This window comes from Inquilinus sp. YAF38 (genome assembly GCF_052113205.1).
Classification (GTDB): Bacteria; Pseudomonadota; Alphaproteobacteria; order DSM-16000; family Inquilinaceae; genus Inquilinus.
In genome coordinates, this window is sequence record NZ_JBFRCU010000004.1 from 113,524 (window position 1) to 154,669 (window position 41,146).

Consider the following 41,146-nt stretch of genomic DNA (forward strand, 5'->3'; position numbering starts at 1 on the left):
TTCCGGCCGCGGCGGTCAGCCGGGGCTGATCACCAGGCCACGATGAGAGTGGCGAACAGGACGCCGGCGACGATCGCGACGATCCAGGCCGGTGCCCGGGGATTGGTCGCTGCCCAGTAGCGCCAGCCATCCAGCAGCCGGTCGAATGGGCGCGGCGCAGGCTGCGTCGGAGGGCCTGCCGGTCGGGTCTCCGCGCGTGTTTCCTCCGCAGGGCCAGCTTGCTCGGATGAAGCCGGAGGCGCGCCATCCCGCAGCAAAGCCGCGGCAAGCTCCTCCGGATCCACGGTGACGACCTGGACCAGCTCGCCGCTGCCGGGCCGGCCAGGCAGGCGGATCATTGTCGCGATCCGGCGATAGGCCGGGGGCGAGGAATCGTCGATCGACTCCTCGTCCGTCTCCACCGTGTAGGTTCCGGGCGGCTGCGGCCCGTCAATGCCGCTCAGGGTGAACGGCCGGGCGAAGGTCACGGCGTTGCTGCTGGTCCGCATGGTCATTCGCGGCTCCTTGATCCTCAGCCCCGGCCTGCGGCTAGGCGAAAGCCCGGGCTGCGGCGTAAATGACGATCAGCAGCATGAGGCCGATCGGAATCACGATGGGTGGAACCAACCAAGCCTTCATTGCTGTGCCGTCGCCAAGAGGGTCGGCCCCTCTGCCGCGGTCTTCTCAGCCTCGATTTTGGGCTTCCAGCGCGACGCCCGGCGATGCGCCTGCGCGACCTGGGTGGCGGTCAGATGCGCGGCGGTACGCTTGTAGCCCGATCGGGCGTCCTGGCCACGGGCACCGGGCTGCCCCTCCGCCGCCAGGAGAAACCAGGCGCACGCCTTGACCGCGTCCTTGGACGCGCCCGGGCCTTCGACATAGATTTCGGCCAGCCGGCTCTGCGCCCGCGGCAGGCCCTGATTCGCCGCGCGCAACAGCCACCGGATGGCGTCGATCCGCCTGTTCTCGACGGTATAGCCGGGCTCACCATCCCGATTGCCATAGACGATGCCGAGATTGAACTGGGCCACGGCATCGCCGAGCTCGGCGTCCCGCTGCAGCCGCCTGATGCTGTCGATCTTCAATGGTGATCTCCTTGTGCCGGCATTCCGGCGACCGGAACGCCGGAAGGGCCGAGCGGAACGACGACCGTTATCCCGGTCGCGCCAAATACCGGACGCGATTCCTTGCATTATGAGCCTTGATATGGTGTCGGCCGATCACTATTACGACCTAAAACGTCGCAACTCAGCCGGCAGATATATTTATAGTCTCATTTCAATCTCTATGTGATTGAAATATATTGCCGATTCAGAAATGATATCGAAGCTTGATTTTTTACGAAATCATGGGCGTATTTTCTATGGATCTCGACGGATTTGGTTCATAATTACTCTAGAAATTCCGGATATAAAGCTTCGGCTTCGAGCCATCGGGCGCGACATAGATCCGGATTCTATCATCTGAATTGAAATTCGGCCGCCCGCGGATATCGCGGGCGACCGGGTCAACGCTTGCGAACGAGGAATTCATGGCCAAGGGACAGAAGCGCAGCAGTCGGGAAGTCCGCAAGCCCAAGCAGGCGGCGAAGCCGGTGGTCCACGGCGCGGCCGTGAGCCTGCTGAGCCGGGTGGCGGCCCCGGGTGCCGGCACCGGCACCGGCAAGAAGAAGAGTTGAGCCCAGGCGCATCGACCGTCCTGTTCCGGACCGCCTTCCCGTCGCCGCGGCGGCAACAGGCAGGCGGTTTTCCGATGGAGGCGCTGCCATGACCCAGCCGATCCGTGTGGCCTTCATCGGCAATTCGCTCCCGCGCCGATGCGGCATCGCGACCTTCACGACCGATCTGCAGCAGGCGGTCGCGGCGTCGGACGCGGTGGCCGACACCTGCATCGCGGCGATGACCGACCCCGGCCGCGCCTATGACTACCCGGCTGCCGTCCGCATCGAGATTGCCGACGACCGGATCGACGACTACGTCCGGGCGGCCGAAATCCTCAATGCCGGCCAGTTCGACATCGTCTCGCTGCAGCATGAGTTCGGCATCTTCGGCGGCGAGGCCGGCGGCCATGTCATGGCGCTGCTGTCGCGCCTGACCATGCCGGTCGTCACCACGCTCCATACCGTCCTGGCCGAGCCGACGGCGGCGCAGCGCGACGTGCTGGGCCGGATCATCGGCGCGTCGGCGCGGGTCGTCGTCATGGCCAGCAAGGGCCGCGACCTGCTGCGCACGGTCTATGGTGTGCCGGCGGACAAGATCGACGTCATCCTGCACGGCATTCCCGACGCCGCCTTCACCGAGCCCACCGCGGCCAAGGCCAGGCTGGGCTTCGCCGGACGGCCGGTGATCCTGACCTTCGGCCTCCTGTCCCCCAACAAGGGCATCGAGGTCGTGATCGATGCCATGCCGGACATCCTGCGGAGCCGGCCCGACACGATGTATGTCGTGCTCGGCGCGACGCACCCCAACCTGGTCCGCGACCAGGGCGAGGCCTACCGCGAAAGCCTGGCGGCCCGGGCGCGGGATCGCGGGGTCGAAGAGCATGTCGTGCTGCTCGACCAGTTCGTCGACCTGGCCACGCTGCTTGAGTTCATCTCGATGTGCGACGTTTATGTCACGCCCTATCTCGACGAGGCGCAGATGACGTCGGGGACCCTGGCCTACAGCTTCGGCCTCGGCAAGGCGGTGGTCTCGACGCCCTATTGGCACGCCAAGGAGTTGCTGGCCGACGGGCGCGGCATCCTGGTTCCATTCGGCGACGCCTCGGCCACCGGGGCCGCGGTCGCGGGGCTGTTGACCGACGATATCCGGCGCGAGGCGATGCGCCGGCGCGCCTATGCCAGCAGCCGGTCGATGACCTGGGCGCGCACGGCGGAGCAATACCGGGACGTCTTCGAGCGTGCGCGGCGCGGACATCGGTTCCGGGTGGTCGAGCGGCGCGACCCGCGCATGCCGATGAATCCCGGCTTCGCGCCGCCGTCGACGCAGCTCGGCCATTTCCTGTCGATGTGCGACGACACCGGGCTGTTCCAGCATGCGGTGCATTCGGTGCCCGACCGGTCCCATGGCTACTGCGTCGACGACAATGCCCGCGCGCTGCTGGTGGCCTGTGCCCTCAACCATGCCCCCGAGGCGCGTCTGCCGGAGATCCTGACCGCCCGGCTGGCGGCCTTCGTCCAGCATGCCTGGAATCCCGGCACGCGGCGGTTCCGCAACTTCATGGGCTTCGACCGGCGCTGGCTCGAGGAGAGCGGTTCGGAGGACAGCCACGGCCGGACGCTCTGGGCCCTGGGCGAATGCGCCCGCAGCGACGCCAGCGCGTCGCGGCGGCGCTGGGCCGCCGCGCTGTTCGCCGAAGCGCTGCCGGCGGCCGAGACCTTCGGCTCGCCCCGCGCCTGGGCCTTCACCCTGCTCGGGCTCGACGCCTACTGCGCCGTGACCGCCGAGGATACCCTCGCCGAACGCATCCGGCATGGCCTGGCCGCAAGGCTGATGGCGATCCTCGCTGCCGTCGAGACCCAGGGCTGGACTTGGTTCGAGGACGGCTTGGCCTACGACAATGCCAGGCTGCCGCAGGCCCTGATCGTCACCGGAATGGCGGTCCGGTCGGCGGAGTTCGTCGATGCCGGCCTGCGGACCCTGCACTGGCTGATGGCGCTGCAGACGACGCCGGCGGGCATGTTCCGGCCGGTCGGGTCGAGCAGCTTCGGCGACAAGCGGATGGCGCCGCAGCCCTTCGATCAGCAGCCTCTCGAGGTCACGGCGACGGTCTCGGCCTGCCTGGCGGCGTGGCGCGTGGAGGGTGACCCGGAATGGCGGGCCGACGCGGTGCACGCCTTCGCTTGGTTCTTCGGCGACAACGACCTGTCGCTGCCCCTGGTCGACCCGGAGACCGGCGGCTGTCGCGACGGCCTGCATCCCGACCGGGTGAACGAGAACCAGGGCGGTGAATCGGTCGTCTCCTATCTGCTCAGCCAGTTGGAGATGCGCCAGATCGCGCATGTCGTGGACGGCCGGGCGAAATTCGTGCCGCGCCTGGCCGAGACGTGAGTGCGTGACCTTCCCTGATCAGCCCGAGGACACCTTGTCGCAAATCACCTTCCTGAACCGGCAGGCTTTGTATCTGCGCCCGGATCCCGCTCGCGTGGTCGTGCGCCCGTTCAAGCCGGCTACCGAGCCGCGGGACCTCAATCCCAAAGATAAGTCCCGCGCCAACCACATCGTCGACCGGGTGCTGGCGCTCGATCCCGAGGCGGCCGCCGGCCAGCTGGCCGAAGTGCTCGCGAACTTCGAAGGCCGCCACCGCCGCCTGCTGCAGAGGTTCGAGGCCCGGGCGGACGACATGGAGGATGCCTTTTCGATCCATGTCCTGTTCACCGAGACGCAGCGCAGGCTGGTCGGTGCTTACTTCCTGCTCGAATATGCCTTCGAGGCGGCGGCGCTGTTCAATCCCAGCATCGTGCCTCATCCCGACCAATCCGGTGCGCCGGAAGGCGGACGCCGGTTCATCCTCAGCCTCCGCGCCGTCGGTGAGGGGCATATCTCGTCGCTGACATTCCGATCGGGCTCGATCACGGCCGACGGCAGGCTGACCATCGACCCGTCGGCCCGGCTCGCCTCCGTTCCCGGAGTGGAGCGGCGGACCCCCGGTCCGTATGGCGACGAGGTCGAGCTGGTCTTCTTGCCGGACGAGGACATTAGCGAGCGGGTGATCTTTCCGGTCACGGACTCCCAGGCCCGCGGTATCGAGGATGCCCGTTTCGTTGAATTCGACGAGGGCGGCCGGACGATCTTCCGCGCCACCTACACCGCCTATAGCGGCCTGGGGATCCGGTCCGAGATGATCGAGACCTCCGACTTCGTCTCGTTCCGGATGTTCCCGCTGCGCGGGGATGCCTCCGGCAACAAGGGCATGGCCCTGTTTCCCCGCCGGCTCGGCGGCCGCTACGCCATGATCGGCCGGCAGGACAACGAGAATCTCTATCTGATCTATTCGGACGACATGCATGTCTGGAACGGTGGCCAGTTGATCCTGAGGCCCCGGTTCCCGTGGGAGTTCGTGCAGATTGGCAATTGCGGATCGCCGATCGAGCTCGACGAAGGCTGGCTGCTGCTGACCCATGGCGTGGGCCCGGTCCGGCGATATTCGATCGGGGCGGTCCTCCTCGACAAGGACGACCCTTCCAGGGTCCTCGCCCGGTCGAGCGAGCCGCTGGTCCGGCCCGAGCCGTCGGAACGCGAAGGCTACGTCCCCAACGTCGTCTACACCTGCGGCGCGATGCGGCACGGCGGCCAGATCATCCTGCCCTATGCGGTGTCCGACACCTTCTCCACCCTCGCGACGATCGAGATCGCAGCGCTGCTGCGAGCGATGGAGGGCTGACCGCCGCTCCAGCCGCCACCGGCCCCGCAGGACAGACATGGAGGCGCATGACGCAGATGGAGATCAGGCCGACGATATCGGTGTGGGACGAGGACCGGTGGCTCCGCATCGACACCGGCACCAAGCTGCTCGACCTGCTGCGGGTCCTGGCCGGCGAGCTGCCTGAGCCCGGCTTCGTCATGCCGCATGATGGGGCCGGACTCGACCCGTCGACGATCGCGCATCGCCGGTTTCAGGAGCTGGTTCGGCTGGTCGAGCGGGAGGGCGAGGCCGGAACGGAGCAACTCAGCCGGGCCGCGGCGACCTCCGCCGGGGATCTGATCAGCGCCTACCGTCGGGTGTTCATCGGCATCCTGCCCTGACGCCACCCCGGTACCCCTGGGGCGGGACGGAGATTGCGCTCAGCCCAGAAGTCGTTCCTCCGCGCCAGCTTCAGGCGGCGGTGAACCAAGTGGATGCAGGAAATACTCGTTGGTGCCCATGGTCATCAAAAGCGTGTGAGCATCCTGGACGTGGCGGCCCGCGACACGGCGTTCGAAGGGGCCGGGCTCAGCCTCGGATCGGCTGACAAGCTCGGCGGCTGGGGCGTCTGCGTCGGGGTGACGATAGATCTCGATGGTCGCGGCGCAGGGCGACAGGACCGTTGCCTGCACGAGAAGGTCCAAGCCGTCCTCCTTTACCCGGAAGTTCATGGCGTGCCGCGGCAGCCGCGGATCGTGATCGAGCGCCGAGAGGATCTGCCTGACCGCCACCGGGGCGATGGCGTCGATCCATCGGATGTCGCGATTCCGCAGGGTAAAGTCACGCGTCAGCCGCTCGCTCAGCGGCCCGACGATGCCGCGCCCGAAGACGACCAGGTCGAAATCGGCGGCATCGAACTGTCGGGCGGCTCCGTCAGGATCGGCCGACCCCTGGACTGGGATGCCAAGCGCGAGAAGCGGCGCCACCACACTCTGGTTGACCGCCGGCGATCGACCGAGAACCAGGACGCGCTGCGAGGGCCGGGGGGAAAGGTAGATCATCTCATCCGTCCTTTCGTGAAGCCGGAATCCAGGATGGCCGAACCGATGCCCACGGGAGTCTGCATCCCGAACGAATTCTTTCGAGAATCATGGATCTGTCAGTTGGATCATCACACTTGCGCAATTCAAAAAAATAAAACGGCCTCAGAGCACAAGACTGGAACAGGGTGTTGTTTTGCTCTGTTATCCATCCGCCATGAAACATTCCCCGATGTCCAAAAACAGCCTGCTCGGTGATCGAGAAAGGTTCGAATGCGCCGCCCATATGACTCGGACGATGCTCGACCAGGTCCTCGCCGAGAGAATGTCGCCAGTGGAGCTGGCGACGTGGCTGCGGCAGCTGATGATGCATTCGGAGGACCCGATGTCCGACAACGAGAAGAGCGCAATCGCCTGCACGCTGGCCGTCGCTCTGCTCGGCGATGCCGGCCCCGAATTCAACCCGTCCCGATTGATGGATCTGGTGGACGCCTCGGACCAGGCGATCGCAATTGGACGTCTGGTCTGAGGGCTGCGCGGCGGGGCGTTCCCGTGTGGTGTCGCAGATGGATTCGGGCCCGGGCCAATCGGGACCGTATTGTTCCAACCGGAATCCGAAGCTCCGCCGCAGCTTCCTCGTAGGAGGCACCCCAGACCGCCACCATGTCGAGGATCTCTCGATGGTCCTTCGAGAGATCCTGCCAGCGGGCCGCAACCTCCGTCACTTCGACCGTCTGCATTTGCGTTGCCGGCGTGCTGGCATCCCAGTCGTCGATCGGTATCGTCTTGGCCCGGTTGTGCTTGTTGTCTATGAAATGTGAGAGGTGGAGCCGGCGCATCATCACGACGAGCCAAGCCATCATATTGGTGCCCGGCTGCCAGAGGTGGAGCTTGCGGACCGCGCGGAACAGCGTGTCCTGAACGAGATCGTCTGCATCGGCGGGGTTCCGCGTCAGGAAGATCGCGAGCCGGCGAAGGTCCCGGATGCAGGGGACCACGGTCGCGAGAAATTGTCGCTCTGTCGCGGCAGTGATGGTCGGCATTGAGAAGCATCCTTCAGTCGTGGCCGCCACCAGGATGATCGGCACGTCGGTGCCGAGGCTCATGGCTTGACTCTTAGATCCTGCCCATGCCGCCCAAGCCACCAACAAGCCAAAGCACCACGAGAACGAGAACAATCAACCCGAAGACGCCGCCGAGCCCCGCCCCGCCGTAGCGGCCGTGAGCGTAGTAGCCGCCGCCACCGAACAGCAGAATCAGCAGGATGACGATCAGAATCGTGCCCATAGTCATTACCTCTTTAGACGACGTTCGACGTGCGGGAGACGGGGCGCCGCTACATCCTCAGCGCATTCCTGATCGCATCCTTGACGCGTCCGACAGCGTTCTGGATCTTGCCTTCGGCCTTGTCCGCCCTGCCGCGGGCCTCCAACTCGGCGTCGCCCGTCGCCTCGCCAATGGTTTCCTTGATCGAGCCCTTGATCTCCTTCGCCGAGCCAGCGATCCGATCCTTGTCCATGACAGCGTTCTCCAAGCGGGGCCGTAGCCACCCGTCGCAAGGCTTCGAAATTTCATGCCTCCGACATTTCCGAGCGTAACGGGACGGCGGCGGCGGTGGCAGGCTCGGAATGTACTCACGCCGCGCCGCCTCCATCGGCCAGGCGCGTCAACAGTCGCAGTTGCTCTTGCTGAGCGCGCAGCAATTCCTCGAGATGCTGCGAGCGGATCCGATCCAGCTTCTCGTGAAGCTCCATGATTTCGACCTCGGCCTTCAGGTTGATCTCATAATCGAGACTTGCGGCGACGCGGTCTCGCGCCGCCTGGCGGTTCTGCGACATCATGATGATCGGCGCCTGCAGCGCGGCCAGCATCGAGAGCAGGAGGTTTAGGAAGATATAGGGGTAGGGATCGAACGCCTCGACAAACCCAGCCAGAATCGCGCTGTTGAACAGAGCCCAGGCGGCCAGCGTTGTGAGAAACAGCGTGATGAACACCCATGAGCCGCCGAAGGTCGCAACGCGATCAGCGAGCCGGTCGCCGAAAGTGCGCTTCTCCTCAAAGGCGTGATTGACGTTTCGGCTGACCTGGGTGCGCTGGGCGACACCGGCGATCACCCGGCACTCCCGCTCCGAGAGTTTATCGAAACCGGTGGCGAGCAGCTGTTCGGCCAGCTGGCGTACCTGCGGGCTCATGCCACCCACCTGAGCGAGTGGCCCGTCCGACGAAGGGGATGGTTTCATGCGCTTGCCGGGGTTCGACGCTGCACCCGAATTGGCCGGATGACCTGTGCCCCGCCGGCACTGGAATGGCCCGGCGGCAGGATTCAGGTGGGGACGACACAAGTCGACTTGCAAGCAATTGCGAGCGACTGAGTATTTTCCGAAGGTCCGCGGGCTGTTCGTCGTCGCCCTGCGAATGCAACAGCCCTGCCGATTTGTCGCCGCGCGATCGAGGCTGGAAATCCAGATCAGGCGAGCGGTTCGTCGGCGCCGGTCCAGGCAGCGGCCAGCGCCAGCCGGGCCAGCGCCGGAAGGGACTTCGACCCGGTCTTCTTCATGATCGCGGCGCGGTGGTTCTCGACCGTGCGCTGGCTGATGCCGAGATCCGCGGCGATGTTCTTGCTGGGCTGGCCGGCGAGGACCAGCTCCATGATCTGGCGCTGGCGCGCGCTCAGCCCCGCGACATGGGTGGCCGCCGTCTCCCGCCAGGCGGTCACCTTGTTCGCATCGCGCGATTGCTCGAGCGCACGCTCGACGCCGGCGAGCAGCTCGACGCGGCCAACCGGCTTCTCGATGAAGTCCGACGCACCGGCCTTCATGGCCTGGACCGCCATCGGCACGTCGCTGTTGCCGGTGATCATGATGGCCGGCAGCCGATGGCCGGCATCCTTCAGCCACTGCAGCAGTTCGAGCCCGTTCATTCCGGGCAGATAGGCATCGACCAGGAGGCAGGCTGCACGGCCCGGGTGATAGGCCTCGAGGAAGGCCTCGCAAGACGCGTAGTCCTCGACGATCCAGCCGTTCTCCTCGAGCACGCCGCGAACCCCGTCCCGCACATGGCTGTCGTCATCGACGATGAAGATGACCGGTTCGCCCGGGTCGCCGGTCCCTTCGGCAGGGCTTTCGGCGTGCGGATGCGCCGAGGACGGCGCCGTCGCCAGCAGGCGCTGGATCGCTTGCGCCAACTCCTTCAGCTTCACCGGCTTGTTGAGCTGCACGCAGTCCTGGCGGGCGATGTCGCGCAAGGTGCTGGTCGAGATGTCACCGGTCAGGATGATGACCGGGACCTGGCGGCGAAGCCTGTCCCGCAGCTTCGCGGTGACCTGGAGCCCATCCATGCCGCCCGGCAGGTTGTAGTCCGCGAGGATGAGGTCGGGTCGGATCATCCCCCGCGCCACCAGCTCCAGGGCCGCGGCGCCGTCTGGTGCCGCCGTGGCGCGGTGCCCCTCGTCCTTCAGGAGTAGCTCGAGGAGCTCACGCACCTCGGAATCGTCCTCGACCACCAGGATCGCGCCGGTTCGGTGGACGCTTTCCGCGATCCGGTCATCGCTGCCGTGCCGCTGCGGCTCGCGCGACGGTTCCGTCTCGCTTTGCGGCAGCATGATTTCGACGGCGAAGACCGACCCCTTGCCCAGCTGGGAGCGAACGCGCACCCGATGACCCAGCAGGTCCCCCAGGCGCTGCACGATGGAAAGTCCGAGGCCGAGGCCACGGCTTCGTTCGCGCGCGGCATTGTCGAGCTGATGGTACTCCTCGAAGATCGCCTGCAGTTCACCGGCCGGAATCCCGACCCCGGTGTCCCAGATCTCGATGCTCAGCATCCCTTCGCGCCGACGGCAGCCGAGCAGCACCTTGCCCTGCTTGGTGTATTTCAGCGCATTCGACAGCAGGTTGCGGATCATCTGCTCCAGCAGACGTGGATCGCTGTGGATCGAAAGGCCGCACGGGACCACGCGCAAGGCGAGCCTCTGGGCCTGCGCGTGATAGGTGAACTCGTCCCTCAGCCGTTCCAGCAGATCGTTGACCGGAAATTGGACCTTCTCCGCGCGGACGGTTCCGGCCTCGATCTGGTTGATGTCGAGCAGCGCGTTCAGCATGCCGGTCATGGCACCCAGCGTCTCGTCGAGCCGAGCGACCAGCTTCCGCCCCCTCTCCCCCTCGACGCTCTTTGCCAGCAGCCCCTGCAGCAGGGCCAGCGTCTGCAACGGCTGGCGGAGGTCGTGGCTGGCGGCGGCGAGAAAGCGCGACTTCGCCGCGGTTGCCAGCTCCGCCTGCCGTCTGGCCGCTTCCAGCGCGTCCGCCGTGTGGCGGCGCTCGGTGATGTCGGCGAAGGTGATGACGACGCCCTCGACCCCGTTGTCCTGGGTGCGATAGGGCAGGATGCGCCGGACATACCAGGCGCCGCTCTGCGCTTCGATCTCCCGTTCGATCGGCGCGAGGGTCTGCAGCACCGCCCTGGCATCGGTCAGAAGGGCGCCATCGGCCGCCAGCGAGTGGAGGTCCGCGAGCGGTCGGCCGACATCGCCGGGGATGACGTTGAACAGCGATCTGGTGGCGGGCGTGAAGAAGCGGATGTTGAGGCTGGTGTCGAGGAAGAGCGTCGCGACATCGGTGCTGTACAGCACGTTCTGCAGGTCGTTGGAGGTCGTGCGCTGCCGTTCCAGCGTTTCCTGAAGCTGGCTGTTCAGGGCGGTCAGCTCCTCGTTCAGCGACTGCAGCTCCTCCTTCGAGGTGATCAGCTCCTCGTTCGTCGACTGGTATTCCTCGTTGACGGACAGGGCTTCTTCGTTGATCGCCTTCTGCTCCTCGGTCGAGATCTCGAGGTTGCGGATGGCGCCCTGCAGCTCCGCCCTCGTGGCCTCAAGCTCCTGCTCGAGCTCGGCGAACCGCGGACCGCGTCCTGGGGAGGTCGGGCGACCTGCTCCGCGCTCCGGCTCCGGCTCGTCGATGAAGCAGATCAGCAGCAGTTCCTCGCCCTCGCTCTGGACCGGCTGCACGGCGATGCTGAACGCAGCCGGATGGCCATTGTGATCGGCCCGGCCGCCGCCGACGACAATGCGCGCATTCTCGTGACCGGCCCGTTGGATCGCCGCGCGGAGCTTGGTGCGCATGCCTTCCCGCGCCATCGCCAGCAGGTCGTGCGTCGGGTGGCCCGGCGCCACGCGCAGATAGCGGTCCGTCGGCCCCAGGGAATACAGGCATTCATGCTTGCGGTTGATCAGGACCGCCGCCGGCGCATACGCCTCCATCACCAGCCGCCGGCACAACTCGGCCAGAACGGCTTGGCGTGAGGGCGTCGGGCCTTGTCCCGGGCGTGCCGGGACCCGGACGCTGTCACCGGCACCCGCCGACAATCCGAGATCGCCCGGCCGGCTGCGGCCGATGTGGCGATACAGCCGCTCCGGCTTGGAGATCACGTCGAAGCGGCCGTCGGGGTTCCCGATCGTCTCCGAACTGCCGAGCAGCAGGATGCCGTCCTCGCGCAGCGCGAAATGAAACAGCGAGACCACCTTCTCCTGGGCCTCGGGGCGCAGATAGATCAGCAGGTTCCGGCAGGACACCAGGTCGATGCGCGAGAAGGGCGGGTCGGCCAGCACGTCCTGGACTGTGAAGACCACTGCCGCGCGCAGCTCCGGCGACACCCGGTAACCGTGATCCTCTTTCGAGAAGAAGCGGGCGAGACGGGCCGGCGACACCTCCGACCCGATCGTCTCCGGGTACAACCCCTCGCGAGCCCTGGCGATGGCATCCGGATCGACATCGGAGGCGAAGACCTGCAGTTTGAGGCCGGGCCTCGTCGCCGTGATCTCTTCGCGGAACAGCATGGCGAGGGAATAGGTCTCCTCGCCGGTGCTGCACCCGGCGATCCAGATGCGCAGCGGGTGGTCGGGTGAGTGTTTGCGGACCAGGTCGGGAACGATCTCCTTCGCGAGACGATCGAACACCTTCGGGTCCCGGAAGAAGCTGGTGACGTTGATCAGCAGGTCCCTGGCCAGGAGGTCGAGCTCGCGGGGATCGCTTTGCAGGATCTCGAGATACCGGCCCATGTCGGCGGTCCCGATCGACGCCATCGCCATGCGCCGCTCGATCCGGCGCTGCAGCGTCCCCGGCTTGTACAGCGTGAAATCATGGGCGGTCCTGGACCGCAGAAGATCGATGATCAGGGGCAGCCGGATCTGCGCAGCATCCTGCGGTGCCGACCCGTCCGGCCCGGGAATGCCCTTCATCCTTCGGTCATGTTTCGCGAGCGCATCGGGAATCCTGGCCAAGGGAAGCACAAGATCGACCGCCCCGGTCGCGATCGCGCTCCGTGGCATGCCGTCATAGCCGGCCTCGTCGGGGTCCTGCGCGATGACGAGCCCGGACATCTCCTTCACCGACTTCAGCCCGAGGCTGCCGTCGGCCCCGGTTCCTGAAAGGATCACGCAGACCGCCCGCGAACCGTAGGCTTGCGCCATCGAGTGCAGCAGAAAGTCGAACGGCAATCGCGCGCCGTGACGCGCCTGGGGTTGCGAGAGGTGCAGGGCGCCGTTGCCCACCGACAGGTAGGTCCCGGGTGGGATGACATAGAGGTGCTCGCGCTCGATCGGCATCCCGTCCACGGCCTGCCGCACGGTCATCGCCGTGTGGCCGGCCAGCAGCACCACCATCATGCTTTCATGGGTCGGATCGAGATGCTGGACCAGGATGAAGGCCATGCCGGTCTTGGCGGGCAGGCCGTCCACCAGCTTCCTGCAGGCCTCAAGGCCACCCGCCGAGGCGCCGATTCCGACGACCGGAAAATCCCCGGATGGCGTTGGCGAGGCGCGCCGGGCCGATCGCGGCCGGGCCGCTCCGGCCCGCTGCGGACGGCTTCCCGGCATGGTGCATGGGCCTCACGGGATTGCCTCCCATTGGGAGGACCATCCCGATGCTATCACAGCCGCATTGTGGCGGCGACCTGCGGGTAGGAGTGGCGGCCCATACGTCAAGGGCGCGGCAACGGAAGTGGGTCTGCGTAGTTTCCGAGCCTGCCCTCGGTGATCTGGCGCCGGCTATGGTTGGAAATCTGGGCGAACCGAGAGAGTGCCGGAGGCGATGTGAACCAAATGGCAGCGCTCCGCGTCCTGCTCGTGGAAGACGAACCCGTCATCGCCATGCTGCTGGCCGAAGTGCTCGGCGGAATGGGCTATGAGGTCTGCGCGATCGAGGCCACGGAGGCGGATGCGGTGGCGGCCGCCATGCGGTGCAGGCCGGACCTGATGATCGTCGATGCACGACTGGGCGCCGGCAGCGGTGTCGCGGCCGTCGAGACAATCCTCCGGGCCGGGCCTGTTCCGCACGTGTTCGTCAGCGGCGATGCGTCAAGTGTTCAGGCGCTCAAGCCGGATGCGGTGGTGATGCAGAAGCCTTTTCGTGAGGCTGACCTGGCCCGCGCCATTCAACGCGCGCTCGATGCCGCACCTGTCCCTTGAGGGGCCAGCCGCGCGAAATTCGTGCCGCGCCTCGCCTAGATCACAGTGAGGCACAGATGAAGTGGACGTGTCTGGCTTTTATTGGAATTCTCGCTCTGATTCCAGTTGTTGTGTATTCTCAGTCTTATGAGACGACCGAGTATGTCGGCCAAATCACGGAAGACGCGGGAGGACAATCTGTAACGTTGGCGATAAGAGAGCAGCGCGACGAGGATGACTCTGTCAATTTCCGTTGCATGGCTCCTGATTTGTCGATGATCGTATTCTTCAAATTCGGTCGCGCTGACAGCAGTCGTGGCACTATATCGGCGCCGATTGGATATCTTACAATCAATCAAATCCGCGAAGGCGTCGCTCTTACAGCCGAAGATGGCTCCAGTGCCACTATCCTATCGCCCAGGCATTCCAAGAAACTGTTCGAGTCCGCGAAGATCGGCAGACCTTTCAAGTTGGAGCGGCATGATGGGGCGGCGCAGGAATACCGGCTCGGCGCATTCTCCAGTGCCTTCCGCGAGCTCGAAGCCCAGTGCGGAGGTCTTGCGAACTGACTCGTCGGCATATCCTCAGCAACCAGCCTTCCGATGTGCGGCGTGGAACCCGTTGCAGGGTCTTGGTCGCCGAGGGCCGGGATCCCCGCATAGATCCGTGCAATGAGCACATCGGCGGATTTTCAGTTCCGCTGAGACACCGTATGTCTTCCCGCGGTGCGGACAGCGGTGATCATCTCACACGATCATCCGCTTCCGCTCCGCGGTGAGCTCAGTACGCCTGCGCCGGCACAACAACCGTGCGTTGCGGCGCCGTGACGTAGGTCGTCGTTCCGGGCTGGGTGGTGATCACAGTGGGCGGTGCCATTACCGCGACAGGTGTTGGCGTCGGTCGCGCGTTGTTGACGGTGCATCCGGCAACGACAAGCAGTGCTGGTGCGATCAACGCGATAATCTTCATGGTGCCGCGCATTGGGGCATCTCCGTGTAGCTACGGGGTGACATCACTCCGTGGCCCATGGCAAATAGGGAAATATAAATTCTTGTTCCCAAGAAAATTTTGGCCAGATACTTCGACCGGTTGTTTCTGGATTTTGTACGCAATTCGCGATGTCAGCTGCCGCGTCGGCGGGATGATCTCGGCGCCGGTGTTTCAGTTGCCAGCGGATCTTGGAACGGCGGAGCGCGCATTCGAACGCCGCGTCCGCAGTTCGCGAAACGATATCAGCCGTCCCTGCCTTTCGTCCCAAAGGGCAAGCGTCGCGCATCGAAAGCTCTGAACGAACGTCAGTCGCCCGACGCCCGCCAGTTCGGGGTGATCATCCAGGACCTGGCGCAAACGATAGAACGGGATCCGGCTGCACAGATGATGCACATGATGCACGCCGATGTTCCCCGTGAACCAGGCGAGGGCACGGGGCAGCTCATAGTGCGAACTTCCATGAAGGGCGGCTTCATGGAAGTTCCAGTCTTCTTCATGCGCCCATCGCGTGTCCTCGAACTGATGCTGCACGTAGAAGAACCACACCGCGATCGAGGCGGCGATCAGCACCACCGGGCCTTGCACCAGGAGGAATGGCCCGACCCCGACCAGGCACACCATCAACAGGACGACGGCCGCGATGGACGCGTTCGTTCCCATGGTGCTGGCCCAGGGCTGTCCGCCGGCCCGAAAGAGACCAAAGGGAAGGCGGTGGTGCAGCAGGAACAGGTATGCCGGACTGATGCCGAACATCACGATCGGATGGCGATAGACGATGTAGGCAAGGCGGCCGGCAGCGCCGAGCGCGAGGTATTCACTCACCGTCTTCGTGTCGATATCGCCGACGCCACGATGGTCGAGGTTGCCGACCGCCGCGTGATGCGTCGCATGGTTGCGGCGCCAGACGCCATAGGGCGTCAACGTGAAGACGCCGATGACCCGGCCCACCCAATCATTGGTGACGCGTCGACGGAAGAAGGCGCCATGCCCGCAGTCGTGCTGAATCATGAAAAGGCGCATCAGGAAGGCCGCGGTCGGCACCGCGAGCAGCAATGACAGCCAATAACCGATGCCGAGCGCGGCCCACATGAGGGCCCAAAGCACCGCGAACGGCACCGCCGTGATCACCAGTTCAAATGCGCCGCGCGCGGCTTTCGTTTCACGGTATCGGCTCAGCGCCTGGAGGCCGGCCTTGGCGTTCCCGACAGGGAAGGTCATGTCTTTTGTCATCCGTCATCGACGCTCGCTGAGAGCTTCACCGTCGCGCGATCGAGCAGGCCATCCGCGCGCGCCTGGCCGTTCGATCTTGCAACCCTACTCATCGCGGGGTGAATGAGGGCAGACTCGGAAATCACTCAGGACTCGACCCGTCGACGATCGCGCATCGCCGATTCAGGAGCTGGTGCGGCTGGTCGAGCGGGAGCGTGAATCCGGAGCGGAGCAACTCAGCCGGGCCGCGGCGACCTCCGCCGGAGATCTGATCGACGCCTACCCGCCGGGTGTTCATCGGCATCCTGCCCTGACGCCGCTGCGATGCCGTCGCCCGTGACCGGCGCTGCTGCCGGTCACGGGCTGGCGGATCAGTAGCCCATGCCGCCGGCATCCGGCGCCGCCGGGCCGCCCGTATCCGGCACCGCGGCCACCATCGCTTCGGTGGTGATCAGCAGGCCGGCGATCGAGGCGGCGTTCTGCAGCGCCACCCGCACCACCTTGGCCGGGTCGAGGATGCCCGCCTTGATCATGGCGGTGTACTCGCCCTTCTGGGCGTCATAGCCCCAATTGTGGTCCTTGCTGTCGAGCAGCTTGCCGACCACTACCGACCCGTCGCTGCCGGAGTTCTCGACGATCTGCCGCACCGGCGCCTGGAGGGCGCGGCGGACGATGTCGATGCCGACCTTCTGGTCGGTGTTCTCGGGCTTCAGCTTGTCGATGACGCGGCTGGCATAGAGCAGGGTGACGCCGCCGCCGGCGACGATGCCCTCCGCGACCGCGGCGCGGGTGGCGTGCATCGCGTCGTCGACGCGATCCTTGCGCTCCTTGACCTCGATCTCGCTGGCGCCGCCGACGCGGATGATGGCGACACCGCCGGCCAGCTTGGCCAGGCGCTCCTGCAGCTTCTCGCGGTCGTAGTCCGAGGTGGTCTCCTCGATCTGCGCCCGGATCTGGTTGGTGCGGCCCTCGATGTCCTTCTTGGCGCCGGCACCGTCGACGACCGTCGTCTCCTCCTTCGAGATGACGACCTTCTTGGCCCGGCCGAGCATGTCGAGGGTGACGTTCTCGAGCTTGATGCCGAGATCCTCGGAGATGACCTGGCCGCCGGTCAGGATGGCCAGGTCCTCGAGCATCGCCTTGCGCCGGTCGCCGAAGCCCGGGGCCTTGACCGCCGCGACCTTCAGCCCGCCGCGCAGCTTGTTGACCACCAGGGTGGCCAGCGCCTCACCGTCGACATCCTCGGCGACGATCAGCAGCGGCTGGCCGGCCTGGACCACGGCCTCGAGCAGCGGCAGGAAGGACTGCAGGTTCGGCAGCTTCTTCTCGTGCAGCAGGATGTAGGGGTTCTCCAGCTCCGCGATCATCTTCTCGGCATTGGTGACGAAATAGGGTGAGATGTAGCCGCGGTCGAACTGCATGCCCTCGACGATGTCGAGCTCGGTCTCGAAGCTCTTGGCCTCCTCGACCGTGATCACGCCCTCATTGCCGACCTTCTTCATCGCCTTGGCGATCATGGTGCCGATCTCGCGCTCGCCATTGGCCGAGATGGTGCCGACCTGGGCGATCTCGTCGTTGGTCGAGATTTTTTGGGCCCGTTTGCCGATCTCCTCGACCACGGCGGCGACCGCCAGGTCGATGCCGCGCTTGACGTCCATCGGGTTCAGCCCGGCGCCGATCGCCTTGGCGCCCTCCCTGACGATGGCGTGGGCCAGGACGATGGCGGTGGTGGTGCCGTCGCCGGCCAGGTCGGCGGTCTTGGTCGCGACCTCGCGCACCATCTGGGCGCCCATGTTCTCGAACTTGTCGGACAGCTCGATCTCCTTGGCCACCGTCACCCCGTCCTTGGTGATGCGCGGCGAGCCCCAGGATTTGTCGAGCACGACGTTGCGCCCCTTGGGGCCGAGCGTGACCTTGACGGCGCGGGCGAGGATGTCGATGCCGCGCAGCATGCGGTCGCGGGCATCGCTGCTGAATTTGACGTCTTTGGCTGGCATGGTGCTGGTCCTTGAAAGGGGAGGGGGATGCGGGAGGCGGGCTGGATCAGGCGACGACGCCGATCACGTCGCTCTCCTTCATCACGAGGTAGTCCACTCCCTCGAGCCGGATCTCGGAGCCGGACCATTTGCCGAACAGGATGCGGTCGCCAACGCTGACATCGAGTGTCTGGATCACGCCCTGCGCGTCCCGCGCGCCCAGGCCGACGGCCACCACCTCGCCCTGCTGCGGCTTCTCCTGGGCGGTGTCGGGGATGATGATCCCGCCCGCGGTCTTGGCTTCGGCATCGATGCGGCGGACCACGACCCGGTCGTGCAGCGGGCGGAATTTCATCGGCTGAGTCCTTCGGAAAACCAATTTTTGGAGATAGGCTTGATTCACTATCTCCCTCACAAATGCGCATCGCTGTCCCAACATACAAGGTGAATTCCTTGCTGATCTGAAATAAAGGTCGGCACTGTCTTCTGCGATGAGTGATTCAGATCTTGCCATGATTTTCAACGATTATTGGGTGGAGCGCCCGATTTGGCGGGCTTGTTCCTGGGTTCCGGTGTACTCTGTCGAAAATTCCCGCAGCCGGCGCTCCCACGGGAGGCCAGAAATGTCGTGATGAAGGATTTTAAATTCCCGGTTGGCACCACCGTGCAGGTCTCGCGCAAATCGCTGTCGGGACATGCCGCGGTCGGCGCGTTCAAGGTTCTGGCCCGCTACCCCAGCGAATCTTCCGGCCCGATGTACCGGGTGCGTAGCGTGCTTGGCAGCGAGGAGCGGATGGTGCCGGAGCACGAGCTGTCGAGCTCGGCGCACATGGCCGAGGCGGATGCCGTCTGGAAGTCGCCCAAATCCGGCCGCCGCTGACCGGCGGTCATGGCCGGCCCGGCGTGGCGAATGATATACGACTTGGCTGGGTGCGGGGCTTCTTCTGACTCCGCACCCGGCCGCGCGCGCCTCAGCTGGCGAGCTGCGTGGCGCAGGCCTTGGCGACCTGGGCATCGGCAACCGTCCCTCCGGGCATCGTCGCCCAGCCGGCTTTGACCACCAGGTCGCCACGGCCGTAGGTCGATGCCGCCTTGATCTCCGCCAGCCGTTGCGTCAGCTGCGGGTCGCGCTTCGACTGGTCGACGCAGATCAGCGAAAGCACGGCCACCACGTCGGTTTTGGACCGATCCTGAGCCATGCGCTGGGCCGATGAACCGGTCACCCAGCCACCCCAGCTGAACCCGATGACACCAAGCGCAACGGCGCCGCACACGGCGCCATACAGCGCCGGTTTAAGCCATTCAGGGGTTTTCATGGATTGTGCTTTCATTCGGAGAGAGGCAAATCTCTCTCGTCCGCTAGACTATCACGTCCGAGATCCTGGTCGGGATTTATTTTGTTTGTTTCGGCCGGGCTCCAAATTTTGATATCTACTCCATTTGATCTTCTGGCAGCTTTGTCAGACGGCCAGCAGCATTAATTCTTGTCGTTGATAAAAAGGGGGGAATCCCGATATTCCGGCACTGTCGGCGTATTTTGATCTTGATTTTTGGTGTGCGGATATCACGTGATGCGTCGTAAGAGGTGCGATTTGGACATGCCCGATACCGACGTCTTTCGCCTGCGAAAGTCGAATTTGAACACGTTTCTGTTCGCCGATGTCGGGGCGGAATCCAACGGCATGCCGTTGAGCGTGGTCTCGATGCTTGGCCGCCTGGGCGGCGATCCCTGGGCGACGGCGAACCGGCTGGCCGGGCAGCCGCGCGACGCTGCTGTCCTCGAGCTGGCGGAGATCATCACCGGGACGGCGCGCGCAGAACGGTCGAACGACGAGATCATGGCGATCGCGACGCGTCTGGCCTCGCTGCTGCCGGGCACGGGGTCGACCTCATCCCGCGCTGCCCGGGCCGCTTCGCCCGGAACGCCATCGTCCGCCCCGGGCCGGTGGAGCGGGGGCGCCCTGGCCATGGTGCTGCTCGTCCTGGCTACCGCCGTCCTGCTTCTGCGGATGGCCGGCTTCCTGTGACGCCGGGCTGCCGCGGGCGCGTTTACAAAAAATAATAATTGGACGGATGATCCTCCGCCGGCCCGCTGCGAGAATGCCGCCATGGTGGGATCCAGGAAACCCGTATCCTTCGCCGTGGCGGCGCGGCCGGAACGACAGCCGCATGTGCTGCTTGTCGAGGATGATCTCGAGATCTCCCGCATGCTGCAGGGCGTGCTGTCCGAAGCCGGCTTCGCCGTCTTTGCCGCCACCGGCGCGGCCGCGATGGATTCGGTGCTGGGCCTGGCGCAGATCGACCTCGTCGTGCTCGACCTCATGCTGCCGGGGGAGGACGGGCTCAGCATCTGCCGCCGGCTTCGGGCCGCGTCGGCGATCCCGATCATCATGGTGACGGCCCGCGGCGACGCGGTCGATCGCATCATCGGGCTGGAGATCGGGGCCGACGACTACCTGCCCAAGCCGTTCGATTCCCGTGAGCTGGTGGCGCGCATCCGGGCGCTGCTGCGGCGCGCCCAGGGCGGCAACGGCGGCGGCCGGATGCACCCGCTGCGCTTCGCCGGCTGGCGGATCGACCCGGCGTCGCGGCAGCTGCACGATCCCGACGGGGTCCAGGTCGCCATGACAAGCGTCGAGTTCGACCTGTTGGCGGCGCTGTGCCGGCATTCCGGCCAGACGCTGTCGCGCGACCAGTTGATCGAGCTGACCCACAGCGGCCTGGCCAGCCCGGTCCAGCGCAGCATCGATGTGCATGTCAGCCGGATCCGGCAGAAGATCGAGCCCGACCCCGACAGCCCGCGCTACATCAAGACCGTGCGCCTCGGCGGCTACATGTTCGCCGAGCGGGTCGAGCAGGCCTGATGCGGTTCCTCCTTCGCCTGGCCCCGCGCAGCGTCGTCAGCCAGATCACCGGGATCGTCGCCGTCTCCGTGCTGCTCGGCATCGGGCTGACCAGCGCCATCCTGTTCCTGTTCTTCCGCGAGCCCGACGCGCGGGACGGGGATTCGCTCTCGGCGACGGGGATCGGCAAGGTCATCCAGATCGCCCAGACCGCCGAGACCCCGGAGGAGCTCGACAAGATCCTCGACATCGCGCAGCGGGCCGGCTTCAGTGCCATCCGGGTGCCGCTGGCGGAGTTCACGGCCCGGCCCGCGGATGCGCCGATGCCGATCGCGGCCGGCGTGATCGCGTTTCAGTTGAGGACCCTCTGGGGCATCGAGACGCGCAGCGCCGACTTCCACCCAGGCGCCGGCGATGGCCTGATCGTGCCGGTCGACGACCGGTCGGCCCTGCTGTTCGCGGCCCCCAGCCTGTCCACCCTGTGGCGGTTCATCCTCAGGCCCACCGTCCTGATCATCATCACGATGCTGGTGTTCGTCGTGTTCCTGTCGGCCTATGCGGTGCGCTCGATCATCGCCCCGCTGTCGGCGCTGGGACGCGCGACCGAATCCTTCGGCCATTCGCCCGACGACGACCGCCTGATCGATCGCAGGGGCCCACGCGAGATCGGTCAGATGGCCGATGCCCTGAACGACATGCGCACCCGCATCCGGGCCCTGATCGACGACCGCACCCGCATGCTCGCCGCGATCAGCCACGACCTGCGGACACCGCTGACCCGCCTGCGGCTGCGGGCCGAACGGATCGATGACCCGGAGCTGCGGGACGGCATCCTGTACGAGGTGGTCCGGATCAGCAGCATGCTCGACGAGACGCTGGAATATCTGCGGCCCGGCACCCGCGAGGAACGGATGGCTCCGGTCGACCTGCCGAGCCTGCTGCAGACGATCTGCACCGAATTCGGCGATGTCGGGCACGGCGTCACCTATGCCGGGCCGCCACGCCTGGCCTGGGTCTGCCGGGCCAACGCGCTGACCCGCGCGGTCAGCAACGTGGTCGACAATGGCGTGCAGCACGGTTCGGCGGTGCAGGTCGGCCTGCGGATCGGCAAGGGCGGCATGGCGGAGATCGTGGTGGCGGATGACGGCCCGGGCATCCCTGCGCCGCTGCGCGAGAAGGTCTTCGATCCGTTCTTCAAGGGCGACCACAGCCGGCCCGCGGCGACGGGCAGGGGCTTCGGGCTGGGCCTGTCGATCGCGCGCGACGTCGTCCGCGGCCATGGCGGCCGCATCGAACTGCTCGACCGCCTGCCACACGGCCTGGTCGTCAAAATGTCGCTGCCCCGAAATCCAGCCGATCTGCGGCCGGAGCCTCCAGCAACATCTCTTAACATAACTTAAAACCTGTCCACCCGACCGGCTTTTATTCTCCTGGCTCAATCGAGTCACAGGATGAATCGCATGCCAGCGTCGTTATCGACTGCCGTTTCTTCGTTGCAGCGGAATATCAGCCGAATCAGGACTTGCGCGCCTCTGGTCGCGGCGGGTGCATGTCTGGTCCTCCCGGCGGCCAGCATGCGCGCCGAGGCCCAGGACGCGATCATCGTGCCGCAGGTCGCCCCCGCTCCGGAGGATGCGGGTCCCCGCGGCGACTGGACCTTCGTGCTCGGCGCCGGCGCCCAGGTGGGGCCGAGCTACGAAGGGTCGGACAAGTTCTCGGTCGCGCCGGGTCCGTTCGTCTCGATCAACTGGCGCGACCGGGTCTTCCTCGACATGCAGCGCGGGATCGGCGTCAACGTCGTGCGCACCGACGCGCTGCGGCTGGGCGTGTCGGTCGGCCTGGCGCCGGGCCGGGACGAGGATGACGAGGACCATCTGAAGGGGCTGGGCGACATCGACACGGCCGCGCGCGGCCATGTGTTCGGATCCTACTCCTTCGGCATGTGGCAGATCGGCCTCGACGTGGCCAAGGATTTCGGCGGCAGCGAAGGCCTGCAGGTCCGGCCCGACATATCGGTGAAAGTGCCGCTGTCCGAGAGCTGGACCCTGTCGTCCGGCATCTCCGCCACCTGGGCCGACGACGACTATATGCAAAGCTTCTTCGGTGTCTCGCCGTCGCAGTCGCGGAACTCGGGGTTGGATCGATTCGACGCCGGGGCCGGGTTCAAGAGCGTCGATTTCAGCGTCGGGCTGCGCTGGACGTTCTCCGAGAGCTGGTTCGCCATGGCCAATGTCGGCGTCGGCGTCCTGCTCGGCGACGCGGCGGACAGCCCGATCACCGAGAGCCAGGTGCAGCCCTCGGTCGGGCTGGCGGTCGGCTACCGGTTCTGAGGCCGGATCGTGCTCGCACTCGGCCTCATCGAAGCGTTGAGGGACCAGATCATGACCTTCGCCCTGCTCTGGCTCGGCGGCATCCTGCTCTGCGCCGCGCCCTATCTCTGGGCCCTGTGCCGCGCCGCCCGGGATTCGGCGCGGCCGCAGCTGCCGTGGCGGTCCAAATAAGAGAGGCGGCGGGTTCCCCCGCCGCCTCAGTCATTCACGGGATGAACTGGCGGTCAGAGCACGAAATCGCTCACCGCCAGAATGCCGTTCAGCCCCTTCAGCACGATGTGGAAATCCGACGCGCCGTCGCCATTGATGTCGCCGGCAACGGTGATCACGCCCGAGCTGGTGTTGAGGGCACGCAACTCGCCGGCATGATTCGAGAAGCCCGCCGAGCCGATATAGGTGAAGGCCTGGTTGCCTGCCACGCTGGTGTTGGCGTCGATCGCGGAAAGATCGATGCGGTCACCCTGGCCATGACTGAAGTCGATGACCACGTCGGCATTGGCGCCGACGGTGCTGTCGCCGACCGCGGAGAAGACGAAGCGGTCGGCCCCGGCGCCGCCCGACAGCGAATCCCGTCCCGCGCCGCCGTTGATCGTGTCGTTGCCCTCGTAGCCGTTGAGGACATTGTTGGCGACATTGCCCGTCAGCGTGTCGCCGCCCTTGCCGGCATTGACGGCCTCGATGCCGATCAGGATGTCGCCCTGCGCCTCGCCGCCACTGCCGATGCCGGTCGCGAGATTGACCGTGATCGCGTCGGTGCTGCCGTAGTAGCTGACGGTATCGGCGCCGGCGCCGCCATCGAGAGTGTCGGCCCCCGCGCCGCCGCGCAGGAAGTCCGCGCCGCCGCGGCCGTAGAGGGTGTCGGCGCCGTCGCCGCCATCGAGATTGTCGTGCCCGGCCACGCCGATCTGCGGCGAGGTCGGCGGCGGCGGGGTCACCGAGACGTTCAGCTCATAGGTGGCGCCGGCGGGGACGGTCTGTTCGACATCCCCGGTGTCGTTGTTGTATTGCCCGACCACGATGTAATAGTCGCCGGTCTCGGCAACCTTGAAGCTGAACAGCGAATCCGTCCGGCGGGCGGAGCCGGGGTCGTTGCCGCCGTCGTCGTTGAAGGCGACCACGGTGCCGTCGGCCCGCTGCAGCCAGATGGCGCTGTCGCTCAGCCCGTCCGAGGTGTGGTCGATGTCGGCGGTGATGACCGTCCCCGCATTCACCGTCAGCTTGTAGTAGGCGCCATGGCCGTTGCCGGTGGCGTTGACCGTCGAATGCGCCAGGGTGGTGGCGTTGCCGATATCGGCGTCGGCGGCCAGCGTGAAGTTGTTGGTCAGGCCGACGGCGGTGGCGACCGAGTTGTTGGTCGCGCTCGGTGCCAGCGTGGCGTAGCCGTTGCCCATGCCGACGCCGGTGACCGGGAAGGGAGCGAAATCGCCGTCGAGCGTGTCGTTTCCGGCGCCTCCCTTCAGCACGTCGTCGCCGCCCTGTCCGACCAGTTTGTTGGCGAGGGCGTCGCCGGTCAGCTGGTCTTTGTGGGCGGAGCCTGCCAGGCCCTCGATCGAGATGTAGGTCTCCGGATGCGAGCCCGGCACCAGGAGCGAGATGTTCACTCCCGTGGCACTGCCGTAATAGGCCGCCATGTCCAGGCCGGCGCCGCCGTTCAGCGTGTCCAGCCCGCCGCCGCCGGCGAGGACGTCGTCGCCCGCGGCGCCCGACAGCACGTTGACGCCCGCATTGCCGATCAGCGTATCGCCGAACTTCGAGCCGATCACGTTCTCGATGTTGGTCAGCTTGTCGAACTGGTGCGTCGTCGTGGTGTCGCCTTCGCCGTCGCCGCCAAAGGCGGTGCCGGTCGCGAGGTTGACGGTCACGCCCTCGGTCGCGGGCGTCCGCGCCGGGCCGAACATCGGCTGGCGCTCGTCCAGCGTGTAGTCGGCCGTGTCGATGCCGGCGCCGCCGTCCAGGAAATCGGCCCCGGCGCCGCCGATGAGGAGGTCGTTGCCGGCGTCGCCGTTCAGCACGTCGCCGTCGCGGGCGCCCTCGAGCTTGTCGTCGCCGTTGCCGCCGCTGAGGACGTCACCGCCGCCGAGGCCGAGGAAGTAGTTGTTCGAGTCATTGCCGACGAAGCGGTCGATGCGGTCGTCCGACCCGATCAGGTTCTCGACGCTGAAGAAGGTGTCGCCGGATGCCGTGCCGCCGGCGGCGACGTTGGTCACCAGGTTGACCAGCAGCTGGAACGGGCTCTCCAGGCTGAAATCGACCGTGTCGTTGCCGGCGCCGCCGATGAAGACGTCGACGCCCGCCATGCCGCGCATGATGTCGTCACCGGCGCCGCCGTCGAGCACGTCGTTGCCCTTGCCGGCATTGATCGTGTCGTTGCCGTCTTCGCCATACAGCCGGTCGTCGCCGTCCTTGCTGTCGGGGCCGGTGATGATCGGCAAGGTGTTGTTGCGGTCGCGGCTGTCATTGGTGTCGGCGCCGCCGACGATGATGTCGTCGCCGGAGCCGCCATGGATCTCGTCGGCGCCGTTGCCGCCGTCGATCCGGTCGTCGCCGCCGCCACCCAGCAGCACATTGTCGCCGTCATTGCCGATGATGATGTCGAGGAAGGCGCTGCCGACGCCCTTCTCGATGTAGTACTCGGTCGCGTCGGCATTGTGGCCGTCGAAGATGGCGACGTTGTTGGTGTGGCCGTTGACGCTGGAGAAGCGGCCCTCGCGCAGGTCCAGGATGGTGCTGCTGGTCGAGCCGGAGAAATCGACCGTGTCATGGCCGCCGGTGTCGTGGATCACGAAGCCGATGTCATGGGTCGACCCGTCCGCCGTCAGCGTGTAGCCCAGCCGCGTGCTGCCGAAGCCGTAGACGTCGTCGCCGGTGTTGAGCTGGATGTCCTGATAGCTGCGGACGCCGCCCGTCACCGTCGAGAAATAGTGCCGGATGACGGCCTCGATATCGGCGATGCCCGGCGTGGTGTTTGTCCAGGCCGTGCTGCCGCCGATGTCGATGTTGTCGAAATACGACATCACCGAATACTGCTGGTTGTCATAGACCCATTTGGCATCGTTGTAATAGGTGATCTGCGGGCCGCCGGGGCCGCCGTAATTGTAGAAGCCGGGATGGTTCAGGCCCCATTCATGGCCGAACTCATGGATGAAGGTGTTGAAGATATAGCCGCCCGGAGAGGTCGCATCCGGCTCGGTGTCGTGGAAGCGCTGCCCGACGCTGACATAGCGGCCGGCGGAATAGGCGCTGCCGTCGTCCTGCTCGCCGACCTCCGGGCTGACCACTTCGAGATAGTCGGTGGCCGCGTTGAAGGGGTGATCGGTGACGATCTGGAACTGCAGCGGCGTCACCGACGACCACATCTGCAGCGCCCCGGTGGCCGCCTCCAGATAGGCCGGATGGTCGCTCAACTCGGACAGGTTGACCACGATCGGCGATTGCGCCATCGCCGGCGTCAGCGGGCGGTTCAGCGCGCCGAGGTAATTGAGAAACGTCTCGTAATTGGTGTCTTTGTTATATGGGTTGTCCGGGGTCTGGTCGATGTTCTGCCAGTTCTGCAGATCCTCCGGGCTGATCGTCAGCGAGCCGGCGCTCGCCTGTGCTGTCGGGGTGGAATGTTCCTGTTTGTAGCCCATCTGGCATAGGACGCACATGTGTTTCCCCTTTGATGTCGGCCCTGGCATGGGTCCGTGTCGGGTCGGCGCATTCGGCGGCGAATAGATTCCGGTTCACGGAGGCCGTGACAGCTTCGGCCGTGGTGTCAGCGTTTGGGATTTGTCTTGTCAGCTGTCGGCGCCGGACTCCGTCCGTCGCCCGCACTCAGCGCGTCCGCGCCGCGCCCTGGGCATCATGGTGCTGACATCGTCCCGGACGCGGCGTCTGCGCCGGCAGGGGCGATGCTTGGCCCGTCGGGATCGATGTGGGCGCCAAGGAACGACGCCGCGCCAGCCCCGACGTGAATCCGATGCTCATGGTTGTCGATGTCCCCCTGTTTTATGGTTCGCAGTCTGTCGACATGCCGGGCTGGGAAACGCCACGCGTCACCCGTCCAGCCGCTGCGGCCATTTCTTGACGGACGCCGATTGACAATGGCGCCACATCATGGCTCTTCCGCCTCGCAAACGAGAGGCGGAGCGCGATTCAACATCTCGACTGTCTGCGCACCTCTGGCCGTCATCCTTCGGCAATGTAGCGGCCGCCGCAATCAAAAAATCTCTCGCATTTGGTTACTTCGAAGGGATTCGTTGGTGTGCATACACCTGCTCTCGCGGGCCGAAGACAGATATTTCCAGAAAGCCTATCCTCTTATGCAATAGATTATCCAAAATTATCGGCAAAACCGTTCAATCCACTGTGCGGTCAATTGCTGCGAATTACGCGCGCCGCGATATGACTTACTTTTCGTTTGCAACCAACGGGAAGGGGACGGCCTCGGATGGCTCCCCTGCGGTTTGAAGCCGCCGCTACAATCTCTAGCGCGATCCTTGCCGAAAGTGACCACATCTTGTAGGGTCGCCGACCCTGCATCGCTGCCCGGACCGTGCGGTCCACGGCACGGGCCGAGGACGCCGTTCAACCCGCCGTGAGCCGAGAACAACGCCCATGACCATGCTCGACTGGTCCGACACCGCCGCCGCGCCGATCCGGGCGAAGCGGGACGATGCGCCCGGTACCGACGCCACCGGCCTCGGCGCCATCGACCGGTCCGGCGGCCGGGTCAGCATCGACGACAAGGCGATGATCAACTGCCGCGCCGACGTCAACCAGCTGCTGCCGATGAAGTACCGCTGGGCATGGGAAAAATACCTGGCCGGCTGCAACAACCACTGGATGCCGACCGAGGTCTCGATGCAGGCCGACATCGCGCTGTGGAAATCGCGCGACGGGCTGACTGAGGATGAGCGCCGGTCGGTGAAGCGCAATCTCGGCTTCTTCGCCGCCTCGGAATCACTGGTCGCGAACAACATCGTGCTGGCGATCTACCGCCACCTGACCAACCCGGAATGCCGCCAGTACCTGCTGCGCCAGGCGTTCGAGGAGGCGGTGCACACCCACACCTTCCAGTACGTGGTCGACAGCCTAGGCCTGGACGAGGGCGAGCTGTTCAACATGTACCGCGAGGTGCCGTCGATCACCGACAAGGCGGCCTGGGCCCTGCGCTACACCCAGAACCTGTCCGACCCGTCGTTCCAGACCGGCACGCCGGCCTCGGACCAGGCCTTCCTGCGCGACCTGGTGGCCTTCTACGTGATCTTCGAGGGCATGTGGTTCTACACCGGCTTCGCCCAGATCCTGTCGCTCGGCCGGCGCAACAAGATGGTCGGCATCGCCGAGCAGTACCAGTACATCCTGCGCGACGAGTCGATCCATCTGAACTTCGGCATCGACGTCATCAACCAGATCAAGATCGAGAACCCGCATCTCTGGACCAGCGCGTTCCAGGAGGAGCTGCGGCGGATGCTGGCCGAGGCGGCGGAGCTCGAGGCCGCCTATGGCCGGGACACCATGCCGCGCGGCTTCCTCGGCCTGAACGCGGCGCTGTGCGAGCAGTACATGCACGTCATCGCCAACCGCCGCTGCGCCCAGCTCGGCCTAGCCCCGGTCTTCGCCGAGACCGAGAACCCGTTCCCCTGGATGTCCGAGGCGATGGACCTGAAGAAGGAGAAGAACTTCTTCGAGACCCGCGTGATCGAGTACCAGAACGGCGGCGCGCTGAGCTGGGACTGATCCGCTCCGGCGCGTCCAGCCTGAGGACGACGTTGCTTCCGGCCCTGGCCAAGCCTAGCGTTCAGGCAGGACCAGCGGGCGGGGGTGGGCGATGCAGCGCATCTTGATCCTGGGCGCAGGGTTCGCCGGGCTGTGGGCCGCGGCCGGCGCGGCGCGGGCGCTCGATGCCTTCGGCGTCGGGCCCGACCGGGTCGAGGTGATGCTGGTCAACCGCGACGCCTGGCACGGCATCCGCGTGCGCAACTACGAGGCCGACCTCGACGCCATCCGCGTGCCCCTAGCCTCGGTGCTCGACCCGATCGGCGTGCGCCTGATCGAGGGCGAGGTGACGGACATCGACCTCGCGCAGCGCAGCGTCCGCTGCACGGTCGCGGGGGAGGGGACGGCGCTGCCCTATGATCGCCTGGTCTTCGCCCTCGGCAGCGGCCTCGCCCGGCCGGCGATTCCGGGGCTCGCCGAGCACGGCTTCGACATCGACACCTTCGCCGGCGCCCGCCGCCTGGCCGACCACCTGGCCGGGCTGGCGGAGCGGCCGGCAGCGCCGGGGCGCGACACCGTCCTAGTCGTCGGCGCCGGGCTGACCGGGATCGAGGCCGCGACCGAGATGGTCGACCGGATCGGGCCGGCGGTCCGGGTGATCCTGGCCGACCACGCGCCGCAGGTCGGCTCCGACATGGGCGACAGCGCCCGGCCGGTGATCGAGACTGCGCTTGCCGCGCTGGGAGTCGAGACCCGGATGGGCGTGTCGGTCGCAGCGGTGGCTGCCGGCGGGGCCACGCTGTCGACCGGCGAGGTCATCCCGGCCGCGACCGTGATCTGGTGTGCCGGCATGCGGGCCAGCCCGCTGACCGCCCGGTTCCCGGCGGAGCGCGACCGGCTGGGCCGGCTGCCGGTCGATCCGACTCTGAAGGTCACCGGCCGCGAGGCCGAATTCGCCGTCGGGGATTCGGCGCAGGCGATGGTCGATGACGGCCACGCCTCGGTGATGTCCTGCCAGCACAGCCGGCCGATGGGCCGCTTCGGCGGCTACAACGCGGTCGCCGACCTGCTCGGCCAACCACTGCTGCCGATGCGGATCGAGTGGTACACCACCATCCTCGACCTCGGCTCCTGGGGCGCCGTCTACACCGAGGGCTGGGACCGGCAGGTGGTGACCCAGGGCGCGACGGCGAAGCAGACCAAGCAGATCATCAACCGCCAGCGCATCTACCCGCCGCTGACCGGGGACCGCCGCGCCATCTTCGATGCGGCCGCCCCGGTGATCCAGGCGCCGCCGCGGCGGTGATGCTGACGCTCAGCCCAGGCTGACCAGCGCCGAGGCCGCGGTCTCGTCGGTGATCAGGCCCTGCAGCAGGCCGCGGGCCAGCACCGCGCGGATCGCCGGCACCTTGACCGTGCCGCCGGCGATGGCGATGGCCGGGCGCCGGGCGACGGCGTCGAGCGGCAGCCCGATCACCCGGTCGCGCAGGGGAGAGGGCAGGATCTGTCCCGAGGCATCGAGGAAATTGCCCAGCACCTCGCCGATCGCGCCGGCCTGGCGCAGCTCCTGGTATTCGGCGCGGCTGATCACCTTGTCCTGCAGCACCGGCGCGCTGTCGTCGAGCTGGCCGATGCCGATCAGGATGGCGTCGGCCCGCGCCGCCAGCGCCATGATCTCGCGGAACGGCTTCTGCTCCTCCAGCACCCGCCGGTCCGCGGCGCTCTCGGCGATCAGCGGCGCCGGCATCAGGAAGCGCTGGGCGCCCAGCCGGTCGCCGAGGCGCATCACCACGTCGAACGGGTTGTAGGAGGAATCGCGGGCGATGTTGCCGGTCACCGACACCACCTGGTGCTGCGGCCGCGGCGACGACGCCATCTCCTCCACCGCCGCGCGCACGCTGCGGCCGTTGCCGACGCCGATCACCAGCGGCGCCTCGGTGTCGACCAGCCGCTCGATCCAGGTGGCGCCGGCGATCGCCAGCGCCGGCAGGTTCGGCTGGGCCGGCGCCACCGGGTCGGCCGGCACCACCTCGCAGAAGCGCAGGCCATGGCGGCGGGCGATGCGCTCACCCAGCTCCATGCAGGCGGCAATCGGATGGTCGATGCGGACCTTGACCATGCCCTCCTGCGCGGCGAAGGCCAGCAGGCGCTGCGCCGCCATGCGCGAGACGTTGAGCCGCCGGGCGATCTCGTCCTGGGTCAGGCCCGAGACATAGGACAGCCATGCCGCCCGCGCCGCCTGGTCCCGCTTCCTCTCCGCCTGGTCGATCCCCGGCATTCCACGCTCCGCGCCGTTCCGTCCGCACCATCTCCGCCGATCGGGGCGTCCGGCGCAACGGTGGCGTGCAGCGATTGCGGTTCGCCGGCATCGCGGCAGCGGCGATGATGCCTGCTCCGGCCCGTGTCGAAGGACTTGACCGCAGCGCTGCGGAACGGTTCCTTCCGGCCGGACGGAAGCAGGACGCCCGCTGGCGGACAGGCGGGTGAGCGAAGGGGCAGATGATGATTCGGTGGGCCTTGGTTCTGGCGGTGGCGCTGGCGCCGTATGTCGCTTCGGCCGCGACCAAGCCGACGCCGGTGGCGGCGGAGGACAAGGTCCACGCCCAGCTGCGCCTGGCGCTGGAGCGGGCGGAGGCCGAGCTGGCTGCGGCGCCGTCGGCGATCCCCGTCGGCACTCTCAAGCCCAGCGCCGTCGACCCGCGCGTGCCGCTGCTGCGCCAGCGGCTCGACGCCATGGGTGTGGCGCTGCCCGAATCCGCTGTTCCTGCGGTGGCCGTGCCGGCCATCGCCCAGCCCGAAGCAGCGCTGGCCGAGCCGGTCCCGGTAGTGGTGACCGGGCCGGAACTGATCGGCCCGGTGGCGCCGGCGACGCTTATCTATGATGAGGCGCTGACCCAGCGGGTGAAGCTGCTGCAGTCGCGCTGGGGCCTGCGCGACGACGGCGTGGTCGGCCGCCGCACGCTGCGGGCGCTGAACTTCACCCCGGCGGACGAGGCGGCGTCGCTGCGCCAGACCCTGGCCCGCTGGCAGGCACCGCCGGCGCGCGGCAAGTCGATCACGGTCAATGTCCCCACCGCCGAGATCATCGCCTTCGAGAACGGGGTCGAGGTGCTGCGCAGCCGCGCCGTGGTCGGGTCGCCGCTGACCCAGACGCCGCTGATCCAGTCCAACATGATCGCGGTCAAGTACAACCCGGACTGGACCGTGCCGCCCGGCCTGACCAAGAAATACAAGGCCCAGATGGCCGCCGGCCGCTACGACGAGATGCGCAAGCACAACGTGGTGGTGAAGACGCCGGAAGGGCAGACCTTCGACCCGGCCCAGGTGCCGCCGGACATGGTCGGCACCATGGGCTGGAAGTTCTGGCAGCCGCCGGGCGACGACAACGCCCTCGGCCTGCTGAAGTTCGAGCTCGACAACGACCAGGCGATCTACCTGCACGACACCAACAACCGCAAGCTGTTCGCCACCGACAACCGGGCGGTGTCGAATGGCTGCATCCGGGTCGAGAATTATCTCGGCCTCGCCGCCTGGGTGCTGGGCACCGACATCCCGGCGGTCGAGGCGGCGATCGCCACCGGCACCACCCATTTCGCCCGGGTGCCGAGCCGGATTCCGGTGCGCATGACCTACTACCTGGCCTATCCGGACACGGCGGGCGGCATCCGCTACGGCGAGGACGTCTACACCCTGGCCGAGGGCAGCTAGCGGTGAGACTCCGACGCTAGCCGGTGTGGGCGGGAAGCAGATCTGACGTCACCAGCACGCGTGTCACGTCGGCTCGTACGGTGTCAGCGCGCAATACAGTCCGGGTGCCCGCGATCGAGTCGGTGTCGGCCACATGGCCGATTGGCATCTCTCTTTCTCGGGGGCGGGGCGAGCCGCCGGGCGAGGGTGATGCTGAGACCCGCGCCGATGGCGAGACAGGCGGCGATGCAGAGGATGGCGACGGTAAAGGCCTGGGTGATGGCCGCCGGATCGGTGCGCGCGCCGAGGACGGTGTAGAAGATCCCGCCGATCACCGCGACGCTGAGCGCGGTGCCGACCTGCAGGGTCGAACTGACGATGCCGGCGATCATGCCGGAAAAGGCCGGCGCGACGCGGCCCGTCACCATCCGCATCAAGGTCGGCAGCGCGAGCCCTTGTCCGAAACCGATGACGAACAGGGTGGCGGCAAGCGGCACGGGCGCGGGGGACATGCCGGCCGGGGTCGCCACGATGGCCCAGACCAAGCCGACAAATCCGACGGCCTCCAGCCCCATGCCGATCGGATTGACATAGTCGCCGAGGATGCGCCTGCAGAACGGAGTCGACAGCGGCCCCAGCAGGAATCCCGCGCCGAACGGCAGGAAGACCAAGCCGGCGCTCAGCGCGGTCGCGTGCAGCGCGTCCTGCAGATAGACCGAGAACAGCAGGAAGAAGGCCGCGATCGCGTAGAACAGCAGCGCGATCAACAGCGCGCGGCCCAGCCCCGGCGCCTGCACGGCCGCCGGATCGAGCAGGGGCGTGCCGCCCGCCTGCGCCAGCCGGGTCTCATAGCGCCAGAAGAGCCACGCCAGCACCGGCACCGCCATGAGCGACAGCCAGGACCAGAGCGGCCAGCCTGCCTCGCGCCCCTCGATCAGCGGCACGATCAGGGCGCCCAGCGTCACCATCGACAGCGCCGTGCCGCCGAGGTCCAGCTTGCGCGCGTTCTGCGCGCGCGTTTCCTTCAGCAGGGGAATGCCGAACAGCACGACCAGGATCGCCACCGGCAGGTTGACGAGGAAGATGGCCCGCCAGCCCAGGCCCAGGAGATCGAGCGAAATCAGGATGCCGCCCAGCGCCTGGCCGACCACGGCGGCCAGGCCGAAGACCGCGCCATAGAGGCTGAGCGCGAGCGGCCTTTCCGCTTTGGGGAAGATCGCCTGCACCGAAGCGAGCGCCTGCGGCGCCATCACGGCCGCCGTCACGCCCTGCAAGGCGCGCCCGGCGACCAGCGCCCACGGCGACCATGCGAGGCCGCACAGCGTCGATGCTGCGGCAAAGCCGATCAGCCCGATAAAGAACACCCGGCCGCGGCCATAGAGATCGCCAAGGCGTCCGCCGGTCGTCAGCGTCACGGCATAGAGCGCGGCATAGGAGGAGATGACGAGCTGCTCCACAGAGGACGCGGCGCCCAATTCCCCGCGGATCGAGGGAAGTGCGACATTGACGATGAAGAAATCGAGCGGTGGCAGGAACGCGCCGACCAGCAGGATTACGAACATCGCCCAGCGGCGCGGGTCGGGTGCGGCGGCATCGCCCCGAGACCGAGCCCGAGCCGCCGGCACGGATTCCGCTTGAGAGTCTGTCGTGCTCACGGATGGGGCCCGTTCTCGATGGTGAACGTCGCGATCGCCGGCTTGTCCCGGGTCGGCCCAACGGCTGTCGCGTTGCCGCCGCTCAAAAGGGGAATCGCCAGGCTGCGTTGCGGCTTGACGGCTGTGACCAGATCCACGTCGGCCATCACCTGCGCCGTTTCCGGCGAGGCCAGGGCCGTTCTCATGGCGGCTTCGTCCCGAAAGACACAGGTCGCGATGGCGATCAGGCCGCCGCCATCCCCCTGCGGAAAGAAGCCCGCGAGGCGTTCCAGCCCGTATGGGCCCCAGCATTCGAGCACGAGCGGGAAATGGACGTTGATCCAATGCTCGCGGTCGAATGGCGTGTCGGCATTTCCGGCATAGGTCACGTACATGGTGATCATGGTGTTGCTCCTCAGCTTTGAGTGTCGAAATCGGTGGCGATGGAGATGTCGCGCCAGGCGGCCATGTCGGCGCGGAATGCTTCCAGCTTCCGCTCCGCGATCGCGTGGGCTCTCGGCCCGAGCGGAAGGTGCAGTGGCGGATGCTCGGCATCGATGGCCTGCAGCATCACGGCGACGGCCTTGGCGGGATCGCCCGCCTGCCTGCCGTTGTTGGTCTGGCGATAATGGCGCCTCGCATGCACGATGCCGGCGTAGGCGGCAATCTCCCGCGCCGCGGTGATGATCGAGCGGCCGAGAAACTCGGTGCGGAAGGGGCCGGGCTCGACGATGATCACGTTCAGTCCGAGGGGACGGAGCTCCTCCGCGAGCGCTTCGGACAGGCCTTCCACCGCGAACTTGGTCGCATTGTAGATTCCGGAGCCCGCAGAACCGGCGATGCCGGCGCCGGAGGACAGATTGACGATGCAGGCTCCTTGGCGCCTGCGGAGCGCCGGCAGCGCGGCGCGTGTCGTCTCGATCAGGCCGAACACATTCGCCTCGAACACCGGCCGGTATTCGCCGGGCTCCGCCTCCTCGATCGCCCCGATGAAGCCGAATCCGGCGTTGTTCACCAGGACATCGAGACCACCGAAGGCGCTTTCGGCCAGCGCGACCGCCTCCGCGGCGGCGCCGGGCTGCGTCACGTCGAGCGCTATGCTGCGCACCGTATCGGGGAAACGGTCGCACAATGCCTGCAAGGCATCGATCGAACGGGCGGTGGCGACAAGGCGGTCGCCGCGCCCGGCGACCGCCTCGGCGAGTTGCTTCCCCAGACCGGACGAACATCCGGTAATCAGCCAGGTTTTCATCAAGTCCTCCTGCAATGCGTCGGACGGGTGCCCGCCTCACGGGCGCCCGCCAAGCGGCCGGCAATTCCAAGCCTGCACGAGGTGGATTTAGGCGATCAGATCTGTACGATAACTGACAATATCGTACGGTTTCCGTTCACTTTTGTGGGTCGACCCTATGGAGTGGAGTGACGTCCGGATTTTTCTGGCCATAGCCCGTTCCGGTACGCTGGGCGGCGCGGCCCGCGCGCTTCATCTGAGCCATCCGACGGTCGGACGCCGCCTGAGGGCCCTCGAACAGGCAACCGGCCATACGTTGTTTCAGAGAACGGCCGACGGCTTCGTTCCGACCGAGGAGGGCAACGCCGTCATTGCCATGGCGGAGCAGATGGAAGAAGGCGCCCTGGCCATGGAACGGCGGCTCGCCGGGCAGGAGCAGGACCTTCAGGGCAGCTTGCGCATATCGTCTGCCGACTGGTTCGGCGCCTATGTCCTGCCGCCGATCATCGCTGACTATGCGAAGGCGTATCCCCATGTCGACGTCGAGATCCTGACGGGCACTCGCCTATTCAGCCTCGCCCAGCGGGAGGCCGACATCGCCTTCCGGATCGTCCCGTTCAACACGCCCGATGTCGTGCAGCGACGGCTGATCTCACTGGCCTATGGTGCCTATGTCGCGGCGGACTCTCCCGAGCCGGCCTATGGCGATGGAGCCGGCTTTCGGCTCATCACCCACGACACGTCGACGGGCCAGTTCCCGGACATCGCCTGGCTCGAGGAGAGCTTCCCGAACGCGAGGCCCGTCCTGCGCTCGAACAATCGGAATGTGCAGGGACGCATGTGCAGGCAAGGCATCGGCATTGCCGTTCTGCCGCAAGTCGTCGGCAATCAGATGGCGGGCCTGCGCCGGCTCGACCTGCCGGCGGAGCCACCCGGCCGGGATATCTGGATGGGGTATCATCGCGACATGAGGCGTCTTCACCGCCTGCGGGCCTTCATCACCACGGTGACCGATCACATCGCGGAGGCGCAGTCCTGACTCGCCATTTCCCGCGGGTGCCAGGCGTCAGACTTGCACGACCAGGACCCATCGCCTCTCCCGCAAGCGGGAGAGGCAAAAACTCGCGGCATTGGTGCATCAGGAAGTCGACGCCTCGCGCCGCTCCCTCGTTATCTATGGCGCTATTGCAGAGCATAATTTATCTCGAATCCAACATTGTCGGCCCATTGATCCACTAGATGCGCGACCCGCGCGAATCATGCTCTAAGCGAGTCATCGGACTCACGAACTCCTTCCTGGATCGCGCGCGACAGCATCAGCCAGGTCACCGTCGAAACTGCGACGGTCCGCGACGGCGCGCCCGGGGTGGCCATTGCAACGGAGCGGAAAGCCATGCAGCGGATCAGCCGCCTGTCTCGTCCCGTCATCGTGTCGCTTCGCCCGACCCTTGCCGTCCTGCTCATCGCCACGCCGGCGTTGGCGGCGGAGTATCAGCCGCGCGAGACCTTCGCGCCGCGCGAGATGGGGCAGGCGGTCAACGTCTATCGGTCGGGCAACGGCGCGCCCGGCCCGGAGTACTGGCAGAACCGCGCCGATTACCGGATCCAGGCGACGCTCGACCCGAAGTCCCCGTCGCTGAGCGGCGAGGAGGTGATCGCCTACACCAACAACAGCCCGGACGCGCTTGGCGAGCTGTGGCTGCAGCTCGACCAGAACATGTACCGGCCGGACAGCCGCGGCACCTATGCCGCCGGCAAGCCGGACAAGGGCTCCTCCGACGGCTACGTGCTGGACGAGGTCGCCATCGAGCGCGACGGCAAGACCACGCCGGTGTCGGTGCAGGTCAGCGACACCCGCGGGCGTATTTCGCTCGGCACGCCGCTGGCGCCGAAGGGCGGCCAGCTCAAGCTCCACATCCGCTACCATTTCACCATTCCGGGCGAGGAATGGGGCGGCCGCATGGGCTGGGGCAAGGCCAAGGACGGCCCGATCTACAGCCTCGCGCAATGGTATCCGCGGATGCAGGTCTATGACGACATCCGCGGCTGGGACACGCTGCCGTTCCTGGCCCAGGAGTTCTACCTGGAATACGGCGATTTCGACTACGCGATCACGGTGCCCAGCAGCATGATCGTCGCCGGCTCGGGCGAGTTGAAGAACCCCGACGAGGTCCTGACAGCGGACCAGCGCGCCCGGCTCGACCAGGCCCGCGCCAGCGACGCGACGGTGGCGATCATCACCCCGCAGGAGATCGGCGGCGCCGCGACACGGCCGAAGACGGACGGCACGCTGACTTGGCATTTCGCGATGCAGCACACCCGCGACGTGGCGCTGTCGATCTCGCCGGCCTTCGCCTGGGACGCGGCCCGCATCAACCTGCCGGAGGGCAAATCGGCGCTGGCGATGTCGTTCTATCCGGCCGAGAGCCAGGGCGCCGACCGCTGGGGCCGGTCGACCGAATACCTGAAGGATTCGGTCGAGCGGTTCTCCGCCCGCTGGTATCCCTATCCCTGGCCGGTCGCGGTCAATGTCGCGGGGCCGGACAACATCTCCGGGATGGAATATCCGGGCCTGCTGTTCGACGGGATCAGCGACGAAGGCAAGGACCTGTTCTGGATCACGGCGCATGAGATCGGCCACACCTGGTTCCCGATGATCGTCGGCTTCGACGAGCGCCGCGACGCCTGGATGGACGAGGGCTTCAACACCTTCATCGACGTCTACCAGTCGGATGATTTCAACAAGGGCGAATACGCGCCGAAGCGCGACAGCGAATATGCGCCGGGCGGCGGCAACCCGGCCGACGAGATCCTCGCCGTGCTCAAGGACCCGGACGCGCCGATCATCCTGTCGCGCGCCGACACGATCATCGAGAAGTACCGCCACCCGGTCACCTATTTCAAATCGGCCTTCGGCTTGGTCCTGCTGCGCGAGGAGATCCTCGGGCCCGAGCGCTTCGATGCCGCCTTCCGCGAGTTCATCGCCGCCTGGGCCTTCAAGCATCCCAAGCCGGCCGATTTCTTCCGGTTCATGGACAGCGCCGCCGGCGAGGACCTGTCCTGGTGGTGGCGCGGCTGGTACGACCACAACTGGTCGCTCGACCTCGCCATCGGCAAGGTCCAGCCGGGCGATGCGGACAAGGGCACGGTGATCACCGTCGAGGCCAAGGACAAGCTGGTCATCCCCGCGACCCTGCGCGTCGATTTCACCGATGGCAGCCACCGCGACTATCGCCTGCCGGCCGAAAGCTTCATCCGCCAGGCGGCRACGACGGTGACCATCGAGCCCGGCAAGACGGTCGCGCAGGTGATCCTCGACCCGGACCACAAGCTGCCGGACGAGGACCGCACCGACAACCTCTGGAAGTCCCGCACGCATTAGCAGGGCCTATCGAAGCCGAGCCGGCGGCCCTGCGCTTCGGTGCGAGCGTGGGACCTGCCGGCGCGTCCGGCGCGGCTGATGCCGATCGGGCAGGGGGTGTCGGACTCTCGTCCAGCCGTTCGTCTTCAAGACGGACGAGCTATGGAGAGCCGTGATGACCGCAACGATTACCGCCTTTGCACGGTCGCCCGATCGTGGCAATGGGCTGGCGCGCGACATGCGCCTTCGCTGGGCATTGGAAGAGGTGGGCCAGCCTTACGAGGTTCGCCTGCTGTCGTTCGAGGCGATGAAGCAACCCGCGCACCTCGCACTTCAGCCCTTCGGGCAGATTCCGACCTATGAAGACGGCGATCTCGCTTTGTTCGAGTCGGGGGCGATCGTGTTCCACATCGCCGAGCGCCATCCGGGCCTGTTGCCGGACGATGCGAAGGCCCGGGCGCGCGCGATCGCCTGGATGTTCGCCGCGCTCAACACGGTGGAGCCACCGGTCTTCGACCGCGCCCTCGCCAGGATCCTCGAACGCGACCAGCCTTGGTACGAGCAGCGCCTGCATGGCCTCGAGGACATCATCCGGAAACGGCTGGACGGCCTGTCCCGCCACCTCGGCGATGCCGACTGGCTCGATGGTGCGTTCAGCGCCGGTGACCTGCTGATGGTGACGGTCCTGCGTCGGCTGCAGGGATCGGATGTGCTGGGGGAGTATCCGAACGTCGCCGCCTATGTCGCCCGGGGCGAAGCGCGGCCGGCATACAAGCGCGCTTTCGGCGCTCAGCTGGCGGTTTTCACCGCGGCATCGACCCGCTGACAAAGGCCCGCTCCGGGCCCGGAGCGGTTATGCCAAACTCAGGATGCGACCGGCGGCGCACCGATCAGCCGGAAGAACTCCGCCGCCTGCGGTGGCCCCTCCGGCCAGGCCGGGACCTGCGGGTCGATCGTCAGCCAGGGCTGCTTCCGCTTGGTCCACATATGGGCCACGACGGCCAGGCGGTGGCTGTCGTCGAAGGTGCCGGCCCGGATCATGACCAGGCCCGGTCGCGAACTGTTGGTGTTATAGACCCGGGTGAAGCAGGCGGGGCAGGCGACCTGGTGCGAGATCCGGCGGCCGTCGGCGCTGGGCAGGTCGAACCGGCCGACCGGGGCGGTGCATTGGAACCGGTCCTGCGCCACGATCGCCTGCTGGCTGAACGCGCTGCCGGTCCAGGTCTGGCAGTCCAGGCAGTGGCAGGCATAGGTCAGCGGCAGGCGCTCGGCCTCGAGCCGCCACCGCACGGCACCGCAGCGGCACCCTCCTTCAATTCCGGCCAATCTGCTCTCCCGCGTATCGTCTGCGGGCCCGAGAATGCGGGATCGGGCCGGGGAAGGGAACGATCATGGTGGCCCGGTCGTACCTGGCCGATCGCGAATTAACAAAATGTTCAGTAGTATTATTGAGCGCGATCGTTCATGTTATGTTCTATGAACAAGGCGCAGACCGATCAGACATCGGAGGCCCCGGCCGCTCCCGCGGAGGAGCGGGCGGCGCGGCAGCTGCGCGTGCTGGCCCGGCTGAGCGAGATCCAGATGGAGGTCGCCGAGGCCACCCGCACCGAAGCGGTCGAGGCGCCGCAGCCCGGCGTCGACTATTGCGCCCGGGTCGCCGGCATCGCCCGGTCGGTGCGGCTGACCCTGTTGCTGGAGGACAAGATGTCCCGCCCATCCGAGGAGCGGCCGCGGAAGGCCGGGCAGGCTTGGGCGGACAGCAGGGCGCGGTCCCGGCTGCGGGTGACCCTGGCCATGGGCGCGGCGGTGACCGACGAGGCCGGGATCGAGCAGGACGAGGCCAATCGGCGCTTCGTCGAGATGGCCGAACGGCTGGAGCGGCCGGAACTGGCGGAGCTGGTCGAGACCTGCCCGCCGCTGGTCGCGGTGACCCGGCTGTGCCGGATGTTCGGGCTGCCGGAGGAGGCGGAGCGCTGGCTCGAGATCGGCGACGTGGCGCTGGCGGAGCGGGCCATCCGGATGTCGGGCGAGGCGGCCGCCGCTCCGGGGCCGGCCGGGGCCGAGGCCCTGGACCAGGGCAAGATCCGGCGCCGGCTGCGGGTCATCATGGCGCTGAGCGCCGCGATCAAAGTCGAGGCCGAGGGCAAGGACGAATACGAGCACCGCTTCTGCGAGATGGCCGGGCAGATGGACGGGCCGGAGGAGATGGAGATCGCCGAGAACTGTCCGGCGGTGGACGCCGTGGCCCGGCTGTGTCCGAGATTCGGCCTGCCGCCGGAGCAGGCGGAGCGCTGGGTCGCGGAATCGGACCGGTTCTTGGCGACGCTGGACCTGCCGCCGGTGGACCCGCCCGAGCCGCCGGACACGGGATGACGTCGTAGGTTGGGTTCG

At 66.8% G+C, this 41,146-nt stretch carries 39 protein-coding genes (1 of these 39 cut by a window edge); 20 read left to right on the top strand and 19 right to left on the bottom strand.

The window, feature by feature from the left end; translation table 11 throughout:
• Window positions 1-29: the 3' end of a fatty acid desaturase gene (locus AB4Z01_RS03025; protein WP_441690468.1), read on the top strand. It extends 1,024 nt beyond the left edge of the window; the window shows 29 of its 1,053 coding nt (coding positions 1,025-1,053); its start codon lies beyond the left edge, outside the window; it ends in the stop codon at window positions 27-29.
• Here AB4Z01_RS03025 and AB4Z01_RS03030 read toward each other — a convergent pair whose 3' ends face one another.
• Together AB4Z01_RS03030 and AB4Z01_RS03035 are read right to left on the bottom strand one after the other, a co-directional pair.
• The gene (locus AB4Z01_RS03030; RefSeq protein WP_441690470.1) at window positions 30-494 is read right to left on the bottom strand and encodes a hypothetical protein; all 465 of its coding nucleotides are present in this window, start codon (window positions 492-494) and stop codon (window positions 30-32) included.
• 120 nt (window positions 495-614) lie between these two features.
• Window positions 615-1,064, bottom strand: a complete 450-nt coding sequence (locus AB4Z01_RS03035) for a tetratricopeptide repeat protein (protein ID WP_441690471.1) — start codon at window positions 1,062-1,064, stop codon at window positions 615-617.
• Between the two features lie 446 nt (window positions 1,065-1,510).
• Between AB4Z01_RS03035 and AB4Z01_RS03040 the strand changes: the two genes are divergently transcribed.
• The 4 genes from AB4Z01_RS03040 (at window position 1,511) to AB4Z01_RS03055 (ending at window position 5,723) form a co-directional block, all read left to right on the top strand.
• Entirely contained in the window at window positions 1,511-1,657 is a 147-nt protein-coding gene (locus AB4Z01_RS03040; RefSeq protein WP_441690473.1) for a hypothetical protein, read from the top strand.
• An 88-nt stretch (window positions 1,658-1,745) separates the two neighbouring features.
• Window positions 1,746-4,028 carry a glycosyltransferase family 4 protein gene (locus tag AB4Z01_RS03045; RefSeq protein ID WP_441690475.1) on the top strand — a complete coding sequence of 761 codons (2,283 nt, stop codon included), beginning with the start codon at window positions 1,746-1,748 and terminating at the stop codon, window positions 4,026-4,028.
• Between the two features lie 4 nt (window positions 4,029-4,032).
• Window positions 4,033-5,361 carry a glycoside hydrolase family 130 protein gene (locus AB4Z01_RS03050; RefSeq protein WP_441690476.1) on the top strand — a complete coding sequence of 443 codons (1,329 nt, stop codon included), beginning with the start codon at window positions 4,033-4,035 and terminating at the stop codon, window positions 5,359-5,361.
• Between the two features lie 47 nt (window positions 5,362-5,408).
• Entirely contained in the window at window positions 5,409-5,723 is a 315-nt protein-coding gene (locus tag AB4Z01_RS03055) for a hypothetical protein (protein WP_441690477.1), read from the top strand.
• A gap of 39 nt (window positions 5,724-5,762) precedes the next feature.
• Here the strand turns inward: AB4Z01_RS03055 and AB4Z01_RS03060 are convergent, their stop codons facing one another.
• A complete protein-coding gene (locus tag AB4Z01_RS03060; RefSeq protein ID WP_441690478.1) occupies window positions 5,763-6,383 on the bottom strand; it encodes a hypothetical protein in 621 nt (206 codons plus the stop codon).
• Between the two features lie 277 nt (window positions 6,384-6,660).
• Between AB4Z01_RS03060 and AB4Z01_RS03065 the strand changes: the two genes are divergently transcribed.
• Window positions 6,661-6,891 (top strand): hypothetical protein, encoded by a 231-nt coding sequence (locus tag AB4Z01_RS03065; RefSeq protein WP_441690480.1) that lies wholly within the window; start codon window positions 6,661-6,663, stop codon window positions 6,889-6,891.
• Here the strand turns inward: AB4Z01_RS03065 and AB4Z01_RS03070 are convergent.
• The 5 genes from AB4Z01_RS03070 to AB4Z01_RS03090 form a co-directional block, all read right to left on the bottom strand.
• Window positions 6,821-7,468: an RNA polymerase sigma factor gene (locus AB4Z01_RS03070; RefSeq protein ID WP_441690482.1), complete on the bottom strand. Its 648-nt coding sequence runs from the start codon at window positions 7,466-7,468 to the stop codon at window positions 6,821-6,823. The genes AB4Z01_RS03065 and AB4Z01_RS03070 overlap by 71 nt on opposite strands.
• 10 nt (window positions 7,469-7,478) lie before the next feature.
• Window positions 7,479-7,649 carry a DUF3309 family protein gene (locus tag AB4Z01_RS03075; protein WP_441690484.1) on the bottom strand — a complete coding sequence of 57 codons (171 nt, stop codon included), beginning with the start codon at window positions 7,647-7,649 and terminating at the stop codon, window positions 7,479-7,481.
• A gap of 49 nt (window positions 7,650-7,698) precedes the next feature.
• On the bottom strand, window positions 7,699-7,881 hold the full coding sequence (locus AB4Z01_RS03080; RefSeq protein WP_441690486.1) for a CsbD family protein: 183 nt from the start codon (window positions 7,879-7,881) through the stop codon (window positions 7,699-7,701).
• A gap of 115 nt (window positions 7,882-7,996) precedes the next feature.
• Window positions 7,997-8,554 (bottom strand): DUF1003 domain-containing protein, encoded by a 558-nt coding sequence (locus AB4Z01_RS03085; protein ID WP_441690488.1) that lies wholly within the window; start codon window positions 8,552-8,554, stop codon window positions 7,997-7,999.
• Window positions 8,555-8,829: 275 nt separating this feature from the next.
• Complete coding sequence (locus AB4Z01_RS03090; protein WP_441690490.1) at window positions 8,830-13,224, bottom strand: chemotaxis protein CheB; 4,395 nt, start codon at window positions 13,222-13,224, stop codon at window positions 8,830-8,832.
• A 225-nt stretch (window positions 13,225-13,449) separates the two neighbouring features.
• Between AB4Z01_RS03090 and AB4Z01_RS03095 the strand changes: the two genes are divergently transcribed.
• Window positions 13,450-13,815, top strand: a complete 366-nt coding sequence (locus AB4Z01_RS03095) for a response regulator (protein ID WP_441690492.1) — start codon at window positions 13,450-13,452, stop codon at window positions 13,813-13,815.
• 56 nt (window positions 13,816-13,871) lie between these two features.
• Window positions 13,872-14,363, top strand: coding sequence for a hypothetical protein (locus AB4Z01_RS03100; protein ID WP_441690494.1), 492 nt, complete (start codon window positions 13,872-13,874; stop codon window positions 14,361-14,363).
• Window positions 14,364-14,574: 211 nt separating this feature from the next.
• Here AB4Z01_RS03100 and AB4Z01_RS03105 read toward each other — a convergent pair whose 3' ends face one another.
• From AB4Z01_RS03105 to AB4Z01_RS03120, 4 genes are all read right to left on the bottom strand, one after another.
• Window positions 14,575-14,775, bottom strand: a complete 201-nt coding sequence (locus tag AB4Z01_RS03105; RefSeq protein ID WP_441690496.1) for a hypothetical protein — start codon at window positions 14,773-14,775, stop codon at window positions 14,575-14,577.
• 180 nt (window positions 14,776-14,955) lie between these two features.
• A complete protein-coding gene (locus AB4Z01_RS03110) occupies window positions 14,956-16,002 on the bottom strand; it encodes a fatty acid desaturase (protein WP_441690498.1) in 1,047 nt (348 codons plus the stop codon).
• A 362-nt stretch (window positions 16,003-16,364) separates the two neighbouring features.
• A complete protein-coding gene (groL, locus tag AB4Z01_RS03115) occupies window positions 16,365-17,990 on the bottom strand; it encodes a chaperonin GroEL (protein ID WP_441690500.1) in 1,626 nt (541 codons plus the stop codon).
• Window positions 17,991-18,036: 46 nt separating this feature from the next.
• On the bottom strand, window positions 18,037-18,324 hold the full coding sequence (locus AB4Z01_RS03120; RefSeq protein WP_441690501.1) for a co-chaperone GroES: 288 nt from the start codon (window positions 18,322-18,324) through the stop codon (window positions 18,037-18,039).
• A gap of 276 nt (window positions 18,325-18,600) precedes the next feature.
• Between AB4Z01_RS03120 and AB4Z01_RS03125 the strand changes: the two genes are divergently transcribed.
• On the top strand, window positions 18,601-18,849 hold the full coding sequence (locus tag AB4Z01_RS03125) for a hypothetical protein (RefSeq protein WP_441690503.1): 249 nt from the start codon (window positions 18,601-18,603) through the stop codon (window positions 18,847-18,849).
• A gap of 91 nt (window positions 18,850-18,940) precedes the next feature.
• Here the strand turns inward: AB4Z01_RS03125 and AB4Z01_RS03130 are convergent, their stop codons facing one another.
• Window positions 18,941-19,285, bottom strand: a complete 345-nt coding sequence (locus AB4Z01_RS03130) for a hypothetical protein (protein ID WP_441690505.1) — start codon at window positions 19,283-19,285, stop codon at window positions 18,941-18,943.
• A gap of 282 nt (window positions 19,286-19,567) precedes the next feature.
• Between AB4Z01_RS03130 and AB4Z01_RS03135 the strand changes: the two genes are divergently transcribed.
• From AB4Z01_RS03135 to AB4Z01_RS03150, 4 genes are all read left to right on the top strand, one after another.
• Entirely contained in the window at window positions 19,568-19,996 is a 429-nt protein-coding gene (locus tag AB4Z01_RS03135; protein WP_441690507.1) for a hypothetical protein, read from the top strand.
• 81 nt (window positions 19,997-20,077) lie between these two features.
• Window positions 20,078-20,833, top strand: coding sequence for a response regulator (locus AB4Z01_RS03140; RefSeq protein WP_441690508.1), 756 nt, complete (start codon window positions 20,078-20,080; stop codon window positions 20,831-20,833).
• On the top strand, window positions 20,833-22,212 hold the full coding sequence (locus tag AB4Z01_RS03145) for a sensor histidine kinase (protein WP_441690510.1): 1,380 nt from the start codon (window positions 20,833-20,835) through the stop codon (window positions 22,210-22,212). Before AB4Z01_RS03140 ends, AB4Z01_RS03145 begins: the two co-directional genes overlap by 1 nt.
• Window positions 22,213-22,386: 174 nt before the next feature.
• Complete coding sequence (locus AB4Z01_RS03150) at window positions 22,387-23,142, top strand: MipA/OmpV family protein (RefSeq protein ID WP_441690512.1); 756 nt, start codon at window positions 22,387-22,389, stop codon at window positions 23,140-23,142.
• 224 nt (window positions 23,143-23,366) lie between these two features.
• On the opposite strand, the gene AB4Z01_RS03155 is transcribed toward AB4Z01_RS03150, so the two are convergent.
• Window positions 23,367-26,789, bottom strand: a complete 3,423-nt coding sequence (locus AB4Z01_RS03155) for a M10 family metallopeptidase C-terminal domain-containing protein (protein ID WP_441690514.1) — start codon at window positions 26,787-26,789, stop codon at window positions 23,367-23,369.
• Between the two features lie 949 nt (window positions 26,790-27,738).
• Here AB4Z01_RS03155 and AB4Z01_RS03160 point away from each other — a divergent pair.
• Together AB4Z01_RS03160 and AB4Z01_RS03165 are read left to right on the top strand one after the other, a co-directional pair.
• Window positions 27,739-28,863 (top strand): ribonucleotide-diphosphate reductase subunit beta, encoded by a 1,125-nt coding sequence (locus AB4Z01_RS03160; RefSeq protein ID WP_429230239.1) that lies wholly within the window; start codon window positions 27,739-27,741, stop codon window positions 28,861-28,863.
• A gap of 91 nt (window positions 28,864-28,954) precedes the next feature.
• Window positions 28,955-30,148 (top strand): NAD(P)/FAD-dependent oxidoreductase, encoded by a 1,194-nt coding sequence (locus AB4Z01_RS03165; protein WP_441690516.1) that lies wholly within the window; start codon window positions 28,955-28,957, stop codon window positions 30,146-30,148.
• Window positions 30,149-30,157: 9 nt separating this feature from the next.
• Here AB4Z01_RS03165 and AB4Z01_RS03170 read toward each other — a convergent pair whose 3' ends face one another.
• Complete coding sequence (locus AB4Z01_RS03170; protein WP_441690517.1) at window positions 30,158-31,120, bottom strand: sugar-binding transcriptional regulator; 963 nt, start codon at window positions 31,118-31,120, stop codon at window positions 30,158-30,160.
• A 221-nt stretch (window positions 31,121-31,341) separates the two neighbouring features.
• On the opposite strand from AB4Z01_RS03170, the gene AB4Z01_RS03175 reads away from it, so the two are divergent.
• Window positions 31,342-32,550: a L,D-transpeptidase family protein gene (locus AB4Z01_RS03175; protein ID WP_441690519.1), complete on the top strand. Its 1,209-nt coding sequence runs from the start codon at window positions 31,342-31,344 to the stop codon at window positions 32,548-32,550.
• An 83-nt stretch (window positions 32,551-32,633) separates the two neighbouring features.
• Here AB4Z01_RS03175 and AB4Z01_RS03180 read toward each other — a convergent pair whose 3' ends face one another.
• From AB4Z01_RS03180 to AB4Z01_RS03190, 3 genes are all read right to left on the bottom strand, one after another.
• Entirely contained in the window at window positions 32,634-34,091 is a 1,458-nt protein-coding gene (locus AB4Z01_RS03180; RefSeq protein WP_441690521.1) for an MFS transporter, read from the bottom strand.
• An 89-nt stretch (window positions 34,092-34,180) separates the two neighbouring features.
• Window positions 34,181-34,567 (bottom strand): EthD family reductase, encoded by a 387-nt coding sequence (locus AB4Z01_RS03185; RefSeq protein ID WP_441690523.1) that lies wholly within the window; start codon window positions 34,565-34,567, stop codon window positions 34,181-34,183.
• A gap of 11 nt (window positions 34,568-34,578) precedes the next feature.
• A complete protein-coding gene (locus tag AB4Z01_RS03190; protein ID WP_441690525.1) occupies window positions 34,579-35,415 on the bottom strand; it encodes an oxidoreductase in 837 nt (278 codons plus the stop codon).
• Window positions 35,416-35,572: 157 nt separating this feature from the next.
• On the opposite strand from AB4Z01_RS03190, the gene AB4Z01_RS03195 reads away from it, so the two are divergent.
• The 3 genes from AB4Z01_RS03195 (at window position 35,573) to AB4Z01_RS03205 (ending at window position 39,581) form a co-directional block, all read left to right on the top strand.
• Window positions 35,573-36,433 carry a LysR family transcriptional regulator gene (locus tag AB4Z01_RS03195; protein WP_441690527.1) on the top strand — a complete coding sequence of 287 codons (861 nt, stop codon included), beginning with the start codon at window positions 35,573-35,575 and terminating at the stop codon, window positions 36,431-36,433.
• Between the two features lie 354 nt (window positions 36,434-36,787).
• Complete coding sequence (locus AB4Z01_RS03200) at window positions 36,788-38,776, top strand: M1 family metallopeptidase (protein WP_441690529.1); 1,989 nt, start codon at window positions 36,788-36,790, stop codon at window positions 38,774-38,776.
• A gap of 154 nt (window positions 38,777-38,930) precedes the next feature.
• Window positions 38,931-39,581 carry a glutathione S-transferase family protein gene (locus tag AB4Z01_RS03205; RefSeq protein ID WP_441690530.1) on the top strand — a complete coding sequence of 217 codons (651 nt, stop codon included), beginning with the start codon at window positions 38,931-38,933 and terminating at the stop codon, window positions 39,579-39,581.
• A gap of 38 nt (window positions 39,582-39,619) precedes the next feature.
• Here the strand turns inward: AB4Z01_RS03205 and AB4Z01_RS03210 are convergent, their stop codons facing one another.
• Window positions 39,620-40,081, bottom strand: coding sequence for a GFA family protein (locus tag AB4Z01_RS03210; protein ID WP_441690532.1), 462 nt, complete (start codon window positions 40,079-40,081; stop codon window positions 39,620-39,622).
• Window positions 40,082-40,231: 150 nt separating this feature from the next.
• Between AB4Z01_RS03210 and AB4Z01_RS03215 the strand changes: the two genes are divergently transcribed.
• Entirely contained in the window at window positions 40,232-41,128 is an 897-nt protein-coding gene (locus AB4Z01_RS03215; RefSeq protein WP_441690533.1) for a hypothetical protein, read from the top strand.
• Window positions 41,129-41,146 lie beyond the last annotated feature (18 nt).

Coding starts and splice junctions, on each gene's coding strand:
- AB4Z01_RS03030 (WP_441690470.1), bottom strand. CDS start 494: ATGACCATGCGGACCAGCAGCAACGCCGTGACCTTCGCCCGGCCGTTC.
- AB4Z01_RS03040 (WP_441690473.1), top strand. CDS start 1,511: ATGGCCAAGGGACAGAAGCGCAGCAGTCGGGAAGTCCGCAAGCCCAAG.
- AB4Z01_RS03045 (WP_441690475.1), top strand. CDS start 1,746: ATGACCCAGCCGATCCGTGTGGCCTTCATCGGCAATTCGCTCCCGCGC.
- AB4Z01_RS03055 (WP_441690477.1), top strand. CDS start 5,409: ATGACGCAGATGGAGATCAGGCCGACGATATCGGTGTGGGACGAGGAC.
- AB4Z01_RS03060 (WP_441690478.1), bottom strand. CDS start 6,383: ATGATCTACCTTTCCCCCCGGCCCTCGCAGCGCGTCCTGGTTCTCGGT.
- AB4Z01_RS03065 (WP_441690480.1), top strand. CDS start 6,661: ATGCTCGACCAGGTCCTCGCCGAGAGAATGTCGCCAGTGGAGCTGGCG.
- AB4Z01_RS03070 (WP_441690482.1), bottom strand. CDS start 7,468: ATGAGCCTCGGCACCGACGTGCCGATCATCCTGGTGGCGGCCACGACT.
- AB4Z01_RS03075 (WP_441690484.1), bottom strand. CDS start 7,649: ATGGGCACGATTCTGATCGTCATCCTGCTGATTCTGCTGTTCGGTGGC.
- AB4Z01_RS03080 (WP_441690486.1), bottom strand. CDS start 7,881: ATGGACAAGGATCGGATCGCTGGCTCGGCGAAGGAGATCAAGGGCTCG.
- AB4Z01_RS03085 (WP_441690488.1), bottom strand. CDS start 8,554: ATGAGCCCGCAGGTACGCCAGCTGGCCGAACAGCTGCTCGCCACCGGT.
- AB4Z01_RS03090 (WP_441690490.1), bottom strand. CDS start 13,224: ATGCCGGGAAGCCGTCCGCAGCGGGCCGGAGCGGCCCGGCCGCGATCG.
- AB4Z01_RS03095 (WP_441690492.1), top strand. CDS start 13,450: ATGGCAGCGCTCCGCGTCCTGCTCGTGGAAGACGAACCCGTCATCGCC.
- AB4Z01_RS03100 (WP_441690494.1), top strand. CDS start 13,872: ATGAAGTGGACGTGTCTGGCTTTTATTGGAATTCTCGCTCTGATTCCA.
- AB4Z01_RS03105 (WP_441690496.1), bottom strand. CDS start 14,775: ATGCGCGGCACCATGAAGATTATCGCGTTGATCGCACCAGCACTGCTT.
- AB4Z01_RS03110 (WP_441690498.1), bottom strand. CDS start 16,002: ATGACCTTCCCTGTCGGGAACGCCAAGGCCGGCCTCCAGGCGCTGAGC.
- groL (WP_441690500.1), bottom strand. CDS start 17,990: ATGCCAGCCAAAGACGTCAAATTCAGCAGCGATGCCCGCGACCGCATG.
- AB4Z01_RS03120 (WP_441690501.1), bottom strand. CDS start 18,324: ATGAAATTCCGCCCGCTGCACGACCGGGTCGTGGTCCGCCGCATCGAT.
- AB4Z01_RS03125 (WP_441690503.1), top strand. CDS start 18,601: ATGAAGGATTTTAAATTCCCGGTTGGCACCACCGTGCAGGTCTCGCGC.
- AB4Z01_RS03130 (WP_441690505.1), bottom strand. CDS start 19,285: ATGAAAACCCCTGAATGGCTTAAACCGGCGCTGTATGGCGCCGTGTGC.
- AB4Z01_RS03135 (WP_441690507.1), top strand. CDS start 19,568: ATGCCCGATACCGACGTCTTTCGCCTGCGAAAGTCGAATTTGAACACG.
- AB4Z01_RS03140 (WP_441690508.1), top strand. CDS start 20,078: ATGGTGGGATCCAGGAAACCCGTATCCTTCGCCGTGGCGGCGCGGCCG.
- AB4Z01_RS03145 (WP_441690510.1), top strand. CDS start 20,833: ATGCGGTTCCTCCTTCGCCTGGCCCCGCGCAGCGTCGTCAGCCAGATC.
- AB4Z01_RS03150 (WP_441690512.1), top strand. CDS start 22,387: ATGCGCGCCGAGGCCCAGGACGCGATCATCGTGCCGCAGGTCGCCCCC.
- AB4Z01_RS03155 (WP_441690514.1), bottom strand. CDS start 26,789: ATGTGCGTCCTATGCCAGATGGGCTACAAACAGGAACATTCCACCCCG.
- AB4Z01_RS03160 (WP_429230239.1), top strand. CDS start 27,739: ATGACCATGCTCGACTGGTCCGACACCGCCGCCGCGCCGATCCGGGCG.
- AB4Z01_RS03165 (WP_441690516.1), top strand. CDS start 28,955: ATGCAGCGCATCTTGATCCTGGGCGCAGGGTTCGCCGGGCTGTGGGCC.
- AB4Z01_RS03170 (WP_441690517.1), bottom strand. CDS start 31,120: ATGCCGGGGATCGACCAGGCGGAGAGGAAGCGGGACCAGGCGGCGCGG.
- AB4Z01_RS03175 (WP_441690519.1), top strand. CDS start 31,342: ATGATGATTCGGTGGGCCTTGGTTCTGGCGGTGGCGCTGGCGCCGTAT.
- AB4Z01_RS03180 (WP_441690521.1), bottom strand. CDS start 34,091: ATGTTCGTAATCCTGCTGGTCGGCGCGTTCCTGCCACCGCTCGATTTC.
- AB4Z01_RS03185 (WP_441690523.1), bottom strand. CDS start 34,567: ATGATCACCATGTACGTGACCTATGCCGGAAATGCCGACACGCCATTC.
- AB4Z01_RS03190 (WP_441690525.1), bottom strand. CDS start 35,415: ATGAAAACCTGGCTGATTACCGGATGTTCGTCCGGTCTGGGGAAGCAA.
- AB4Z01_RS03195 (WP_441690527.1), top strand. CDS start 35,573: ATGGAGTGGAGTGACGTCCGGATTTTTCTGGCCATAGCCCGTTCCGGT.
- AB4Z01_RS03205 (WP_441690530.1), top strand. CDS start 38,931: ATGACCGCAACGATTACCGCCTTTGCACGGTCGCCCGATCGTGGCAAT.
- AB4Z01_RS03215 (WP_441690533.1), top strand. CDS start 40,232: ATGAACAAGGCGCAGACCGATCAGACATCGGAGGCCCCGGCCGCTCCC.